The organism is Devosia rhodophyticola (assembly GCF_028816475.1).
Lineage (GTDB): Bacteria > Pseudomonadota > Alphaproteobacteria > Rhizobiales > Devosiaceae > Devosia > Devosia rhodophyticola.
The window spans coordinates 1,429,304-1,486,469 of the sequence record NZ_CP118247.1; the positions used below are offsets into that span (position 1 = coordinate 1,429,304).

At 57.7% G+C, this 57,166-nt stretch carries 51 protein-coding genes, 1 tRNA gene and 8 pseudogenes (2 of these 60 cut by a window edge); 29 read left to right on the forward strand and 31 right to left on the reverse strand.

What is annotated here, in order from left to right; all coding sequences use genetic code 11:
* Together PSQ90_RS06925 and PSQ90_RS06930 are read right to left on the reverse strand one after the other, a co-directional pair.
* Window positions 1–705: the 5' portion of a four-carbon acid sugar kinase family protein gene (locus PSQ90_RS06925; RefSeq protein WP_282212669.1), read on the reverse strand. Its footprint begins 129 nt before the window's first position; 705 of the gene's 834 nt are visible here — the first part of the coding sequence; its start codon is at window positions 703–705; its stop codon lies off the left edge, out of view.
* A 360-nt stretch (window positions 706–1,065) separates the two neighbouring features.
* Window positions 1,066–1,836, reverse strand: coding sequence for a FadR/GntR family transcriptional regulator (locus PSQ90_RS06930; RefSeq protein WP_282212670.1), 771 nt, complete (start codon window positions 1,834–1,836; stop codon window positions 1,066–1,068).
* Between the two features lie 360 nt (window positions 1,837–2,196).
* On the opposite strand from PSQ90_RS06930, the gene pdxA reads away from it, so the two are divergent.
* From pdxA to PSQ90_RS06945, 3 genes and pseudogenes are all read left to right on the forward strand, one after another.
* Window positions 2,197–3,204 (forward strand): 4-hydroxythreonine-4-phosphate dehydrogenase PdxA, encoded by a 1,008-nt coding sequence (pdxA, locus tag PSQ90_RS06935; RefSeq protein WP_282212671.1) that lies wholly within the window; start codon window positions 2,197–2,199, stop codon window positions 3,202–3,204.
* On the forward strand, window positions 3,201–4,124 hold the full coding sequence (locus PSQ90_RS06940; RefSeq protein WP_282212672.1) for a dihydrodipicolinate synthase family protein: 924 nt from the start codon (window positions 3,201–3,203) through the stop codon (window positions 4,122–4,124). The genes pdxA and PSQ90_RS06940 overlap by 4 nt, the downstream gene beginning before the upstream one ends.
* Window positions 4,111–4,510 (forward strand): annotated as a pseudogene (locus PSQ90_RS06945) (recombinase family protein); the annotation flags it as partial. The gene PSQ90_RS06940 and the pseudogene PSQ90_RS06945, both read left to right, overlap by 14 nt.
* Window positions 4,511–4,815: 305 nt before the next feature.
* Here PSQ90_RS06945 and PSQ90_RS06950 read toward each other — a convergent pair.
* A tRNA-Ala gene (locus tag PSQ90_RS06950) sits at window positions 4,816–4,891 on the reverse strand.
* Window positions 4,892–5,293: 402 nt separating this feature from the next.
* On the opposite strand from PSQ90_RS06950, the gene PSQ90_RS06955 reads away from it, so the two are divergent.
* Entirely contained in the window at window positions 5,294–5,743 is a 450-nt protein-coding gene (locus tag PSQ90_RS06955; protein ID WP_282212673.1) for a MarR family winged helix-turn-helix transcriptional regulator, read from the forward strand.
* Window positions 5,744–5,802: 59 nt separating this feature from the next.
* On the opposite strand, the gene PSQ90_RS06960 is transcribed toward PSQ90_RS06955, so the two are convergent.
* Entirely contained in the window at window positions 5,803–6,213 is a 411-nt protein-coding gene (locus PSQ90_RS06960; protein WP_282212674.1) for a TIGR02300 family protein, read from the reverse strand.
* A gap of 205 nt (window positions 6,214–6,418) precedes the next feature.
* On the opposite strand from PSQ90_RS06960, the gene PSQ90_RS06965 reads away from it, so the two are divergent.
* The 4 genes from PSQ90_RS06965 (at window position 6,419) to PSQ90_RS06980 (ending at window position 10,885) form a co-directional block, all read left to right on the forward strand.
* Window positions 6,419–7,762: a 3-phosphoshikimate 1-carboxyvinyltransferase gene (locus PSQ90_RS06965; RefSeq protein ID WP_282212675.1), complete on the forward strand. Its 1,344-nt coding sequence runs from the start codon at window positions 6,419–6,421 to the stop codon at window positions 7,760–7,762.
* Between the two features lie 13 nt (window positions 7,763–7,775).
* Entirely contained in the window at window positions 7,776–8,417 is a 642-nt protein-coding gene (locus PSQ90_RS06970) for a (d)CMP kinase (protein WP_282212676.1), read from the forward strand.
* Between the two features lie 186 nt (window positions 8,418–8,603).
* Window positions 8,604–10,307: a 30S ribosomal protein S1 gene (gene rpsA, locus PSQ90_RS06975; RefSeq protein WP_282212677.1), complete on the forward strand. Its 1,704-nt coding sequence runs from the start codon at window positions 8,604–8,606 to the stop codon at window positions 10,305–10,307.
* Between the two features lie 71 nt (window positions 10,308–10,378).
* The gene (locus PSQ90_RS06980; RefSeq protein ID WP_282212678.1) at window positions 10,379–10,885 is read left to right on the forward strand and encodes a GNAT family N-acetyltransferase; all 507 of its coding nucleotides are present in this window, start codon (window positions 10,379–10,381) and stop codon (window positions 10,883–10,885) included.
* Between the two features lie 37 nt (window positions 10,886–10,922).
* Here the strand turns inward: PSQ90_RS06980 and PSQ90_RS06985 are convergent, their stop codons facing one another.
* Complete coding sequence (locus PSQ90_RS06985) at window positions 10,923–11,126, reverse strand: hypothetical protein (protein ID WP_328517531.1); 204 nt, start codon at window positions 11,124–11,126, stop codon at window positions 10,923–10,925.
* Entirely contained in the window at window positions 11,126–11,392 is a 267-nt protein-coding gene (locus tag PSQ90_RS06990; protein WP_282212680.1) for a hypothetical protein, read from the reverse strand. Before PSQ90_RS06990 ends, PSQ90_RS06985 begins: the two co-directional genes overlap by 1 nt.
* Window positions 11,393–11,407: 15 nt before the next feature.
* On the opposite strand from PSQ90_RS06990, the gene PSQ90_RS06995 reads away from it, so the two are divergent.
* The 9 genes and pseudogenes from PSQ90_RS06995 to PSQ90_RS07035 all read left to right on the forward strand — a co-directional run bounded on the left by PSQ90_RS06995 (window position 11,408) and on the right by PSQ90_RS07035 (window position 19,150).
* Window positions 11,408–12,148 (forward strand): TetR/AcrR family transcriptional regulator, encoded by a 741-nt coding sequence (locus tag PSQ90_RS06995; protein WP_282212681.1) that lies wholly within the window; start codon window positions 11,408–11,410, stop codon window positions 12,146–12,148.
* 79 nt (window positions 12,149–12,227) lie between these two features.
* Window positions 12,228–13,175 carry a signal peptide peptidase SppA gene (gene sppA, locus PSQ90_RS07000; RefSeq protein WP_282212682.1) on the forward strand — a complete coding sequence of 316 codons (948 nt, stop codon included), beginning with the start codon at window positions 12,228–12,230 and terminating at the stop codon, window positions 13,173–13,175.
* A 50-nt stretch (window positions 13,176–13,225) separates the two neighbouring features.
* Entirely contained in the window at window positions 13,226–13,507 is a 282-nt protein-coding gene (locus tag PSQ90_RS07005) for an integration host factor subunit beta (protein ID WP_282212683.1), read from the forward strand.
* Between the two features lie 28 nt (window positions 13,508–13,535).
* Window positions 13,536–13,898 (forward strand): lipopolysaccharide assembly protein LapA domain-containing protein, encoded by a 363-nt coding sequence (locus tag PSQ90_RS07010; protein ID WP_282212684.1) that lies wholly within the window; start codon window positions 13,536–13,538, stop codon window positions 13,896–13,898.
* A gap of 70 nt (window positions 13,899–13,968) precedes the next feature.
* Window positions 13,969–14,616, forward strand: coding sequence for a phosphoribosylanthranilate isomerase (locus tag PSQ90_RS07015; protein ID WP_282212685.1), 648 nt, complete (start codon window positions 13,969–13,971; stop codon window positions 14,614–14,616).
* A 38-nt stretch (window positions 14,617–14,654) separates the two neighbouring features.
* Complete coding sequence (trpB, locus tag PSQ90_RS07020; protein WP_282212686.1) at window positions 14,655–15,875, forward strand: tryptophan synthase subunit beta; 1,221 nt, start codon at window positions 14,655–14,657, stop codon at window positions 15,873–15,875.
* Window positions 15,875–16,698 (forward strand): annotated as a pseudogene (trpA, locus tag PSQ90_RS07025) (tryptophan synthase subunit alpha). The gene trpB and the pseudogene trpA overlap by 1 nt, the downstream one beginning before the upstream one ends.
* Window positions 16,699–16,799: 101 nt before the next feature.
* Entirely contained in the window at window positions 16,800–17,774 is a 975-nt protein-coding gene (gene accD / locus PSQ90_RS07030) for an acetyl-CoA carboxylase, carboxyltransferase subunit beta (RefSeq protein WP_282212687.1), read from the forward strand.
* Between the two features lie 80 nt (window positions 17,775–17,854).
* A complete protein-coding gene (locus tag PSQ90_RS07035) occupies window positions 17,855–19,150 on the forward strand; it encodes a bifunctional folylpolyglutamate synthase/dihydrofolate synthase (RefSeq protein ID WP_282212688.1) in 1,296 nt (431 codons plus the stop codon).
* A gap of 51 nt (window positions 19,151–19,201) precedes the next feature.
* Here PSQ90_RS07035 and PSQ90_RS07040 read toward each other — a convergent pair whose 3' ends face one another.
* The 8 genes and pseudogenes from PSQ90_RS07040 to PSQ90_RS07075 all read right to left on the reverse strand — a co-directional run bounded on the left by PSQ90_RS07040 (window position 19,202) and on the right by PSQ90_RS07075 (window position 28,641).
* Entirely contained in the window at window positions 19,202–20,179 is a 978-nt protein-coding gene (locus PSQ90_RS07040) for an ABC transporter substrate-binding protein (RefSeq protein WP_282212689.1), read from the reverse strand.
* A gap of 23 nt (window positions 20,180–20,202) precedes the next feature.
* Complete coding sequence (locus PSQ90_RS07045) at window positions 20,203–21,099, reverse strand: ABC transporter permease (RefSeq protein ID WP_407648205.1); 897 nt, start codon at window positions 21,097–21,099, stop codon at window positions 20,203–20,205.
* Window positions 21,100–21,317: 218 nt separating this feature from the next.
* Complete coding sequence (locus PSQ90_RS07050; protein ID WP_282212691.1) at window positions 21,318–22,199, reverse strand: ABC transporter permease; 882 nt, start codon at window positions 22,197–22,199, stop codon at window positions 21,318–21,320.
* A gap of 3 nt (window positions 22,200–22,202) precedes the next feature.
* Window positions 22,203–22,981: pseudogene (locus tag PSQ90_RS07055) on the reverse strand (ABC transporter ATP-binding protein).
* A pseudogene (hydA, locus tag PSQ90_RS07060) lies at window positions 22,981–24,431 on the reverse strand (dihydropyrimidinase). The pseudogenes PSQ90_RS07055 and hydA overlap by 1 nt, the downstream one beginning before the upstream one ends.
* A 45-nt stretch (window positions 24,432–24,476) precedes the next feature.
* Window positions 24,477–25,727: a Zn-dependent hydrolase gene (locus PSQ90_RS07065; protein WP_282212692.1), complete on the reverse strand. Its 1,251-nt coding sequence runs from the start codon at window positions 25,725–25,727 to the stop codon at window positions 24,477–24,479.
* Window positions 25,728–25,749: 22 nt separating this feature from the next.
* Window positions 25,750–27,246, reverse strand: a complete 1,497-nt coding sequence (locus PSQ90_RS07070; RefSeq protein ID WP_282212693.1) for a CoA-acylating methylmalonate-semialdehyde dehydrogenase — start codon at window positions 27,244–27,246, stop codon at window positions 25,750–25,752.
* Between the two features lie 66 nt (window positions 27,247–27,312).
* Complete coding sequence (locus tag PSQ90_RS07075) at window positions 27,313–28,641, reverse strand: aspartate aminotransferase family protein (protein ID WP_282212694.1); 1,329 nt, start codon at window positions 28,639–28,641, stop codon at window positions 27,313–27,315.
* 148 nt (window positions 28,642–28,789) lie between these two features.
* Between PSQ90_RS07075 and PSQ90_RS07080 the strand changes: the two genes are divergently transcribed.
* Window positions 28,790–29,437, forward strand: a complete 648-nt coding sequence (locus tag PSQ90_RS07080; protein ID WP_282212695.1) for a TetR family transcriptional regulator C-terminal domain-containing protein — start codon at window positions 28,790–28,792, stop codon at window positions 29,435–29,437.
* Here PSQ90_RS07080 and PSQ90_RS07085 read toward each other — a convergent pair whose 3' ends face one another.
* Genes PSQ90_RS07085 through PSQ90_RS17140 form a run of 3 tightly spaced genes read right to left on the reverse strand, consistent with a single transcriptional unit; the run spans window position 29,438 to window position 30,935 of the window.
* Window positions 29,438–30,379 (reverse strand): DMT family transporter, encoded by a 942-nt coding sequence (locus PSQ90_RS07085; RefSeq protein WP_282212696.1) that lies wholly within the window; start codon window positions 30,377–30,379, stop codon window positions 29,438–29,440. It abuts the gene before it with no gap.
* Window positions 30,376–30,747, reverse strand: coding sequence for a DoxX family protein (locus tag PSQ90_RS07090; RefSeq protein ID WP_282212697.1), 372 nt, complete (start codon window positions 30,745–30,747; stop codon window positions 30,376–30,378). Before PSQ90_RS07090 ends, PSQ90_RS07085 begins: the two co-directional genes overlap by 4 nt.
* Before the next feature lie 35 nt (window positions 30,748–30,782).
* On the reverse strand, window positions 30,783–30,935 hold the full coding sequence (locus tag PSQ90_RS17140; protein WP_407648206.1) for a hypothetical protein: 153 nt from the start codon (window positions 30,933–30,935) through the stop codon (window positions 30,783–30,785).
* Here PSQ90_RS17140 and PSQ90_RS07095 point away from each other — a divergent pair.
* Window positions 30,864–31,028, forward strand: coding sequence for a hypothetical protein (locus tag PSQ90_RS07095; RefSeq protein WP_282212698.1), 165 nt, complete (start codon window positions 30,864–30,866; stop codon window positions 31,026–31,028). The two genes, PSQ90_RS17140 and PSQ90_RS07095, sit on opposite strands and share 72 nt — an antisense overlap.
* Before the next feature lie 421 nt (window positions 31,029–31,449).
* Here the strand turns inward: PSQ90_RS07095 and PSQ90_RS07100 are convergent, their stop codons facing one another.
* The 4 genes and pseudogenes from PSQ90_RS07100 to PSQ90_RS07115 all read right to left on the reverse strand — a co-directional run bounded on the left by PSQ90_RS07100 (window position 31,450) and on the right by PSQ90_RS07115 (window position 35,648).
* Window positions 31,450–32,484 (reverse strand): GGDEF domain-containing protein, encoded by a 1,035-nt coding sequence (locus PSQ90_RS07100; protein WP_282212699.1) that lies wholly within the window; start codon window positions 32,482–32,484, stop codon window positions 31,450–31,452.
* A 100-nt stretch (window positions 32,485–32,584) separates the two neighbouring features.
* Window positions 32,585–33,903 (reverse strand): annotated as a pseudogene (gene preA / locus PSQ90_RS07105) (NAD-dependent dihydropyrimidine dehydrogenase subunit PreA).
* The gene (locus tag PSQ90_RS07110; protein WP_282212700.1) at window positions 33,896–34,282 is read right to left on the reverse strand and encodes a VOC family protein; all 387 of its coding nucleotides are present in this window, start codon (window positions 34,280–34,282) and stop codon (window positions 33,896–33,898) included. Before PSQ90_RS07110 ends, preA begins: the two are co-directional and overlap by 8 nt.
* Window positions 34,283–34,307: 25 nt before the next feature.
* Window positions 34,308–35,648, reverse strand: a complete 1,341-nt coding sequence (locus tag PSQ90_RS07115; RefSeq protein ID WP_282212701.1) for an NAD(P)-dependent oxidoreductase — start codon at window positions 35,646–35,648, stop codon at window positions 34,308–34,310.
* Between the two features lie 469 nt (window positions 35,649–36,117).
* Here PSQ90_RS07115 and PSQ90_RS07120 point away from each other — a divergent pair, with 469 nt between their 5' ends.
* From PSQ90_RS07120 to PSQ90_RS07135, 4 genes are all read left to right on the forward strand, one after another.
* Window positions 36,118–36,474 (forward strand): septal ring lytic transglycosylase RlpA family protein, encoded by a 357-nt coding sequence (locus PSQ90_RS07120; RefSeq protein WP_282212702.1) that lies wholly within the window; start codon window positions 36,118–36,120, stop codon window positions 36,472–36,474.
* 210 nt (window positions 36,475–36,684) lie between these two features.
* On the forward strand, window positions 36,685–37,140 hold the full coding sequence (locus PSQ90_RS07125; protein WP_282212703.1) for a response regulator: 456 nt from the start codon (window positions 36,685–36,687) through the stop codon (window positions 37,138–37,140).
* Window positions 37,141–37,233: 93 nt separating this feature from the next.
* Window positions 37,234–38,397, forward strand: coding sequence for an MFS transporter (locus tag PSQ90_RS07130; protein ID WP_282212704.1), 1,164 nt, complete (start codon window positions 37,234–37,236; stop codon window positions 38,395–38,397).
* Between the two features lie 3 nt (window positions 38,398–38,400).
* Entirely contained in the window at window positions 38,401–38,877 is a 477-nt protein-coding gene (locus PSQ90_RS07135; protein ID WP_282212705.1) for an MmcB family DNA repair protein, read from the forward strand.
* An 8-nt stretch (window positions 38,878–38,885) separates the two neighbouring features.
* Here the strand turns inward: PSQ90_RS07135 and PSQ90_RS07140 are convergent, their stop codons facing one another.
* The 3 genes and pseudogenes from PSQ90_RS07140 to PSQ90_RS07150 all read right to left on the reverse strand — a co-directional run bounded on the left by PSQ90_RS07140 (window position 38,886) and on the right by PSQ90_RS07150 (window position 42,442).
* Window positions 38,886–40,505 carry an MBL fold metallo-hydrolase RNA specificity domain-containing protein gene (locus PSQ90_RS07140; RefSeq protein WP_282212706.1) on the reverse strand — a complete coding sequence of 540 codons (1,620 nt, stop codon included), beginning with the start codon at window positions 40,503–40,505 and terminating at the stop codon, window positions 38,886–38,888.
* A 24-nt stretch (window positions 40,506–40,529) separates the two neighbouring features.
* A pseudogene (locus PSQ90_RS07145) lies at window positions 40,530–41,080 on the reverse strand (ActR/PrrA/RegA family redox response regulator transcription factor).
* 24 nt (window positions 41,081–41,104) lie between these two features.
* On the reverse strand, window positions 41,105–42,442 hold the full coding sequence (locus PSQ90_RS07150) for an ActS/PrrB/RegB family redox-sensitive histidine kinase (RefSeq protein WP_282212707.1): 1,338 nt from the start codon (window positions 42,440–42,442) through the stop codon (window positions 41,105–41,107).
* A 136-nt stretch (window positions 42,443–42,578) separates the two neighbouring features.
* Here PSQ90_RS07150 and PSQ90_RS07155 point away from each other — a divergent pair, with 136 nt between their 5' ends.
* Window positions 42,579–43,085 (forward strand): DUF2852 domain-containing protein, encoded by a 507-nt coding sequence (locus PSQ90_RS07155; protein ID WP_282212708.1) that lies wholly within the window; start codon window positions 42,579–42,581, stop codon window positions 43,083–43,085.
* 129 nt (window positions 43,086–43,214) lie between these two features.
* Window positions 43,215–43,946 carry a M48 family metallopeptidase gene (locus PSQ90_RS07160; RefSeq protein WP_282212709.1) on the forward strand — a complete coding sequence of 244 codons (732 nt, stop codon included), beginning with the start codon at window positions 43,215–43,217 and terminating at the stop codon, window positions 43,944–43,946.
* On the opposite strand, the gene PSQ90_RS07165 is transcribed toward PSQ90_RS07160, so the two are convergent.
* Window positions 43,943–46,084 carry a transglycosylase domain-containing protein gene (locus PSQ90_RS07165; protein WP_282212710.1) on the reverse strand — a complete coding sequence of 714 codons (2,142 nt, stop codon included), beginning with the start codon at window positions 46,082–46,084 and terminating at the stop codon, window positions 43,943–43,945. The genes PSQ90_RS07160 and PSQ90_RS07165 overlap by 4 nt on opposite strands.
* 636 nt (window positions 46,085–46,720) lie before the next feature.
* Between PSQ90_RS07165 and PSQ90_RS07170 the strand changes: the two are divergent.
* The 3 genes and pseudogenes from PSQ90_RS07170 to PSQ90_RS07185 all read left to right on the forward strand — a co-directional run bounded on the left by PSQ90_RS07170 (window position 46,721) and on the right by PSQ90_RS07185 (window position 49,822).
* Window positions 46,721–47,751, forward strand: a pseudogene (locus tag PSQ90_RS07170) (Ldh family oxidoreductase).
* 262 nt (window positions 47,752–48,013) lie between these two features.
* Entirely contained in the window at window positions 48,014–48,877 is an 864-nt protein-coding gene (motA, locus tag PSQ90_RS07180) for a flagellar motor stator protein MotA (protein ID WP_282212713.1), read from the forward strand.
* Window positions 48,878–48,901: 24 nt separating this feature from the next.
* The gene (locus PSQ90_RS07185; RefSeq protein ID WP_282212714.1) at window positions 48,902–49,822 is read left to right on the forward strand and encodes a flagellar motor protein MotB; all 921 of its coding nucleotides are present in this window, start codon (window positions 48,902–48,904) and stop codon (window positions 49,820–49,822) included.
* 4 nt (window positions 49,823–49,826) lie between these two features.
* Here PSQ90_RS07185 and PSQ90_RS07190 read toward each other — a convergent pair whose 3' ends face one another.
* Entirely contained in the window at window positions 49,827–50,954 is a 1,128-nt protein-coding gene (locus PSQ90_RS07190; protein WP_282212715.1) for a citrate synthase, read from the reverse strand.
* Window positions 50,955–51,036: 82 nt separating this feature from the next.
* Here PSQ90_RS07190 and PSQ90_RS07195 point away from each other — a divergent pair.
* Window positions 51,037–52,115 (forward strand): annotated as a pseudogene (locus PSQ90_RS07195) (citrate synthase/methylcitrate synthase).
* Window positions 52,116–52,134: 19 nt separating this feature from the next.
* Here PSQ90_RS07195 and PSQ90_RS07200 read toward each other — a convergent pair.
* From PSQ90_RS07200 to PSQ90_RS07220, 5 genes are all read right to left on the reverse strand, one after another.
* Window positions 52,135–53,214 (reverse strand): ABC transporter ATP-binding protein, encoded by a 1,080-nt coding sequence (locus tag PSQ90_RS07200; RefSeq protein WP_282212716.1) that lies wholly within the window; start codon window positions 53,212–53,214, stop codon window positions 52,135–52,137.
* 12 nt (window positions 53,215–53,226) lie between these two features.
* Window positions 53,227–54,312 carry a Gfo/Idh/MocA family protein gene (locus PSQ90_RS07205; protein WP_282212717.1) on the reverse strand — a complete coding sequence of 362 codons (1,086 nt, stop codon included), beginning with the start codon at window positions 54,310–54,312 and terminating at the stop codon, window positions 53,227–53,229.
* Window positions 54,309–55,325: a Gfo/Idh/MocA family protein gene (locus PSQ90_RS07210; RefSeq protein ID WP_282212718.1), complete on the reverse strand. Its 1,017-nt coding sequence runs from the start codon at window positions 55,323–55,325 to the stop codon at window positions 54,309–54,311. The genes PSQ90_RS07205 and PSQ90_RS07210 overlap by 4 nt, the downstream gene beginning before the upstream one ends.
* A 31-nt stretch (window positions 55,326–55,356) precedes the next feature.
* Entirely contained in the window at window positions 55,357–56,130 is a 774-nt protein-coding gene (locus PSQ90_RS07215) for a carbohydrate ABC transporter permease (RefSeq protein WP_407648208.1), read from the reverse strand.
* Between the two features lie 109 nt (window positions 56,131–56,239).
* Window positions 56,240–57,166 carry the 3' portion of a carbohydrate ABC transporter permease gene (locus PSQ90_RS07220; protein WP_282212720.1) on the reverse strand. Its footprint extends 27 nt past the window's final position, so 927 of the gene's 954 nt are visible here — the last part of the coding sequence; the start codon falls outside the window, past its right edge; the stop codon is at window positions 56,240–56,242.

Sequence of the window (57,166 nt, forward strand, 5' to 3'; positions counted from 1 at the left end):
AACTGCAGCCTCCAACCGAAGCGTGTTTGCAACCGGCATGATACCGGCCTTCTGGAGTTGCTGCGCCAGCGCCACAGCCAATCCCCTGGCGCCGACAGCTACGAACTCGGACGGTCGCGTCATTGCTGTCTCTGCGGCCAAGTTCAGCCCGCCCCAACTAACGGCGTCGCATACAGTGACCTCACTGCCATGTCCGAACAATGACTTGACGTCAATTGGCGTGTCCACACCGTGTCCGGACAGGTAACCATCCACGACGATGCGCCCCATATCCGGAATGGCGGGAGCAACGATCATATGCTGCCGATTGAATACTGTCATAAGGGCGCGCGACTCTGCTGCCGCCGATCCCTTCAGACGTGAATCGATTTTCTTGAAGACCAGCGTCGGCTGCAGGTGCCGAAGAGCGCGTGCAATTTCTTCGACACGGGCCACAGCTGCTGGTTTGCCCAGTTCACGCGTCGAGGTGCTGACACACGCGATTTGAGGCACCTCCAACGTCGGGTCGATCAACGCGTCCCATTGCGGCATCATCAGTGTCCGGAAGCCGAGATCAGAAAACGGCGCGCCCGCATCAAGGGCTCCGGTCAAGTCGTCGGCAATCAATAGCACCTGCAGCTTGGCCATTACATGTTTGTTCCGAGTAGCGGCAATCTGCGAGTGGCCGTCGACGCGCTCCGTCGCGACCAAAGTAGCAAAACTCATGGCTGCACTATTCTGAAAATATGTTTACATGTCAAATATAATGCAGTGAACCGTCATTGTAATTTTTCGCGCAATTATCTCAATGCATTGATTTATAAGAACGATAGTCACTGCCAACAGCATGCCAAACCTGTAGTATGTTGTCAGTTTTCTATTTGTGGGCAGGTGTTCGCACTGCCACCAGGGCGTTATTGATTCCACAATCCTTGCCCCGCGAACAACCCCATTTACAGTGACCCGCACCATTCCCGGTCGACTGTCACGACCCACAGGTTGGCGAATGGCGGTCAACCCCCGCGTTCGCTAGCATCGCGGCAAACAGCAGCGAGGTCCAAGTGAGTTCGGAGGAGACGAGGGGGATTACAATGAAAGATCCAAAGCGCGGCCTTCGAACAATCGGTCACGCGAACTTTTTAAATGCTGATGCATTGCATCGCGCGCGTCCTGGGCCCTCTCGTCGGATATGGCTTCGTAAATGAGGCCGTGTTCACGGAAGACAATCTCCAACTGCTGTTTGGGTCCCATAAGTGACAGGCCGTGCAGATGCATCCCCACCGCAACATGTTCCCGAAGCGCCTCCATTGAGGAGCTGTAATAGTGGTTGTTGGCGGCATCAGCCACGGCCTTGTGGAACAAAAAGTCAGCGTCGGATCTGTGCATACGGTGCCTGGTGGCATCGCTCAATTGACCTAGCGCCTCTTCGATCTTCGCAAGCGAGGATTCGTCGCGCCTGATCGCTGCGTAGTATGCCGCGTCGGGCTCAATGGTCAGCCGGAACTCATAAAAACGCTGAACGTCGGCAATCGTTTCAACGGGCGTGTATGTCAGTCCCGTTGAAACGATTGCCGACGACCGCACAAAGCTTCCCGATCCCTGACGAGAATATATGACGCCTGCATCACGTAACCGCCCAAGGGCACCTCGTACTATCGGGCGTGAAACCCCAAACATGGCCGCAAGCTCGTGCTCACCCGGGAGTTTCCCGTCGGGCGGGAACTCACCACGAGTTATTCGCTGCGACAGTTGCTGATAAACGCCGTCTACCAGCGTAGTTTCCTTTCCGCGTCTGGATTTAGCAGCTCCTGCCGATTGAACCTCCGCGCCGCCGCCACCGGTACCCGTTTCGCTCAATTGTAAAATTCCTGTTTCAAATCAGAGCAAAGAAAGGTGATTTCTACCATGCCAACTTCTCCGAACCCTGTTGCCAGACCAATCATTTCCCGTCCCAGTTGTGACCGTCGCAACTTCCGTATTTCAAGGCATTGTCGCTTGATATCCGTATATTCGAGTCGATATGAAATTCTCGGAATCATTTTCAAATGTAAACCCATACCGTTGATAGCCTATACACTTCTTCGATCTCTAATTGCAACTTGACATGTTGTTCACGATTGTTCAGCATCCGATGAGCGTAGCCGCAAATTCATTGTGACGCGGGTATCAGGTTGTCCAACAACATCCAACCACACCAGAGCAAGCGCCCGTCAACTAATGGCTAACTCATTGAATAACATTGGCATTACCATGGGAGACCCCGCAGGGGTCGGCCCCGAAATAATCTGCAAGGCCGTCGCCGGAATGAGTGCCAATGACCGCAAGAACATTGTCATAGTCGGCAACAAACCTGTCATGGAAAATGCCGCACAAATTACAGGTGTGACCCTTTCGTACCACCATGTCGGCTCCGCGGCCGTTGGTGACAGCGTGGCGCTTGTCGATATCGCGATCGAGGGTGGACCAATTACATTTGGGCGTATGGATGCACGCGCCGGTGACGCAGCGTATCGCTGTATCGCGCGGGCGGTTGAGATGGCAATAGCCGGGGATATCGATTGTGTGGTTACTGCCCCAATCAACAAGGAAGCGCTGAATGCTGCGGGCCACCATTACGATGGCCATACAGGTATGCTGGCGGCCCTGACAGGGTCCACAGCGTCGTTCATGTTGCTGGCGTCCGAACGGCTCTCTGCGATCCATGTTTCGACCCATGTGTCTCTAAGGGCAGCCATCGACAGGGCAACACAGGACCGCGTACTCGCCACGATCCGCGCGGGCCACACGCACCTGAGGCGACTTGGCATCGACACGCCCCGAATTGCTGTCGCGGGCATTAACCCGCACTGTGGTGAAAACGGGCTGTTCGGCACCGAGGATGACAAGCAGATAGCCCCTGCGGTCGAACGTGCCCGGTCCGAAGGAATAAATGCCGTCGGCCCCATTCCCCCGGATACTGTCTATCATCGAGCGCACACCGGCGCCTTCGATCTGGTGGTCGCTCAATATCATGACCAGGGGCACATCCCGATGAAGCTTGTAGCGTTCGACACAACGGTGAATGTATCGCTCGGCTTGCCGATAGACCGGACCTCGGTCGATCACGGCACTGCCTTTGATATCGCGGGCACCGGCGAAGCAAACCATATCAACATGAATGCCGCGATCGCGTATGCGCGCAAGCTGGCGGCCACACCAAGACAACTGGCAGGACCAGCACAATGAACGTAAAGGCCGAAGTCACGGGTGTCTATTGTGCGGCCGTAACACCGGTACGCGAGGACCGTTCTCCTGATCTGCCACTGTTCGCAACGCATTGTGGGCGCCTCATTGAGCATGGCTGCAACGGCGTTGCTTTGCTTGGTACTACAGGCGAGGCCAACTCATTCGGTATGATCGAGCGCCAGAAGATTCTCGAATACGTCGTCAATTCAGGCATCGCGCCGGAAAAACTCATGCCCGGAACCGGCACGTGCGCCATTATGGATACGGTGACACTGACCCGGCATGCACTGTCGCTTGGCGTCAACCGCGTGGTGATGTTGCCACCATTTTACTACAAGAAACCAACGGACGACGGCTTGTTCTCTGCCTATTCGGAGGTGATCGAGCGCGTTGGCAATGATCGGCTGAAAGTCGTACTCTATCATATCCCCCAAATGTCTTCGGTGCCGATTACTGCCAGCCTTGTGGAACGACTGATCAAAGCCTATCCCCAAACTGTTGTCGGCATAAAGGACTCTGCGGGAGACCTAGAAAACATGAAATCCATGGTCGATGCGTTTCCGGGGTTCTCGGTTCTCGCCGGTGCCGACCCTTTGCTGCTGCCGCTCATGGAACACGGCGGAGCCGGCTGTATCACGGCGACGTCAAACCTTGTCTCAAACGAGCTGGCCGCCGTCTTTCGCGGTGCCCGTGATGTCGGACAGCGGGCTATTGTCGCGGCGGCGCAGGAGAAGATAATTGCCTATCGAACCCTGTCCAACAGTCTCGGCGCCCAGATACCCACGATCAAGGCAATGCTGGGATTCTCGACAGGCGAAACAGGCTGGAAACATACGCGCCCACCGTTGACCGACCTCACGGACGATCAGCGCTCTTTCCTAGGCGACGCCGTGGCGGCACTCCATACTGCCGACGGGTGAGTGTGACCGACAGGCGCCCACTGGGCCAGGCCAAGGTTCTTCGGGTGCGGTCTATACCCGCAAGTCGAGCGAGGAAGGCCTCAACCAGGAGTTCAACGCTCTTGATGCGCCGCGTGAGGCCTGCTCTGTCGCGGATGCTGGATGACATGAGAGCGAAGCGTATTGACGTTGTCGTCGTCTACAAGATCGACCGCCTGACCCGGTCGCTCAGTGACTTTGCCAAGATTGCCGACGTCTTCGACGGCAATCTTGGCAAAGTTACCCAATCATTCAACACAACGACGTCAATGGGTCGATTGACGTTGAACGTGCTGCTGTCCTTTGCGCAATTCGAGCGGGAAGCCACCACCGAACTGATTAGAGACAAGATAGCTGCTTCAAGTCAGCTCGCTGCGGTCAGCTGACCGACCGGTCCCCAATTCTCAAGACTCATACCACCATACGTGCCATTCGAAGCGTCGAGCGGCGTCGGTCCGATGCAATCCCTATGCGGATAAGATGCAGTCAGCATCGCTTTTGCAAACTTGTGGTCTGGCAAATAGGGGAAGTGAGACGCGATGCGCGAATTCAACTAAAATGCCCCCAAAGACCGTCTCCGAATGCGCAAGTAGATATGCCTATCGCTCCAAGTCTTTGAAAAGTCGCGACCATCTGACGGGACACTTGTGGGCAACGGTTTGGCGAAAAATCTTGGTGGAGCCTAGCGGGATCGAACCGCTGACCTCTTGCATGCCATGCAAGCGCTCTCCCAGCTGAGCTAAGGCCCCATTCCAAGGGATGTTCGGGGCGGTTGATTGCCATCCGAAGCGTGGCGCAACCTATTCAAGCTCGCTGCGAGACGCAAGGGGCAATCTTGACTGATTTGACATGATTTTTTTACCGGGCGCAACGGGGCGACAATCAGACGAAACGCCATCGCGATCTATACTGCCCAAGGCCGCGAAAAATGGCTGGCAGGTTGAATGGATTGATGGACGCAGTCACATGTTCAAGGATGGCATCGCTCAAATCGAGCCATTTTTGAGGTTCGCCATGGGCAAGATGTGTATATTGAGACATAAATGCTTGATGAGAACAAAAGATCATCCCGGTTGGCGCGATAACTTCCGGGGGCTACGACCGACCATCGATGAGCACGATCAATTTAGACAGGATGCTAACTAATTACGATGACCGATCTTGCAGAACAGCTACGCGAATTCACCCGGGAACTGGCAATCGTTTCTCGCCTGTGGCGCAAACTGGCACGGGATGCCATTGCCCGACATGGGGTCGCCGAGGCGGGAGCCGCGCCACTTGTGTGGATCGGACGATTGGGCGGCGATGTACGCCAGAACGTTCTGGCCGACCTTTGCGGCATGGAAAGCCCATCACTGGTGCGCATTATCGATGATCTGCAGGCCGCCCATCTGGTCGTGAGGGTACCTGATCCGTCCGACAGGCGCGCCAATCTGGTGAGCCTGACGCCTGAAGGCGAAGTTCGGCTGGCCGAGATTGAAGCCGTGCTCAACCAGCTTCGCGACGAGACATTTGCTGGCGTCTCTGAAGACGACATCGAGGCGGCCGGTAGAATTTTCGCCGCGATTCGCGGTGCCACCAACGGCACACAGCAGCGCTGAAACAAAACCCGCCAGGAGCACCCGGCGGGTTTGATTTTCAGGTCAATTTGACAATTGGTTCAGGCGTCGTCGTCGCTGCCGACCTTGAAGGCCAAATCGTCGTCATCATCATCTTCTTCTTCGAGGAAGACATCTTGTTCGTCATCTGACAATTCGTCGTCGACTTCGACATCGTCAGTATCTGGAATATCCTCGTCGCCACTTTCCTCGGCATCGGCCTCTTCCAGCGAGACGATTTCAGGGGCCGCGCTATCGGTGCTTGCGGCATCATCTTTCTTGACGACTTCCTCATCCTCGGGGGGCTTGGCCGCGCGCCCGGCGCTGATCTTGCTGATCAGAACCTCCTCGAAAAAGGAGCGGGGATAGGATTTGCCCGTATAGGGGGACACAATCGGGTCGAGATTGAGATCGTAAAACTTCTTGCCCGTATCGGGATCGGTGCGCTTGGTGCCGCGCTCGGAACTGGCCATCAAGGTCCCTCGTATGAATTTATGCGAGCACGCCCGCTTTGGTCAGTCCGGTTATGGGCAAAATTTGCCTCTGTCAAACCGAAAATGTGCTCATCCACCCTATGTCAGACCGACCAGGCCATTCAACCGGCAGTGGTCGAATGGCGTCCAGATGTGATATGCCGCGCCAGACAGTTCAATATGCGTCTCCTCAGCCCCGGTCCTTATGGCTTCTCAACCTCTTCCACCCAGCCCCATAACCAGCTCTCGCGCCACACCCCTGCAAGGGCTCTTCACAATTTCGGGCGATAGCTTCATTTCCCATGGTGCACTGATATTGGGCGCCACGGCCATGGGCCAGACGATCATCGAGGGCTTGCTCGAATCACCGGACGTGCTGGTGACCGCTGAAGTCCTCCGCGTTTTTGGCGCGCGTGTTCAAAACCATGGCGATCACTGGTCAGTCGATGGGCTGGGTGTTGGCGGCCTGTTGGCGCCGGTCGCGCCGATAGATTTTGCCGGCAACGCCATCGGGGCACAAATGGTCATGGGGCTGGCGTCAAGCTATGGGTTTGTTACCAGCCTTGTCGGCGACGCAACCCTTTCGGCAAGCCCGATGCGCCCGATTCTGGATCCGCTAATGGCCATCGGGGTCGAGGTGATAGAACATGCCGACTACCAATTGCCTTTGACCCTTCGTGGACCGCAAACCTGTTTGCCGTTATCGGTCCGGGTGCCAATTGCATCATTAACGGTCAAATCGGCCCTGCTGCTGGCGGGACTCAATATTGCGGGCACAACCACCATCATTGAGCCCGAACCAACGCGCGACCATCTGGAAAACCTGCTGCGCCAGTTTGGGGCCGCGATCAGCGTGCAGACCAGCGAGACTGGCGAGCGCACCGTTGAAATGGCGGGCCTGCCCGATCTGCAGGCCCAGCGATTCAAGGTCCCGGGCGACCCCTCCTCGGCCGCGTTCCCGCTTGTTGCCGGCCTGATTGTGCCCGGCTCGGAGCTGGTGATCGAAAATGTGCTGATGAGTGTGTCGCGCACCGGATTGATCGATACGCTGCTGGAAATGGGCGGCAATATCTCGTTCTTCAACCAACGCCAGATTGGCGGCGAGGATATTGCCGACCTCAAAGTGCGCCATTCCAACCTGCGCGGGTTGCGGGTGCCCGCCGACCGGGTAGCGGCAATCGCCGGTGATTATCCGATCCTTTCGATAGCCGCCGCTTTTGCCGAGGGCGAGACGATCATGCTCGGGCTGGATCAATTGCTAGCCGAACAAAGCCAATTGCTGAAGGGCGTTATCGCCGGGCTGGCAGCCAATGGGGTCGAGGCCAGCCTGGGCCCAGACAGTATGCGGGTCATGGGCGGCAGCAAAAAGATTGGCGGCGGCAGTGTTGTCGCCCACAGTAACTATCGTCTGGCCATGAGTTTTCTAGTCATGGGAATGGCGGCGAGCCAGCCAGTGACGATTGATGATGAAACAATGCCGGACTTGGGGTTTGCGGACCTGTTTGCAGGCTTTAAAGCGTTGGGCGCCAATTTCAGTTCAGCAGGGTGACAGGGGGCGTGCAATGATCATAGCCGTGGATGGCCCGGCCGCCTCGGGCAAGGGCACGCTTTCTAAGGGTTTGGCGCGCCATTATGGGCTTCCCCATCTCGATACCGGGCTTTTATATCGCGCCGTTGGCTGGACGGTTCGCGAACATCTTGAGGCTGCCGATTTTGAAGCCCGCGCCATCGCTGCGGCCCAAAACCTTGATGCAGCCCATCTCGACGATGTCGAGCTTTTGATCAGCGCACGGACCGGGGTTTTTGCCTCAAAAGTTGCTGTCATTGGTCCGGTACGCGAGGCGATGCGGGCCTATCAGGTGGGTTTTGCTCGCCAACCGGGCGGCGCGGTGTTGGATGGCCGCGACATTGGGACGGTCATTTGTCCCGATGCCGACGTCAAACTGTTCATTCAGGCCGACAGCAAGGCGCGGATGGAACGCCGGGCACGCCAGCTCGAGGCGCGCGGCGAAAATGTTGATCGCTATGCGCTTTATCATCAGATTGAAGAGCGCGATGCGCGCGACATGGCCAATCCGCACGGCGGATTTTACCAGGCCAGTGATGCGCACTTGCTTGATACGACACTTATGGGTATAGAAACCGCACTCCGCGCAGCCGTCGCGATCATCGACGAGGCCATGGCGCGCAAGGGCAAGCACTAGCTTAATCCCCCCTTGCGATCCGACTCTTTGATCATCACCCAAAGCGACAAAGCGGACTTTAGCAATTTGCCATCATCGCGCGGGGTGCAAATCCGTTCGCCGGCCCATTTGGCAACTGCCATATGGGCGGGTCTTGTCCCCATTTGATGGCCTAACCCCTAACCACCGGCGTAATTGGAGAGAAATTTGGCACAGCAAACTGTCGCTAAAGAAGATTTTGAAGCCCTTTTGATGGACTCGTTCATCGACAATGAACCGCTTGAGGGTTCCGTTGTTAAGGGTACCGTGGTCGCGATCGAAAAAGATCTGGCGATCATTGATGTCGGTCTCAAGACCGAAGGGCGCATCGCGCTCAAGGAATTCGGCCAGGCTGGCCGTGATGGTTCCATCACTGTTGGATCAGTGGTTGAGGTCTATGTCGACCGCGTCGAAAATGCCGCCGGTGAAGCCGTGCTGTCGCGTGAAAAGGCTCGTCGTGAAGAAGCATGGGTCAAGCTTGAAGTCCTGCATGAAGCCAATGAGCGCGTCGAAGGCGTGATCTTCAACCAGGTCAAGGGCGGTTTCACCGTCGATCTGGAGGGCGCGATTGCCTTCTTGCCACGCTCGCAGGTGGACATTCGTCCGATCCGCGATATCGCCCCCCTGATGAATGTTCCGCAGCCCTTCCAGATCCTGAAAATGGACAAGCGTCGCGGCAATATCGTTGTATCGCGCCGTGCAATCCTTGAGGAAAGCCGCGCCGAGCAGCGTTCGGAAATCGTTCAGCAGCTTGAAGAAGGCCAGGTTGTCGACGGCGTCGTCAAGAACATCACCGATTATGGTGCGTTTGTTGATCTGGGCGGCATTGACGGTCTGCTGCATGTCACCGATATCGCCTGGCGCCGGGTCAATCACCCGACCGAAGTGCTCACCATCGGCGAGACGATCAAGGTCCAGATCGTTCGCATCAACCACGAGAGCCATCGTATCTCGCTGGGCATGAAGCAGCTGCAGGCTGATCCATGGGAAGGCATCGAAGCCAAATATCCAGTCGAAGCCAAGTTTACTGGCCGCGTCACCAACATCACCGACTATGGTGCCTTTGTTGAACTGGAGCCCGGCATTGAAGGCTTGATCCACGTTTCAGAAATGAGCTGGACCAAGAAGAATGTGCATCCTGGCAAGATCGTTTCGACCTCGCAGGAAGTCGAAGTTGTCGTGCTCGAAGTTGATCCGGACAAGCGTCGTATTTCGCTTGGCCTCAAGCAGACCCTGGCCAATCCATGGGAAAGCTTTGCCGAGAAGTTCCCTGTTGGGGCTGTCATCGAAGGCGAAGTCAAGAACAAGACCGAATTCGGCTTGTTCATTGGGCTGGACGGCGATGTCGACGGCATGGTTCATCTCTCGGACATCGATTGGCAGAAGGCCGGCGAAATCGCGCTGGACGACTACAATCGCGGCGACATGGTTCAGGCCAAGGTGCTTGACGTTGACGTTGAAAAAGAACGCATCTCGCTTGGTATCAAGCAGCTGTCGACCGGCGAAATCGCCGATGCCAGCGGCGACGTTGGTGGGATCAAGAAGGGTTCTGTCGTGACCGGCACTGTGACCGAGGTCAATGATGGCGGTATCGAGGTTCGTATCGCCGACAGCGAAATGACCGCCTTCATTCGCCGTGCTGATCTCAGCCGTGATCGCAACGATCAGCGTCCTGAGCGTTTCTCCAAGGGCGAAAAGGTCGATGCGCGCATCACCCAGTACGACCGCAAGACCCAGCGCATTTCTCTTTCCATCAAGGCGCTCGAAATCGCCGAGGAAAAAGAAGCTGTGGCCAATTACGGTTCGTCCACTTCGGGCGCTTCGCTCGGCGACATTCTTGGCGCGGCCCTCAAGGATCGTGAAAAGGAATAGTTCTTTCTTTTCGACAAATGATGAGGCCCGCGCTTTTTTGGCGCGGGTCAATTTGTTTACAGGGCTTGGCGATGACAACTCTGACGCCTCACTGGCGCTGCCTGACCAGTACCGATCTGGACGCCCTTTGCGCTATCGCTGACATTGTTCATCCCGATTTTTTCGAACAGCCAACAGTTCTGGCGGAGCGTGCCGCACTCTATCCCGAAGGCGCGCGACTGCTGGAGTTGAATGGGGTAGCGTCTGGCTATGTGCTTTCACACCCTTGGCGGTTCGGCCAACTGCCCGAACTCAATTGCCTGCTCGGCACGATCCCGGCAGATGCCGACACGTTTTATATCCATGATCTGGCGGTCTTACCGCCTGCGCGCGGGAGCGGAGCCGCTCCCGCGATTGTTGCTGACCTCGTCGAGCACGCCAAAGCCAAAGGTTTTGCCAGCATGAGCCTGACCGCCGTCAATGGCAGCATCGGCTTTTGGCAGCGGCAGGGCTTTGTGCAAGAATCGCTGCGAAGGCTGGCCGACAAGCTGGAGTCATACGAACCTGAGGCGTGCTATATGGTCAGAGGCTTGGGGTGAGACGCTGACGCCGCTGCGCCGGCTTGTCAGGAGCGCCCTAGATCGGCTTCCGGTCGAGCAGGATGGCCATTATCAATAGAATTTGAGCGGCAGCGCCGATCCCCAGGCGCACGAGGTGCCAATGCCACCAGCTGTCGCGAATAACTTGCCAATCGCTGGGCATTGCCTGCGCCGTCCAGTCCATCACGTGCGCATTGATCGGCTGATTGAACTGCCGCGTCACCCATCCAGCCGCGACCATCAGCAGCAGCGCGCAAACATAAAGGGCAGCGATGCCCGGCTTTTGCCAAGCCAGCCCCCCAGCACCAGACATAGGGCCAAGGCCAGTGCCGCGAGTGCGGGCAAGAGCGTATTCAACCCCCGCACCGCTCCCTGATGCACCTCAATGAAGGTTTCGGGGCGATAGGCCGCTACCTCGTAGCCACGCCAGATGCCGAACATGCTGCCCACGACGAGGGACAGCAGCACGAGGGCGCCAATTTGCAGAATCATTATCAAACCGGCCATTGCGAGGACTCCCGCTTGTATCGCCAGGCAAAAGCCATCACGATAAGTTACAACCATATTCAATACAGTTGCACTGTACTCAAAATGCCCGATCTGGTCAACGCCAAACGAAAATACACTTCCAACCGTCGCGCCGAGCAAGCGGCGGACACCCGCGAGCGCATCGTTTTGGCGGCCCGCACCCTGTTTGTGACCGAGGGCTGGCACAAGGCCACAATCGCCCGGATCGCCAAAGCCGCAAGGGTGTCGAGTGAAACCGTCTATGCCGTTTTCGGAACCAAGCCAGCCATTCTTCAGGCGGTGGTGGAACTGGCCATCCGCGGAGAGGCCCCTGACGTAGCGCTGCTCGACCAGACTGGCCCGCGCAGGGTGACGTCCACCGCAGACCCGCGCCGTCTTCTTGAGCTGTTTAGTGATGATCTGGCGCTTGTCCTGGATCGCGTCGCTGAACTGGTCGCCGTCGCCCAGACCGCAGCGCAATCCGAGGCTGACATGAAGCATCTCTACGAGCAATTGCATCAGGGGCGCCGCCGCAATCTGGGTGTCGTAGCCCAGGCGCTCGTACAAACCGGGGCGCTGGGGCCCGAAGTGGATGTCGATGCGGTCACCACTGAACTCTGGCGTCTGGGCAGTCCCGAACTCTTCCTGTTGCTCACCAAGATTGAGGGGCTGTCGGTTGCGGAGTATGCCGCCTGGCTCAACGGGGTGCTGGTTGCGCGGCTGCTCGTGTCCAAGGGCGGGCGCTCCCGAGATTGATCAGCCCGTTGCATCGCCCTTGCAATCGGCCGCGCGCCCGGTTAACTCGGGTGAACCTGTTGTCGTCGGAGGCCGACATATGACCGATCAATCCAGTTCCGACCCGCATGCCATTCTGGCCGCCGACAAATTCCGCCGTTCGGCCGGGTTTTGGCGACTGTTGACCTTTATGGTGGTGGCGCTGCTGATCCTGGCGCTGGTCGGGCGGTTTGTCTGGTCCAATTCTCCGGTTACTGATCACATCGCCCGTGTTGTGGTCGATGGCACCATTGCCACCAATCCCGCGCGCCTGAAGGTGCTGACCGAACTGGGCGAAAACGACGCCGTCAAAGCGGTGATCGTTTCGATCAATTCGCCCGGCGGGACCACGGCGGGCGGCGAGGAGCTTTATGAGGCGTTGGGCGTTTTGCGGGCGCAAAAGCCGGTCGTTGCGGTAATCAATGAACTGGGAGCGTCGGCGGCCTATATGACGGCCATCGCCACAGACCGGATTTTCGCGCGTCGTCTGTCGATTGTCGCCTCGATCGGGGTTTTGTTCCAGCACGTCAATGCGGGAAAACTGCTTGATACCATTGGTGTCGATCTCGACAAGATCGCATCTGGACCGCTCAAGGCCGAGCCCGACTTTGATGAAGCGATGACCCCCGAGGTACGGCGCTCGCTGGGCGCGCTGGTCAATGACAGCTTTGAATGGTTCGTCGATATCGTGGCAGAACGGCGCAATCTGAGCCGACCCATCGCGCTCGCACTGGCCGATGGGCGGATCATGACCGGCCGCATGGGTGTCGAAACAAAATTGATTGATGCCATTGGTGGCGAGGCCGAGGCGATTGAGTGGCTTGAAAAAGAAAAGAATATTGGCGAAAAACTACCAGTAAGTACTGCCTTTCCGCCTGCTGATGAGGGCTTTGGATGGCTTGGAAAGCTCATTGGCGGACAGGCCCGGGCCGCTTTGGGGCTATCGGGCTCGAGCACCATCGCGCTTGACGGGTTGGTCTCGCTTTGGCAGGTTGACGCAGCCCGCTAGAGTGCTGGCCAAACTAGCATTTTCGAAGTGACACTGCCCGGGGGGCAAAAATGATCAAATCGGAACTCGTCGAAAAGCTTGCCGAAGAAAATCCACACCTGTTTCAGCGCGACATCGAGAATATCGTCAATGCCATTCTCGATGAAATTGGCGATGCCATGGCGCGCGGTGACCGAGTGGAGCTACGCGGTTTTGGGGCCTTCTCGGTCAAAAACCGCCCAGCGCGTGTCGGGCGCAATCCGCGCACCGGCGAGCAGGTTGATGTGAGTGAAAAATATGTGCCCCAGTTCAAGGCGGGCAAGGAAATTCGCGAGCGCCTGAACCGCGACTAGCATTCAGGCTGATTTAGGCACCAAGCGTATGTATAGGCGAATTATTGGTTGGGTTGTTCTGGTACCGCTATGTGCGGTGCTGGTGATATTTGCCTTGGCAAACCGCCAGCTCGTGGTGCTTAATTTCAATCCGTTCGTCTCGGTGGAGCAGATTACCGCGCCCGGTTATGGCGTGCCGCTGTTTCTGGTGCTCTATGTGGTGTTGCTGGTTGGCGTGCTGTTGGGGGGCGTCGCCACCTGGTTTTCGCAGGGCGAGCATCGGCGGCGCGAGCGCCATTGGCGGCGCGAAGCCACAGCGCTTGGCTCTGAGCTGGAAGCACAGCGCAAGACGCCCGGCACCAACCCAAGCAATAGTCTTTCTGAAGTCGATGATCTGATGGATTTGCGCTAATGGCTTGCCGATTGGCGCTGTTTCGTTCTATTGCCCCACATTCGCCCCACCATTGAGCACCATAGGCCCGATGACGACCCCTCCTGAAATCAAGATTTGCGGGATCAAGACCCCCGAACTCCTTAACGCAACCATTGAGGCCGGTGCCGATATAGTTGGCTTTGTTCATTTCGTGCGCTCGCCGCGTCATCTCGGCCTCGAGCCGCTGGCCCAGCTGATATCGGAAGCGCGCGGGCGGGTGCAGACCTGCGTGCTGCTGGTTAATCCGGACAATTCCTGCGTGGCTGAAATTGCCGCGCTTGGCCCGGACTGGATCCAGTTGCACGGCCCCGAAACCCCGCACCGTGTCGAGGCCATCCGCGCCGAGGCCGGGGTCGAAATCATCAAGGCACTGCCCATCGCCGCAGCGGCCGATGTTGCCAATATTGCTGCCTTCGTTGAAGTGGCCGACCGCATCCTGCTTGATGCCAAGCCGCCCAAATCGGCTGACAGGCCTGGCGGGCTCGGGGTTGCCTTTGACTGGTCCCTGCTCCAAGGGCTTGACCCTGAGCTGCCGTTCATGCTTTCGGGTGGGTTAACCCCGGATAATGTGGCCGAGGCGATCAAGACCGTGCGCCCCTTTGGCGTCGATGTATCCACGGGGGTTGAATCAGCGCCCGGTGTCAAGGACATCAAGCTGATCAAGGCCTTCATCAAGAATGCACGCGCGGCCTCCTGATCGGGCGAGCGAAAAACAGGTTCACGTTAGGATAATTTGTGGCGACCAACGGCATTAATTCACTGCGCAATGGACCCGACGAGCATGGTCGTTTCGGCATATTCGGCGGTCGCTTCGTTGCCGAGACCCTGATGCCGCTGATTTTAGAGCTTGAAGCCGCCTATCGCGCCGCCCGCCTTGATCCTGCCTATGAAGCCCAGCTGCAGGACCTTTCGGTCCATTATGCCGGGAGGCCCAGCCCGCTATATTTTGCCGAACGCCTGACCGCCGAGCTCGGTGGCGCCAAAATCTGGTTCAAGCGCGAAGAACTCAACCACACAGGCTCACACAAGATCAATAATTGCCTCGGACAAATTCTTTTGGCCAAACGCATGGGCAAGACCCGCGTCATTGCCGAAACCGGGGCGGGGCAGCACGGCGTTGCCACTGCCACGGTCTGCGCCAAATTCGATCTGCCATGTACCATTTTCATGGGCGCCACCGACGTCGAACGGCAATGGCCAAATGTGTTGCGCATGAAAATGCTGGGTGCGGAGGTGCGCGCCGTAAGCGCGGGTGCCGGTACGCTCAAGGACGCGATGAACGAGGCGCTGCGCGATTGGGTCACCAATGTCGATACCACCTATTATCTGATCGGCACCGCCGCCGGGCCCCATCCCTATCCCGAAATGGTGCGGGATTTTCAGGCGGTGATCGGTCAGGAAATTAAAAGCCAGTTTGCCGAGGCCGAGGGCGGCCTGCCCGACGCCCTGGTTGCCTGCGTTGGTGGTGGCTCCAATGCCATTGGCACATTCCATGCCTTTCTCGATGATCCAACGGTTGCCATTTACGGCGCCGAAGCGGGCGGGCACGGTATCGAGGTCGATAACGGCCACGCCGCCTCGATGACGGGGGGAAGCCCCGGCGTGTTGCATGGCAATCGCACCTATCTGTTGCAGGACAAGGACGGGCAGATTCTGGAGGGCCATTCGATTTCGGCTGGACTCGACTATCCCGGCGTTGGTCCTGAACATTCCTATTTGCACGATACCAAGCGCGTAACCTATGTCCCGATCACCGACGATGAGGCCATCGAGGCGTTCCAGCTGTGCACCAAGCTTGAAGGCATTATTCCAGCGCTGGAATCAGCCCATGGACTGGCGCAGGTGATCAAACTCGCCCCCGCGATGGCAAAGAATCAATCAATCGTTCTGTGCCTGTCGGGACGGGGTGACAAGGATGTCGAAAGTGTCGGCAAATATCTCGGGATGAGTATGTAATGAGTACCCGTATTGCCGACCAGTTTGCGGCCTGTGCTGCGCAGAACCGCCCGGCCCTTGTAACCTTCATCATGGCGGGCGATCCAGACCTGGCGACCGGGCAGAAGATTTTTGAATCGCTCCCCACAGCCGGCGCTGACATCATCGAATTGGGCATGCCGTTTTCCGATCCGATGGCGGATGGGGTTGCCATCCAGCTGGGGGGCAGCGCGCCTTGGCCGCCGGACAAACCCTATTGGGCACGCTCGGCATGGTCGAGGATTTTCGCCGCAAGGACGAAACCACCCCGGTGGTTCTGATGGGCTATTACAATCCCATCTATAAATTCGGCGTCGAAAAATTTCTGGCGGTCGCCAAGGCTTCGGGTGTCGACGGGCTGATCATTGTCGACCTGCCGCCCGAGGAAGACGACGAATTATGCCTGCCCGCGCTTGAGGCCGGGCTCAATTTCATCCGCCTGACGACCCCTACCACCGATGACAAGCGCCTACCGGCGGTTCTCGCCAATACGTCGGGCTTTGTCTATTACGTCTCGATGACCGGCATTACCGGTGCGGCGATCAAATCGCGCGCGGCGGTTGGCGATGCGGTCAAGCGCATCAAGGGCCACACCGATTTACCGGTTGCCGTGGGTTTTGGGATCAAGACCGCTGAAGACGCCAAAACCATTGGACGGGATGCCGATGGGGTAGTCGTTGGTACCGTGCTGGTCGATGCCATTGGCCAATCTCTGAAGGATGGCAAGGCCACCGACAAGACAATCGAGGCGGCCAGAACGCTGGTTGCGGCCTTGGCCGAAGGCGTGCGGGCTGCCCGGGCATAAAGCCGTTCAGTACTTTGCGTCAACGCCGTGAAACTGATAATAATTGCCACAATTACACGATAGCTCCTGGACAACAGGACTAACCCACAGGGGTATGGCTCATGAACTGGATCGATAATTTCGTCCGCCCGAAAATCCGCTCGTTTCTCGGCAACAAGCGCGAGACGCCGGAAAATCTCTGGGTCAAGGATCCTGAATCCGGCGAGATGGTTTTTTACCGAGATCTGGAAGCCAACCAGTGGGTGGTGCCCAACTCGGGTTACCATATGAAAATCAAACCGGTAGACCGGCTTGCCCATTTTTTTGATAATGGCAAATACAAGACGGTTCCCCTGGGAACAGTGCCGCAGGATCCGCTAAAATTTCGCGATCAAAAGCGCTACACCGACCGCCTCAAGGAACAACGCGCCAAGACCGGCAATGATGACGCCGTCATTGTCGCCACCGGGCAGCTTTATGAGCGCGACATCACGGTTGCGGTGCAGGATTTTGATTTCATGGGTGGCTCGCTTGGCATGGCCGCCGGGCAGGGCATCATTGCCGGGCTCGAAACCGCGGTCAATCGCAAGACCCCGTTCGTGCTGTTTGTCGCTTCGGGCGGTGCGCGCATGCAGGAAGGCGTTCTGTCCTTGATGCAAATGCCGCGCACCACTGTTGCCGTGCTGCGCCTGCGCGAAGCGGGTCTGCCATTTTTTGTGGTGTTTACTGATCCGACGACCGGTGGCGTTACCGCTTCCTATGCGATGCTTGGCGATATTCATCTGGCAGAACCCGGTGCCCGTATCGGCTTTGCTGGTGCCCGCGTCATCGAGCAGACTATCCGCGAAAAACTGCCCAAGGGCTTCCAGCGCGCCGAATATCTTTATGAGCATGGCATGGTCGATATGGTTGTGCACCGCCACGATCTGCGCGCCACCATCGCCTCGCTGGCCGGCATATTGACCAAATCGGGTCCAGTTGCCGAACTCAATGAGAGTGCGCCCGTGCCGCGCGTTACCATGCGCGAGGCCGCCATTGTGGCCGAAGGCGATGATGGCGATCTGATCACCGCACCTGAAGGGGCACACGCCGAATAGCAAGTTTGGACGGGCTGCAAGATTTGCATTGAGCCGCGCGCAAAGTGCGGGTAGGTCAGGATAAATCCAAAGGCCTGCCCATGTCCCGTACCGATGCCATTCTCAAGCGCCTGCTGGGGTTACACCCTAAGCTGATTGATCTGCACCTGGAGCGTATCGAGCGCCTGCTCGAGCAATTGGGCCGCCCGCAGGATCGGTTGCCGCCAGTCATTCATGTCGCTGGCACCAATGGAAAAGGGTCAACCATTGCCTATTTGCGGGCGTTCCTTGAGGCTTCGGGCAAGTCGGCGCACGTTTATACCTCGCCGCATCTGGTGCGGTTCAACGAGCGTATTCGGTTGGCGGGCAAGCTGGTTTCGACCCAACGGCTCAATCAGGCACTTGAACATGTCGAAATGGTCAATGCCGGCGCGCCGATCACCTATTTTGAAATAACCACCGCCGCCGCCTTCTGGCTGTTTTCCCATATCAAGGCGGACTACCTGCTGCTCGAAGTTGGCATGGGCGGACGCTATGACACGACAAATGTCGTGGCAGAGCCGCTCGGTACCATCATCATGCCGGTTGATCTGGATCACCAACATTTCCTGGGCAACACCATTGCCAAAATTGCAACTGAAAAGGCCGGGATTCTCAAGCGCGGGTCCCCCGCTGTCATTGCTCGCCAGCAGGACGAAGGACTTGAGGTGATTGATCGCGCGGCGCGGTGCCTCGGTGTCACCCCGTTCGTTGCCGGGCAGGATTTTGATGCCTATGCGCAGGACGGAAGACTTGTCTATCAGGATGAGACGGGCCTGCTCGATTTGCCGTCACCGACGTTGATGGGGGCGCATCAGTTTGAAAATGCCGGTGTTGCCATTGCGGCAGTCCGGCATTTCGACCTGCCCGTCGATGAAGCCGCCATCGCCAGCGGCCTGCGGCAGGTGGTTTGGCCAGCCCGGCTTTCCCCGGTCAAGGATGGGCCGCTGCGCGCGCTCTTGGGGGACGGCAGTGAACTCTGGCTCGACGGTGGCCACAATGCTCATGGCACACGCGCACTTTCCCAGGCGCTAGCCACCATGAACAGGGCGCGCCCGGCGCCGCTGGTGCTGATTTTGGGAATGATGAACACGCGCAATCCCGCCGATGTGCTGGCACCGTTCTCTGGCATGATTGAGCGCATTCTCACCCTGACCATCCCGGGCGAAGAAAATGCCCATAGGGCCGAGCATATCGCGGCCGAAGCGCGAAAATCCGGCTTTGTGGCCAGCGCCGAGAAGTCGATCAAATCCGCGCTACGGGCGGCTGCAAGGACGCCCAATGCGCGGGTTTTGATCTCAGGTTCGCTCTATTTGGCCGGACAAGTGCTGCACGCCAACGGCACGCCCCCTGACTAACAAAAAAGGCGGGACAATGCCCCGCCTTCCATTCTGGTATTTCGAAAAGTCCTACTTCAGCGCGTCTGTGATCGCTGTGGTGAATGCACCTTCTGGCTTTTTCTCGATGATCTTTTGATCGAGCAATGCCTTTTCCGTGCGGTCGTACGCTGCGGCGTTAAGCGCTGGATCGCTTGCGTCAACCAGCTTGGCCACTTCTTCCATCATATAGGTCTGGTGTTCAATGGTCTGAGCGCCGCTTTCGTCATTGTCGAGAACGATTTGGGCCGCTTCGTCGGGATTGTCGATGGCATACTGCCAGCCCTTCATCGAAGCCCGCACGAACCGCACCATCGTATCGGCAAAGGCGGGATCTTCCAGCCGGTCCTGCATGGCATAGAGCCCGTCCTCCAACAGATCATTACCGAGGTCAGTATAGTTGAAGATCACCAGCTTGTCCGCGGTAAACCCGGCGTCTCTGGCCTGACCCAGTTCGTTGTAGGTCATCACCGAAATACAATCTGCCTGCTTCTGGATCAGCGGTTCGACGTCGAACGACTGCTTGAGCACATTGACGCCATCGGGACCGCCGTCAGTTGGAATGCCCAGCTTGTTCATCCATGCATAGAATGGATATTCATTGCCAAAAAACCAGACACCGAGGGTATGGCCCTTGAAGTCATCGGTGGTCTGGACTGGTCCGTCCTTGGGACAGATCATCAGCAGGCCCGATTTCTTGTAGGGTTGGGCGATATTGACCAGAGGCACGCCCTTGTCGCGCGCGGCCAGAGCACCGGCCATCCAGTCAACGATCACATCGGCACCGCCCCCGGCAATAACCTGCTCGGGCGCCACATCAGGGCCACCGGCCTTGATGGTAATGTCGATGTCCTCATCATTATAGAAGCCCTTGTCTTTGGCCACATAATAGCCAGCGAACTGGGCCTGCGTGACCCATTTGAGCTGCAGGGTTACCGCGTCACCGGCAAATGTCGGAGCTGATCCCAGCGCCATGGCGCCGACCAGCATTCCCAAGACGAATTTCTTCATAGCTTGCGTTCCCTTTTCCCCTGTTACGCCCGTCCACCACGGACCGACGGATGCCAGAAGGTGACGGCGCGTTCAATCAACACCACCACCCAGTAAAAGACCGATCCTGCCACTGCCGCCATGGCGATTTCAGCCCAGACCATATCAACATTAAGCTTGCCGATCTCCGAGGAGATGCGAAAGCCCATGCCGACAATAGGCGTCCCGAAAAATTCCGCGACGATTGCCCCGATCAACGCCAGCGTGGAGTTGATCTTGAGGGCATTGAAAATGAAGGGGGCTGCCGCTGGCAAGCGCAATTTGAACAGCGTTTGCCAATACCCCGCCGCATAGGTGCGCATCAGGTCGCGCTCCATTTCGCCCGACCCGTTCAGCCCGGCGATTGTGTTCACCAACATCGGGAAAAACGTCATGATGACCACAACGGCCGCCTTGCTGGGCCAGTCGAAACCGAACCACATCACCATGATCGGCGCGATGCCGATCAAGGGCAGTGCGGACACGAAATTGCCCAGCGGCAACAGGCCGGCCTTCAAGAACGGGGAGCGATCAATAGCAATCGCCACGGCAAACCCGACGCCGCAGCCCAACCCATACCCGATCAAAACCGCCTTGATGAAGGTCTGCTGGAAATCTGCGACCAAAATCGGCACATTTGCCAATAAAACATCCCAGATCGCCGACGGCGCAGGTAGCAGCACTTTGGGAATGTTGGCTCCAAGCGTTATCGCCTCCCAGACAGTCAGGATTGCGGCGCCAAATATTAATGGGATCAGAATCCCGTACGGGCGTTCGGCGACCTTGCCTTTGGCAATTGCCCGCGACAATCGCTCGGCAAACAGCCACGCCATCGCCCAGAACGCCACCAATGCTGCCCAATAGCCGCCAAGGGCGTAGTCGAACTGGGGCAGCAATTCCATCAGCACCACGCCACCCAACGCCGCCAGCACGCCAACAGCGGCAAAAGGCATATCGCGATACCAGACAATCAGGGCTGCAACGCTCGCCAGCAGCACCAGTATCAGCGGCCAGTGGTTCCAGCTCATCGCCTGCATGTCCCCGATCTGCCCATAGGGCAGCGCCAGAGCCAGGAGGGCCATCAGGCCTGCAATCACGGCGAGAATATTCTGCAGACGGCTCATGCGGAACGCGCCCCCATGTGCCTTATGGTCAATCGCTCTGCCAAGCTGACGATGATGATCAGTCCACCCGCGAGGGCAGCGGCGGCAAAAAGCGCCGACCATATCTGAACCGTCTGCCCGTAATAGGACCCGGCCAATAGTCGCGCACCCAGACCCGAACCGCCGCCTGCTGGCAACTCACCCACAATGGCACCAACGAGGGACGCTGCAACGCCCACTTTCATTGAGGTAAAGAGATAGGGCAGTGCGATTGGCCAGCGGAGCTTGATGAATGTCTGATACGGAGAGGCGTTATAGGTATGCAGCAGATCCATCTGAATGGCTTCGGGGCTACGAAAGCCCTTGACCATGCCGACGACCACCGGAAAGAAGCTCAGATAGGTGGAAATGATCGCTTTCGGGATCAGTCCCGAAATGCCAACGGCGTTCAGCACCACGATAATCATAGGCGCTATCGCCAATATCGGTACGGTCTGGCTGGCGATGATCCACGGCATCATCGAGCGATCCATGGCATTGTTGTAAACGATGAATAGCGCCAATCCGATGCCCAGCGCCGTTCCGAAAACAAAGCCCAAAAGCGTCGCCGAAAGGGTAATCCAACCGTGGTAGACCAACGAGCGTTTTGAGGTTACCGCCTGTTGCGCCACCGTCTTCCATAATTCGCCTGCCACCTGATGTGGGGTCGGCAACAAGGGTTTTGCCTGATTGAGAACATCGTTCAACTGCTGGGAAAAGCTGACGCCGGTGACGTCGGTCCGTTGGTAAAAATCGCTCTGGCGCGACCAGTTCATCAAGACCGCCGAGCCATACCAGAGCACCACGATTACGCCCAGAACGATCAGGACCGGAATTGTGCTGCCATAGCTTTTTTTCATGCCCTATTCCTCATAGGAGTGCCCGGCGCGCAGCCCTTCGCGCACTCGCGCCGCAATGGCGAGAAATTCTGGCGTCTCGCGAATGTCGAGCGGGCGCTCATCAGCCAGGGTCGAGGCGATGATATCAGTCACGCGGCCCGGTCGTGGGCTCATCACTACGATCTTGGTAGACAGATAAACCGCCTCGGGGATCGAATGGGTCACAAAGCAGATGGTTTTTTTGTCCGCCGCCAAAGCTTGAGCAGTTCTTCATTGAGATGATCGCGCACGATTTCATCGAGCGCCCCAAACGGCTCATCCATCAGAAGCAGATCGGCATCGAACGCCAGCGCCCGCGCAATCGAGGCGCGCTGCTGCATGCCGCCTGACAATTGCCAGGGATGTTTTTTGGCAAAGCCGCTCAGATTGACCAGATCGAGTGTCCGCTCGATCCGCTTGTCACGCTCGGCTCTGGAATAGCCCATGATTTCAAGCGGCAGCGCGATGTTCTTTTCGATGGTACGCCACGGATAAAGCGCAGCGGCCTGAAAAACATAGCCATAGGCGCGCGCCTGGCGGGCTTCCCGGGCGCTCATGCCGTTTATTTCAAGCGCGCCCCCGGTCGGGTTTTCAAGATCAGCAATAGTGCGCAAAAACGTCGTCTTGCCGCACCCAGATGGCCCAATGAACGAAACAAACTCGCCTTTTTCTATCTCCAGATTGACTTCGCTTAACGCGTGCACCGGACCATCGCTGGTCGCAAAGGTCAGGCTGAGGTCTTTGGCAGTAACGACCGAACTCATCAAACCCCCGAAGCCGGGATGCCGGAGCGTTCAATCTTGCGCGGGGCAACGATTTCTTTCCAGGTCGACAGCGCGCGATTGACCGGGTTTTTCGCCTCCCGCGCCACGAACTTGCCGTGACCGGCCTCCGCCTTGACCTCGTTTTCGACAATCGAAACTTTGCCGCGAGTGAGCACGTAGCGCGGCAGGCCGGTCAGCTCGAACCCTTCAAACACATTGTAGTCGATCACCGACTGCTGGGTCTTGGCCGAAATAGTCTTGGTGCGTTTTGGGTCCCAGACCACGAGGTCTGCATCTGCCCCCACCATCACCGCGCCCTTTTTCGGATAGAGGTTCAATATCTTGGCAATATTGGTCGAGGTCACGGCAACGAACTCGTTCATCGTCAGCCGCCCGCTATTGACCCCCTGCTCCACAATACCGCCAACCGATCCTCAAGCCCGCCGGTACCGTTGGGGATTTTTGAGAAATCGCCAATGCCGTTGCGCTTCTGCTCGGTGGTAAAAGCGCAATGGTCGGTCGCAACGACCGAGAGTGATCCGGCCTGAAGACCCGCCCATAGCGAGTCCTGATGCTGTTTGTTACGGAAGGGCGGTGACATGACGCGCCGCGCCGCATGGTCCCAGTCTGCATTGAAATATTCGCTTTCATCGAGCGTTAAATGCTGGACCAGTGGCTCGCCATATACGCGCATGCCTTTTTGCCGGGCGCGACGGATGGCCTCGTGTGACTGCTCGCAGCTCACATGCACCACATAAATCGGCACGCCAGCCATGTCAGCAATCATGATGGCTCGATTGGTCGCTTCGCCTTCAACTTCTGGCGGTCTAGAATAGGCGTGTCCCTCCGGCCCATTATTGCCCGCCGCCAGCAGTTTTTGCGTCATCGCGGCGACCACATCACCATTTTCGGCGTGGACCAGCGGCAGTGCACCAAGGTCTGCACAGCGCGAAAACGAGGCATAAAGTTCGTCGTCATTGACCATGAGCGAGCCTTTATAGGCCATGAAATGCTTAAAACTGGTGATGCCGCGATCCACCACTTCGGCCATTTCGCGCCACACCTGCTCGTCCCACCAGGTGATCGCCATATGGAACGAATAATCGGTCGAAGCCTTGCCCGATTTATTGTCCCACATCTGCAGCGCTTCCAGGAGGCTTTGACCGGGACTGGGCAGGCAGAAATCCACTACCATCGTCGTGCCGCCCGCTAGGGCTGCCCGCGTGCCGCTTTCAAAGTCGTCCGCCGAATAGGTGCCCATGAATGGCATTTCCAGATGGGTGTGCGGATCAATGCCGCCCGGCATGATGTAACAGCCGGTTGCATCGAGAACCTCATCGCCGGAAAGGTTCGGCCCAATCTCGACAATGGTGTCGCCCTCGATCTTGACGTCTCCCTCATACGTCAAATCAGCGGTTACGATGGTGCCGTTCTTAATGACCTTGCTCATTGGATATGCCCTTTCAAAATCAATTCCCTCGTTCCGGCGTGCGGATCAACTCACGATCTCCGCAGTTTCCACTACGGCGTGAAACAGCACATCGGCGCCTGCCGTCGCCCATTCCTTGGAAATGTCCTCGGCTTCATTGTGTGACAGCCCGTCAACGCAGGGGCACATTACCATGGCCGTTGGGGCAACCCGGTTGATCCAGCAGGCGTCGTGCCCCGCGCCCGAAATCAGGTCGCGATGCGAATAGCCCAACCGATCGGCCGCGTTGCGTACGGCGGTGACGCATTTTTCGTCGAACGTCACCGGATCAAAATGTCCGGCGACTTCGATTGCGATTTCAAGACCCAGTTCCTTGGCGATTTCAGGCGCTTCGGCTTCAAGCCGCGCCTTCATGCCATCCAGGATTTCGCGATCCGGCGAGCGGAAATCGACAGTAAACACCGTCTTGCCGGGAATGACATTGCGCGAATTGGGATAGACGTCGGCGTGCCCAATCGCCCCGACTGCCATTGGTTGGTGGCTCATCGCTATAGTGTGGACAAGTTCGGTAATCCGCGCCATGCCCAGCCCGGCATTTTTGCGCATCGGCATCGGGGTGGAACCGGTATGGGATTCCTTGCCCGTCAGGGTGATTTGTAGCCACCATAGCCCCTGCCCGTGGGTGACAACGCCAATGTCCTTGCCCTCGGCCTCCAGAATCGGGCCCTGCTCGATGTGCAACTCAAAGAAGGCATGGATATTGCGATCGCCAACGGGCTCATCACCCTTCCAGCCAATCCGCGCCAGCTCGTCGCCAAATTTCTTGCCCTTGGCGTCAGTCCGATCATAGGCCCAGTCCCGCTCATGCATGCCGGCAAAAACGCCCGAGGCCAGCATGGCAGGGGCAAAGCGTGTGCCCTCCTCATTGGTCCAGTTGGTCACAACAATTGGGCGCCGGGTCTTTATGCCCAGATCATTCATCGTGCGGATCAGCTCGAGCCCCGAAAGCACGCCGAGGACGCCATCATATTTACCGCCGGTCGGCTGGGTATCGAGATGGCTGCCGACATAAACCGGGTCCAGATCAGGCTCGCTGCCTTGGCGGCGCATGAACATATTGCCCATATCGTCCACCGACATGGAAAGGCCGGCATCCTCGCACCAGCGTGCGAACAAATGCCGGCCCTCACTATCTTCATCGGTCAGCGTCTGGCGATTATTGCCACCCGCAATGCCCGGGCCAATCCGGGCCATTTCCATCAGGCTATCCCATAGCCGGTCACCGTTTATCTTGAGGTTTTCACCGGGTGCTGCCATGGGATAAATCCTTTCGCTCTAACTATTTGGCGCTGGGAAAGCTGAATTCGGCACCGCCCTTGATGCCAGCTGGCCAACGCGTGGTGATGGTTTTAAGCCGCGTGTAAAAATGCACGCCTTCGGGCCCATAAATCGCATGATCGCCGAACAGGCTGCGCTTCCATCCGCCAAACGAATGATAGGCAACCGGCACCGGGATTGGCACATTGACCCCGACCATACCCACCTCGATATTGTTGGCAAATTCACGGGCAGCATCGCCGTCGCGGGTGAAAATGGCGGTACCGTTGCCATATTCATGCTCATTGATCAGCGTCACCGCCTCGCCATAGTCCTTGGCGCGTACCACCGAGAGCACCGGTCCGAAAATCTCGTCCTTGTAGATCGTCATGTCCTTGGTGACATTGTCAAACAATGTTCCGCCCACATAATAGCCCTCTTCGTAGCCCTGGAGGCTAAAGCCGCGCCCGTCGACCACCAGTTGCGCACCTTCTTCAACTCCCTTGTCGATATAGCCGACAATTTTGTCGCGGTGCATCTTGGTGACCACCGGCCCCATTTCCGCATCCTTGTCGGTCGCCGGTCCGATCTTGAGAGCCTCAACGCGTGGCTTCAGTCTGGCCACCAGCGCATCAGCGGTCTTTTCGCCGACGGGCACGGCCACCGATATGGCCATGCAGCGCTCGCCGGCTGAGCCGTAGCCTGCCCCCATCAGCGCATCAGCAGCCTGATCAAGATCGGCGTCAGGCATGATCACCATATGGTTTTTGGCCCCGCCCAGCGCCTGGACGCGTTTTCCGGCCTTGGTGCCGCGCTGATAGACATATTCAGCAATCGGTGTTGAGCCGACAAAACTTACGGCCTGGATATCCGGGTGATCCAGAATATGATCGACCGCCTCCTTGTCGCCGTGCACGATATTGAAGACGCCCTCGGGTAGGCCCGCCTCCATGAAAAGGTTCCACGCCAGCATCGGCGCCGACGGATCCCGTTCCGAGGGTTTCAGGATAAAACTGTTGCCGCAGGCGATAGCGGCCGGATACATCCACATCGGCACCATGGCGGGAAAGTTGAACGGTGTAATACCCGCCACCACGCCCAACGCCTGCCGGTCTGAATACGTATCTATCGACGGTCCGACATTGCGCGAAAATTCGCCCTTGAGCAGTTGCGGGATTCCGCAGGCATAGTCCACACAATCAATGCCGCGCGCCACTTCACCCAGCGCATCATCGTGCACCTTGCCATGCTCCAGCGATATTGCGCGTGCCAACTCGTCAGCATGCTGATCGAGCAATGCCTTGAACTTGAACATGATGCGCGCCCGCTTCATCGGGGGCATATTGGACCAGGCCGGAAACGCCTTTTTGGCCGCTGCAACCGCTGCATCAATTTCAGAGTTTGTCGACAGCGGCAGGCTAGCGCTTTGCTCACCGGTGGCCGGATTGAAGACCGCCGCTTGCCGCTGGCTATTTGAGGTAACCAATACCCCATTGATGGCGTTCTGAATGGTCTTCATGTCGGCTTTCCGATCGTAAATAATGGAACATACATTCTTTGATACTATTAGAATGAACGATCCATTCTATTCAAGCAAATTAAGCACCGTTCGCAAGGTGTCGACCATTGTGTCGATGTGACCTTTCTCAACGATCAGCGGCGGCGACAGCGCAATGATGTCACCAGTGGTACGGATCAGCACGCCTGCGTCATAAGCCTTGAGGAAGGCTGAAAAGGCGCGCCGGGTCGGCGATCCGGCGATTGACTCCAATTCGATGGCGCCCACCAGGCCAATATTGCGGACGTCGATGACATGGGGGCAATCGGCCAACGAATGTAGCGCCTCGCCAAAATATTCGCCCATATCGGCACCGCGAGTGAGCAGATCTTCATCCTTGTAGGTCTCAAGCGTGGCAAGGCCAGCGGCGGCTGCCATCGGATTGCCCGAATAGGTGTAGCCGTGGAAAAATTCGATCACGTGCTCCGGGCCATTCATGAACGCATCATGGATTTCCCCTGTAACCAACACCGCGCCCATTGGGATCGTGCCATTGGTCAGCCCCTTGGCTGTGATCATGATGTCAGGAATAACCCCGAAATAATCGGCCCCAAACGGCGTGCCCAGGCGGCCAAAACCAGTGATCACCTCATCAAAGATCAGCAGGATGCCATGCTTTTTGGTGATGTCGCGCAGCCGCTTAAGATAGCCCATGGGCGGTATCAACACACCCGTCGAACCGGCCACCGGCTCGACGATCACTGCCGCGATGGTCGAGGCGTCGTGCAGCGTAATGATCCGCTCCAACTCGTCGGCCAGCTCGGTGCCAAATTCCGGCGGTCCCTTGGAAAAAGCGTTCTTGCTCAGATTGTGGGTGTGGGGCATGTGATCGACCCCGGTCAGCAATGAGCCGAACATCTTTCGGTTGCTGACGATACCGCCCACTGAAATGCCGCCAAAATTGACGCCGTGATAGGCCCGCTCGCGCCCGATCAGGCGGCTGCGCGCGCCATCCCCTTTGACCCGATGATAGGCCAACGCCACCTTGAGCGCTGTCTCAACTGATTCGGAACCCGAATTGGTGAACAACACATGGTCGAGCCCCTTGGGCGCAATATCGACCAGCCGATTGGCCAGTTCGAACGCCTTTGGGTGGCCCATCTGGAAGGCTGGTGCATAATCGAGTTCGGCGGCCTGTTGTTGAATTGCCTCGACAATCCTGGAACGGCAATGACCGGCGTTGACACACCAAAGTCCAGCCGTGCCATCGAGCACCTGACGCCCCTCCGCCGTTGTGTAGTGCATGTCCTTGGCACCAACGAACATGCGGGGCGCTTTCTTGAACTGCCGGTTTGCCGTAAACGGCATCCAGAAAGCGTTCAGATCATTGGGCGTCACATTGCTTGAATTCGACACGAGGCACTCGCTCCCGGTTAATACGACTTATACGATCATGTTTTTTGGTACTTGACGTGGGACCGTGTTACCAAGATTTTTGACCAATTGGAAAAATGTTAGCACTCTTGTGGTGCCGATCAAGGTGAAAAATGCTGAGATTACGCCTGTGACCAAGAGCAATGCCAAATCGCGGCCAAAAACCCGCATCCAGCGCGAAAAACAGGATCTGATCCTGGAAGCGGCGCTGGACGTCTTTTCTCTGCACGGATTTCGGGGAGCCACCATCGATCAGATCGCTGAGGTGGCGGGTATGAGCAAGCCCAATCTGCTGTATTACTTTCCCCGCAAGGAAGAGATTCACCGACGCCTGATATCGGAGCTTCTCGTCAACTGGCTCGAGCCGTTGCGCGAAATGGACGCCAAGGGCGACCCTTTTCCCGAAATTCGCTCCTATATTCGGCGAAAGCTTGAAATGGCGCGTGATTTCCCCCGCGAAAGTCGACTGTTTGCCAATGAAATGCTGCAGGGTGCGCCCCGAATCATCGAAATGATCGAGATCGATCTCAAAGATCTGGTCGATGAAAAGGCGCAGATCATTGGAGGCTGGATGGACGAGGGCAAGCTGGCCCGGGCCGATCCGTATCACCTGATCTTTTCCATCTGGGCCACCACCCAGCATTATGCAGATTTTGACGTTCAGGTGCGTGCGGTTCTGGGACCGGCACGCGGTGGCGAGGGGCGTTTTGAGGACGCAGCCTGCTATCTTGAACAATTATTTCTTTTTGGACTGACGCCCAGAAACAGTGTTGACTGATTAAGGCATCGCACCGTCATGCGGATTAGGCGTGTTCCGTCGACGCTCGGGCACCAGCCCCAGAACTGCCAGCCCGAATACCGTCACCAGTGCGCCAGCCAGAACCGACAGGCTGGCCCATCCGTGTCCCATTAGCCCTTCAAGCAAGATCACAAAAATCGGCGTCAGATAACCATAGGCAATCACCTTGGCGGCTGGCAGATGCAGGCTGGCAAACTGCAGCAGGAAAAAGCTGACGGCGGTGGGAAAGATCGCCAGATAGATTATAACCCACCAGACAAGCGGCGACAGCGCGCCCCAGTCGGTCTGCAAAGCATCAGGTAAACCATAAAGTCCGATCCAGACCGTGGAGGCTGCCAGCGAGAAAAAGCTCAACACCATGGCTGGCTCCCCCCGACTGAACCGGCGCAGCAATGGGGTATTGATGGCATAGCAGACGCAACCGACAAAAAAGATCTGCTCGCCGCGCCCGATTTCGAAGCGCCCGATTGCGCCAATATCACCGCGAAATATCACCCACAACGAGCCAAGTCCGGCAAAAACAAGGCTGAGAAGGCCCACAGGACCCGTGCGCTGTCCAACAATTATCAGGCCAAATCCGGCAACAAGCAGTGGAATCAAGGTGAAGACCGCACTGGTCGCCACCGGTGCGGTAATTTTCAGCGCGATAAACATGGTGACAAAATAAACGGCCATCAACGCGCCCAGAATTGCAAAGCGCCACGGGGCCGCCGGGACTGCCAACCTGTGTCGGGCCAGGCCAAACGCTGCCACCCCCATAATGGTGGTCCCCAGTAAAAACCGCACCGCATTGAGGGGGGCTGGCGCGATCTCGCCTACGATCAGACTGCCAAGGGCAAATGATCCGGCAATCAGCAGAGAAAAAGTCAGCATGGCCAGATGGGCCAACAGGTGGTGTCGGCCTGCTTCTGTGGTACTCACAGGGCCTCAGCGATCACCATCAACAATCCGCCAACCAGCGTAATATTGACCAGCGTGAAATAGAGATGAGGATTTCGCTCGTCGCCTTCAAACAGAAACAAATTGTGAAAAAGGCTGGTTGCCAGTACCAGAAAGATGATCAGCGCCAGCGCGCCGAATACGGTCCACAGCCCGAAAATCAGGGACAATCCGCCGACGATCTGCACGGCAAATCCCAGCGCCGCCAATATCGTGGGCAGCGACCAGCCATAATTGGTCTTCGAATTTTTGCGCCCGGAAAAATGGCTAAAATTGCGAATACCGGCGATCAGGAAAAACAGGCCGAAGATAATTCGCCCGATAACGAGAAGCGACGCAGCAAGGGTCAAGGACAGTCTCTATTCAAAAGAATCGATGTCGCAGCCTAGCTTGTGTGATCGTCGCTGGCGAGCCTCCTCGCAGCTGCTGGCACCATCCGGCCGAGCACGCCATCCTTGAGCACATAATGATAGGCCAGAGCGGCAAGCGCATGCAGGCCTACCAGATAGATGATGGTCCAGGCGGTAATGTTGTGCAGGTTTTCAACTACACGGGCCTGCCCACGCTCAGCGCTGACAAAGGGCGGATTGGAAAGCAGACCGACGAATGTGAACCTCTCGCCCTGCAGTGAACGCAGCTAAATCCAAATCCGATCTGTGCAGACAATAAGGCATAGAGGGCCCAATGCATGGCGACAGCCAGATAATAGGTAATGTCACGCTTTTCCCGCGGCAGTCGCCGTCCACCCAGAAAACGCCACCCCAAACGCGCAACAAAAATTGCCGCAAGCAGGATTCCTAACGAAATATCCAAGGGCTCCAGTGGTTGCCGCCAGCCGAAATCACGCTGCACCTTGTCCCAGATCAACGTCATTGCAAACAGGGTCAGCACGACTGCAGCGCTCAGTGCGAGGTGAATGTTACTCGATCGTAGCGTTGGGGCGGGACATGGGACTTGAAACGAACACGGCAAGCCTCGCGCATTCGGCGGTGGCCACATTGAGCGCGGAACCAGCCGAGGTGAAAATTAGGAAAAGAATTTGGTCTGCCGTTTCAGGCGGCCTCGGAACCCGCACCATTGCGGCTTTCAGTGTCGGCCGCGAACCGTCGGGCGCTACCCGATTGTACCTTCGCCCGGTAAAGCGCCGAATCGGCCAATGCCAACAATGCCTGCGCCGAGCGCTGCCTTCGGTCGGCGATTGCGATGCCAATACTGACACCGATTTTTGCCGTCATTGTCCCGAACTGATAGGGCTTTTCGATGGTTTCCACGATGGCATCGGCTAGGGTTTCCAGCTCGTTCCTGGCGATTGCCTTGCTGCTGAGCACCGCAAATTCGTCGCCGCCCAACCGCGCAATCAGAGCGTCCTCAGGTACCACCGAACAAAGACGTTGGGCAACGGTTTGCAACACTGCGTCCCCAGCCGCGTGGCCAAGCCGATCATTGACCGCCTTGAACCCATCCAGATCCAGATATAGCAGTCCCAATCCCTGCCGATTTTCGTTCAGATCCGATTTCAACACCGCGTCAAAGCGCAGTCGATTGGCCAGTCCAGTGAGCGGATCCTGTCCAGCCAGTTTGACGGCTCGCCCCCGCTCCAAATCGAGCGCCCACGCCAATCGATTGAGATAGAACAGAACAAATCCAATCAGCGCCGCGACCATCAAGATCAAGGGCACGCGCAGCGGGGCATACTTTGTCAGCGCGGTTGTGCCGGGACGTATTGTCTCCCAACTTACGGTGCTGGCGACCGAACCTGCATTAGCTGTCACGGGCACCGACAATCTATCATTGCCAACAGCCGATACAGCGCTGAGCTTGATATCACTTAGTGCCTGCTCGGCGCCAAACTGCTGGACGAGGTCGGGGGTCAATGGCCCATGGACTTGGGTAAAGGCAGCAAGCGCGACGCTGACACGGCCCCGTTCGCGTGAAAAATGATCATGATCGACACTGTTGGCAACTTGCAGGACTGTCACAACCAGCCCGACGCCGACCAGTATCAAGCCGATCAGCGAGACAGCAATCAGCCACCGCGCGCTGCGCAGGCTCGCCCCTTGGTCCTCTCTGTCAAAGGCACCGCCCATTGTCGAACCTATCGCAAACCAAAATGTTCAGTGCCCAACCATATCAGAGCATTGATTTGCGAAAGGTTAGGAGCCTTGGCAGCATCCGACCTAGATTAGATTATTCGGCCGGTTCGGCGGCCTTCGCCGCCGGGTTGTTGGGATGTGTGGTCCAGTTTGCATAGTCCCCCGTAACAATGCGGCCAGTCCGCTCATCGACAGTGCCCGGCGCCATTGCTTCGAGCGTGATACAATCATCGACCGGGCACACGTTGACGCACAGGTTGCAGCCGACGCACTCATCATCCATCACCTCGAAATGCCGCTTGCCGTCCTTTTCCTTCATGATCGCCTGATGCGAGGTATCCTCGCAAGCGATATGGCAGCGGCCGCATGATATGCACAAATCCTGATTGATCCGCGCCTTGGCCACATAATTGAGGTCAAGATATTGCCAGTCGGTCACATTACGCACGGCCCGCCCGGTGATGGCTTCCAGATCGGCGTGCCCTTTTTCGTCCATCCAGTTACCAAGCCCCGAAATCATCTCCTCGACGATCTTGAAGCCATAGGTCATGGCGGCGGTACATACCTGCACGTTGCCGGCGCCCAGCGCCAGAAACTCTGCGGCATCGCGCCAGGTCGTCACCCCGCCGATACCGGAAATCGGCAGTCCATGTGTTTCGGGATCGCGGGCGATTTCGGCGACCATATTGAGCGCGATTGGTTTGACCGCCGGACCGCAGTAGCCGCCATGGGTGCCCTTGCCAGCCACTGTTGGATTGGGCGCAAACAGATCCAGATCAACCGAGACAATCGAATTGATCGTATTGATCAGCGAGACTGCGTCGGTGCCCCCGGCCTTGGCGGCGCGGGCTGGTTTGCGCACATCGGTTATATTGGGGGTCAGCTTGGTGATCACCGGCATGCGGGTATATTGCTTGCACCAGCGCACCACCATTTCAATATATTCGGGAACCTGCCCCACCGCGGCACCCATGCCGCGCTCGCTCATGCCGTGGGGGCAGCCAAAATTCAGCTCGATCCCATCGGCCCCGGTCTCTTCAACCAGCGGCAGGATGGCTTTCCAGGCCTCTTCCTCGCACGGCACCATGATCGAAGCGATCAGCGCCCGATTCGGCCAGTTCATCTTGACCTGCTTCATTTCCTGCAAATTGATCTGCAGGCTGCGATCAGTGATCAGCTCAATATTGTTGAGCCCCAGCAACCGCCGGTCCGCGCCGAAAATAGCGCCATAGCGAGGGCCATTGACATTGACGACCGGCGGGCCCTCTTCGCCGAGCGTCTTCCACACAACACCGCCCCATCCGGCCTTGAAGGCCCGCTCCACATTATAGGCCTTGTCCGTTGGGGGGCAGAAGCCAGCCAGAACGGATTGGGTGATTTGATGCCAACAAAATTATTCCGAAGATCAGCCATGGTCCCGGCTCCCTTTGATGGTCTGAATGAGGATGAGGTTGCCCTCGCTATCTTTGATCATGGCCCAGCGCGTGCCGGGCTCCCATGGCGCATCGCCGGGTCCGCTAATTGGAACAACGCCGCGCCCAGCCAACTTTTGACACGCAGCATCGACATCTTCGCTGGCCAAAATCAGAACCGGCTTTTCGGTTGTTTCGAGCGTCGCCAGCTTGTCGAAATGCAGCAGCGTTTTCGCGCCTGGCACGCGCATGAATATCCAGCGGTCCTCGTTATAGGGGCTGTCGCGTTCAACCTCAAAATCCAGCTTGTCGCGGTAAAATACCAAGGCCCGCGCCGTGTCAGTTACCCCAATGGACTGGAAATGAATATGGCTGAACATGGCCTTCCCTCCCGGTTTCCGTCTCCTATCGCGCCATAAGCGCTGCATGGATATGCTCGGCGGCATCGCGACCCTCAGCAACCGCAGTCACAGTCAGATCATCGCCACCCGTGGCGCAGTCTCCCCCTGCCCAAACGCCGGGCACCGAGGTGCGGCCAAATTCATCGACGGCAATCTTGCCACCCGCCAGTTCCAACCCACCACCATCGCCATTGAGGGTTTGGCCAATGGCCTTGAAAATCTGGTCAGCTGCCAAAACCAGGGTTTCGCCGGTTTCCTGCAATCGCCTATCGACCATGGCTGTATAGGCCAGCTCAACCCCGGTAACCCGTCCACCCTCGCACAGGACCCGTTTGGGTGCCATCCAATGGCGAATGGTGACTCCCTTGGCCGCCGCCAGATCCTGCTCAAATTCGGAGGCGCTCATCTGTTCCTTGCCGCGCCTGTAGACGATGTTGACTTCTTCGGCTCCCAGCAGTTTTGACTGGACGGCCGCGTCGACGGCCGTCATGCCACCGCCAATCACCACCACCCGCCGCCCAACAGGCAGCGCACTCAAATCGCCCGATTGGCGCAATTCGGCAATGAAATCGACGGCATTGGCAACGCCCTCGGCGTCTTCATTTTCCGCCCGCAGCGCATTGACCCCGCCCAGCCCCATGCCCAGAAATACGGCGTCGAACTGTTCCTGCAGTTCGGGCAGGGTAAAATCCTGGCCCAATGCCTTGCCGTTGATGATGTCGATGCCGCCGATGGCAGTAACATAATCCACCTCGGCCTGAGCAAACTGGTCAGTCGATTTGTAGGACGCTATGCCATATTCATTGAGCCCGCCTGCCTTGGGCCGCGCGTCAAACATGACGACATCGTGCCCTTTAACCGCCAGCCGATGGGCCGCCGCCAGTCCAGCAGGACCAGCGCCGACCACAGCAATTTTCTTGCCCGTCGCTGCGGCCCGTTGGAAGAACTGCCGGTCTTCGGCCATGGCCATATCGGTGGCATAACGCTGCAACAGGCCGATGCGCACGGGCTTGCCTTCTGCCTCTTCGCGGACGCAGGCCTCTTCACACAATTGTTCGGTGGGACAGACACGGGCGCACATGCCGCCCAGAATATTCTGCTCAAAAATCGTTTCGGCTGCGCCCATACCGTTGCCGGTGGCAATTTCGCGGATAAACATGGGAATATCGATTGATGTCGGGCAAGCGTTCATGCACGGAGCGTCATAGCAGAAGTAGCAGCGGTCGGCCTCGACGAAGGCTTCGTGCCGATCCAGCGGCGGATGCAGATCTGAAAAATTGTGCGCATATTGATCGGGTGCCAACCGCCCCGACACAATGCCCTGCTTGACCTCAACTTGCGCCATGCCTGCCTCCATGCTTCCGTTCCCGGCATCAGGCTAACGCAGCTCCAATTTTTTATCAATTGGTCAAATATCACGACTTTGGGCGTTGGGATCTTGGCTGCGCCTGCCGCAATTGCGCCTTAAACCGAGAATTTTTGTCGCATAACGCCCTAAATTTCTTAGGGAACCTGTCGGATTCTTCCTTAACCACTCCAGGCCAAGGAACTGTTGCATCAACAACACGCGCTAAAATCTGAATCCGCTATTGCTAGGCGAGCGCAGGCGCAACGCAACGATCCGGCCTTGTAATAGAATGATATTCTGCAGTTGGTGCTAAATCACATTGTGGACACCGATGCGCCTAGCAAGAATCCTGAGGCATTTGTGCAACACACGGCTGGCTGACGCCACGATGGTCCAATCGGCCCACAATCTGGCCCCCTGCCCCAATTACCTAGCCCGGTATTGACAATTCAAAGAGTGCCCCCGCTTGACCAAGAAAATCTTTTCGACCACCGCCATTGCTGTCACTTTGCTGGTAGCAACTACCGTTTCATCTTATGCCCAATGTGGCGGCGCCTCCTGGTATGGCCCCGGCTTCAATGGCAAGAAAGCTGCCTCCGGCCAGATCTTCAATGAAAATGCCATGACTGCCGCCCACCGCTCGCTGCCCTTTGGCACCAAGCTCAAGGTTGTCGATCAGCGTACCGGCAAATTCGTGCAGGTCACCATCAATGATCGTGGACCTTTCCACGGCAACCGCATCATTGATCTGTCCAAGGCGGCGGCCACCAAACTGGGCTTCCGCAACCGCGGCACGACCTCGGTATGTCTCGAAAAACTATAGTTGATAAGACCCAATCCTCTGGTCGTTCAACAATTTGACAGTGTTAGCGCTCCCTTAGCAATAAGATCATATCGTAGCCAAACTAACGATTTGGGAATCGGAGACGCATCCATATGCAGGCAACAGCTTTCGTGGTCGGCCCCCAGGATGGGCCGGGCGCCGCTTTGTTGGATATGGCCAAAGGGCTTCATTTCGCCTCGGTCCTTCCCTATGCCGGGGTTGCCGCTGCCGAGCAACAGTCGATCTCGAACGCCGGTCTGCTACTTTCTGTTTTCGGCCGTCGGCGAGGTTGAGAGCCTGCGCAGCGCAGCCGAAGCTATTCGCTTCGCGCCCAGCCGCAAGGTCAGGTTTTCGCCGCTGATCTATTTTACGGAAAGCCCGTCGCTCGATACCATCCAGCAGTGCGCCAATCTGGGATTTGATGATGTCATCACCATCCCGTTCGCACCAGCCCGACTCGCCGAACGCATAAGTCGTCAGGTCAACACCTCCTTAGTTTACTATGAAACCTCATCCTATTTCGGCCCCGATCGCCGCGAGCGTCAGGTGTTGACCCCGCCTCCAGGGGAAATGCGGGCGGGCGGGCGTTATCGGCGTCTGGAAATCATGCGTAGCCTGGTTTCGGGGATCAGCGTGGTTCGCGACGAATTCTGCGAGGTCATATAGGATTCAACCGCCTGCGAAATCGATTGCCAAGCCTATTTCCCTGCCGGTGATTCTACCTTAGCGTGCGCCCGTCCGCCGCCAAGAGTATTCCCCATGAAAATCGGCCTGAACCTGCCGCCACAGCTCCACGTCTATGGCGGGTTTTTTATCTATTCATTCTGCATGGGCAGCCTGTTTCCGCGTATTCCCGATATCCGCAATGCTATGGGTGTCGAGGAAGGCGCCCTTGGGTTGGCATTGATCGGTTCCGCCGTTGGAACTCTGATTTCGTTGACGTTCTTTGGCGGATTGATTGAACGAATTGGCCATCGCCGAGTCATTTTGTTTTCAATCCCGTCGCTGGCGCTCTGCTATGCCATCGCTGTGCTTGCCCCTTCCCCGCTTGCGCTGTTCCTGCTTCTGGTGCCCACCGGATTGCTAATCGGCGTCATTGAAATTGTCCTTAATCTTGAGGCCGACCGCACCGAGCACGCGCTTGGACGCCGGATCATGAACCGCTCGCATGGTTTCTGGAGCATTGGCTTTTTTACCTCTGGACTGATCGGCGCTTTCATTGCTCAGACGGGATTGAGCCCACAGATCCATCTTGCGCTCATGGTGCCCATCGTTGTTGTTGGCGTCACGCTTGTCCTTGGTCGGTTCCAGCCCGCCGCCCACCGCGTTGGCGGCAGCGACGATGCGGGTCCGCGCCTTGCACGGCCGTCGTTGGCCATCATGATGCTGGTGGCGATCACGCTGTCGGCCATGGTGCTCGAAGGGGCTGGAGGGGATTGGTCGGCCATTTACATGCGCGACATGTTCGCGGTTGAGCCGTTCCTGGCCGGTTTTGCAGTCGCCATTGGGGCGGGCACCCAGGCCCTCACACGCTTTTTCGCCGATGGTTTTGTTGAACGCTACAATCCGGTGCTTGTGGCTCGCACACTTCTGTCGGTGCTTGGCATTGGCGCCATCTCGGTTTTTCTGGCCCCTAATGCGATTGTTGCGCTAACAGGTTTTGCCTTGATGGGCGTTGGCACCAGTGCCATTTTCCCTCTCGCCATGTCGGCTGCGGCCCAGCGCACCGATCGCCCGGCGGCGGTCAATGTGGCCGCTCTGGCACAAATATCGTTCGTTGCCTTTTTGCTTGGACCGCCACTTTTGGGGTTTGTCGCCCAGCATTTTGGCATTCAATGGGCGTTTGGCGCTGGCATCCCGCTTGTTGCGCTGAGCATTTTTGCGGCGGGTGCCCTTTCTCCCCGGCCCTCGATGATCGTCTGAGCCATGTCCGAACAACCGCCGCACGATTTACCGCCCATCGTTGACCTTCGCCAATCGGCGACTGCATTGCGGGTCCAGCGCGGGGTGATGCGGCTTTTGCGGCAAACCTACGATATGTGCTGCTATGCCGAGGTATCGCTTGGCAACAACCGCCGCGCCGACGTGCTTGGCATCGGTCCCAAGGGGGATATCTGGATCGTGGAGATCAAATCCAGCCTGAACGACTTTCAGGTCGACAAGAAATGGCCTGAATACCGCGAATATTCCGACAGGTTCTTTTTTGCCAAGCCTCCCGAACTCGATGCCGAAATTTTTCCGGCCACCGAGGGGCTGATTGTGGCCGACGGCCACGATGGCGCTATTCTGCGCAATAGCCCTCATACGCCTCTGCCCGCAGCGCGACGCAAGGCGCTGATGCTAAAGCTTGCGCGTCTGGGCGCGGACCGTATCCATGCCTTGATGGATCCCGGCCCGGCCTGAGCCAGCCTTTAGCGCGCGTCGTCCCTTATCTCGGCACCGGTCAACTCAACCAGTTTACCCTGCAGCGCTTTCATCATTTTGAGCTTGTCCGCGTCGCTGGGCGTTGCGCCCAATTCCTGGCTGAGCGCAATGGTGAACTCGGAAAAGGCATTATGCCAATCGGAGGCGAACTGGGTCGGCTCGATGCGGGGCTGAGCGGGCCGCGAAACAGCACCAAGTCCGTGCGGCTGAAGCTCGAATTGATCGTCCAGCAATGGCAGAACGATCTGGTCACCGGCCAGTCCGGTTTGGATCAGGGCCTTGCGCAATGCGACCCGCTCCTCATCGTCGCCATGGGTGAGGAACAGGGCACCATGTGCTGGCAAACGCTCAGCGATCCAGGCCATCAGTTCGCTGTGGTCGGCGTGCGCGGAGTAGTTGCCCAGCGAACGGATCTGAGCCCGCACCGGCACCAGTGAACCGTGAATGCGTACTTCGCGCGCGCCCGACTGAATAACATGGCCGAGCGTGCCGGGGGCCTGATAGCCCACAAACAGCACGGTGGCATTGCTGCGAATCAGATTGTTGCGCAAATGGTGCTTGATCCGGCCGGCGTCGCACATGCCCGACGCCGACATAATGATGGCGCCACCGCGAATGGTATTGATCGCCTTGCTGTCCTCAACCGCTTCGATAATGCGGAAACGAGAATCGTTGAACAGTTCGTCGGCACCAAGCTGCACATCGTCAAACATCTTGGCATATTTGCGATAAACGCTGGTGACCTTGCTCGCCAACGGACTGTCGAGGAACACCAGTTGCGGGTCGATTTCACCCGACTTGATCAGATAGCCGATATCATGGAGCAGCTCCTGACTGCGTTCGACGGCAAAGGTGGGGATCACCAGATTGCCGCCGCGCTTAAGAGCTTCATTGATTTCTCGCTTGATATCCTCACGGCGTTTTTCGAGCGAATAGTCCTCACGCTCGCGCCCGCCGTAGGTGGATTCCGACAGGATATAATCAAAGCCGGCCGGGCCTTCGGGCTCTTTGTAAAAGACTTTTTCATCCGGACCGACATCGCCCGAGAACATGATCGAAATGGTTTTGCCGTCGCTATCCTTGACCTGAACCTCGATCGAGGCCGATCCGATAATATGGCCGGCATTCCAGTATCGCGCCCTGACGCCCGGTCCCGGTTCGATCCATTCGTGGTACTGGGTGATCTGGCGATGCTTGAGCGCCTCGTCGGCGTCGATCATTGTATAAAGCGGCTGCGCCGGTTCATCACCCCGACGGCGGCGCTTGCGGGTTTCGCGCTCCGCTTCGCTTTCCTGAATGCCAGCGCTATCGGGTAGCAGATATTCCAACAGGCCCGCTGTCGGTCCCGTCATCCACATTTCGCCCGTGAAACCCTCTTTATAGAGTTTGGGCAACAAGCCTGCGTGATCGATATGAGCGTGAGTCAGCAACAGGAAATCAATGGCTGCCGGGTTGAACGGGGTCGGTTTTAGGTTGAGTCCACGCACCGATTTGTTGCCTTGAAACAGGCCGCAATCGATCAGAAACTGTCCACCAGGGTGGGTAACGCGGTAGCACGATCCAGTGACGGTCCCTGCCGCCCCATGAAATTGCAAGGTGACGGTCATGGGTACTCCTAAAATTGAACGAGCCTAGCGCGGGGCGCGCTTGGCCAGAATGCGTTGCAGCGTGCGCCTGTGCATATTGAGCCGCCGCGCCGTTTCCGAAACATTGCGGTCGCACAATTCATAGACCCGCTGGATGTGCTCCCAGCGCACCCGGTCCGCCGACATCGGATTTTCCGGTGGCTCGGGCTTTTCTTCGCCGGTTGCCAACAGCGCATTGATGACGTCATCAGCATCGGCGGGTTTGGACAAATAGTCCACCGCCCCGAGTTTGACCGCTGTTACGGCGGTGGCAATATTGCCATAGCCGGTCAGAATGACGGCGCGTGCATCGGCGCGCTTCTGGTGCAGGGCGGACACCACGGCCAACCCGTTGCCATCGTCCAGCCGCATATCCACCACGGCATAGGCGGGGGGCGCTCGGCGACGGCGGCAAGGCCTGCCGCAACGCTGCCCGCAATGCGCACCTCGAAGCCGCGCCGCGTCATCGCGCGTTCCAGCCGTGTCAGAAACGCGGCATCATCATCCACCAGCAGCAAACTTGCATCGTGCTGCAACAATTCTTCTATCGTGCTCATGGCACCTAGATAAGCATTTGCAACTCAAACGTCAAAGCTGGTTTGCTCGATCTCGATATCATGGGCCGGACGGCGCCACTGAATGCGCACCTGAGCGTGCCCGTTTGCAGCAATATTGCGGAATGCCAGCCGCGCTCCGGTGCGCTCCAACAAGGTCTTGGCAATGAAAATGCCCAGCCCCAGCCCGCCGGGCTTGTCGGCGTCTGGTCCCTGGGGATCGCGGGCGCGCGTCGTCAGATAGGGTTCCCCAAGGCGGGCGATCAGTTCAGGCGCAAATCCCGGTCCATCGTCGGTAATAGAAACGGCGATGATATCCTTGTCCCAGCTGGCCTCGACATGAACCTGTTGAACGGCGAAGTCGCTAGCATTTTCGATCAGATTGCCCAGCCCATAGAGCAGGCCGACGCTGCGGCGAAATACCGGCGGCAACCCTTGGGTGTTTTCGTGATCGAACAGGATGACCGTGCCGCGCCCCTCATGTGGTCTCGCGACCTCTTCGAGCAAATCTGTCAAGGGCACGGCGGCAAACGGATCGCCCCCTTCCGAGCCAAGATTGCGCAACTTCGCCAGGATTGCCCGGCAGCGTGCCGCCTGTTCAATGATCAACTCCACATCATCGGCCAATTGGCTGCCCGGCTCGGCGTCGGCGCGCATTTCCTTGGCCGCCAGAGCAATGGTCGACAGGGGCGTGCCCAGCTCATGGGCCGCCGCTGCCGCCAAACCATCGAGGGCGCTCAATTGCTCTTTGTGTGACAGCGCCAGTTCCGTTGCCGCCAATGCGTCGGCAATCTGGCGCGCATCATGGGCCACCCTGTTGGTATAGGCGGCAATAAAGACCACGCCACAGATCAGCGATACCCAGATACCGATGACATAGATGCGGTTAAAGGCGATGGTTTCCTTGGGGTCCCACGGCAGGGGCAGGTGCCAGACGGCCAACAGGGATGCGATGACGGCAACCATTAATGCCATGGCAAAGGTAGCGCGCTGGGGCAGCGTGGTGGCTGAAACCGAAACAGGCGCCAGCAGCAACAGCGAAAAGGGATTATGCAATCCCCCGGTCAATGCCAAAAGTCCCCCGAGTTGCAGGCAGTCATAGCCAATCTGGACGGCGGCAAGCAGGGTCGACGGGCGATGGGCCACCCCAAACCGCACAATCATGACGATGTTAAACAGCACTGACAGCCCGATCAGGGCAAAACATTCTGCCAGCGGGACTGGAAAGCCCAACCCCAGCGCCACGAACAAAACCCCAAATGCCTGACCACCGATAGCCAACCAACGCAGCAATACCAGGGTTTCAAGGCGCAGGGGACGCCAGCTTGCGGGCAAAGGCAGTCCGTCGGCAGGCAGGTCGCTCATTGATTTTCACTCACTTTTTGCACCGCATGGGGACTGGTTTTATCAATTTCAAGATCGAAAAAATTGCAGTCACATTCTTGATACTACCCCGGCAATAGCCACATTTTCTCTATTCGTGACTGGGAAAGGTAGCGAAATGCAAACTGCAATTATCAAACCACAATTCTCCCCGATCACCATCGCCTTGATGGTCCTCGGGTTTATCGTCTTCTGGCCGATTGGCCTAGCCATCCTGGGGTACATTATCTGGGGTGAGAAATTTGGCGGCTCGGCCGAAAAGGCCCAATCCTACTGGCACAAGGGCAAGTCGTGGTGCACTTCCAATGGCGCACACCGCCATGGTCATCGCCACAACCGCTATGCCTCGACCTCCAGCGGCAATGCTGCGTTCGACGACTATCGTAGCGAGCAACTGCGTCGCCTGGAAGAGGAACGCGCGCGGCTTGATGAAGAGATCAACGAGTTCCACGAGTATATGACCAATCTCAACAAGGCCAAGGATCGTGAAGAATTCGATCGCTTCATGAACGAGCGCCGTGGCAGCCGCCAAGGCTACACCGACGAACCGAACGATGGCGACAATGGCAACGGTGGCACCAACAATGACGATAGCAATCATGGCTGGGGTCAGGATAACCGTTGACCCGCCGACTTCTCCTCCTGAGCGGTCGCCTGAACGGGCGATTGTAACTGCGGCGCCCCTTCAAGGGCGCCTTTTTTGTTGGCTTCGCGATAGGCAAATTGCCCGAATCGCGGTTGTATCGGCTCAACCATGAAATTGTTCAGCCGCCCGAAAATTCCGACCTCCACCATCCTTGAAATCGACGGGCAACCTGTCGTTGTTCAAGTGCGTACCAACGCGCGGGCGCGCAATTACCGTTTGTCCATTCCCCACAGCGGTGGCCCGGTTCTGACGCTGCCACCTCACGGTCGTTGGGCTGATGCCGAGGCCTTTTTACGCCGCCAGACAAATTGGCTGGCCGCTCGTCTGCCGCGCGCTGCCGCGCCGGTTTCGTTTCTGCCCGGCGCTATTATCCCGTTGCGGGGTCGCGATCATCTCATCGCTGCCAGCGGCAAGACCCGAGGTCGGGTTGAGCTATTGGAAGAGGGTGATGCGCTGACGTTGATGGTGCCTGGCGACCCCGCCCATCAGGCCCGTCGGCTGACCGATTGGCTCAAGCAAGAAGCAGAGATTGACCTTAAACGTCAAACCATGGTCCACGCGGCCAATCTGGGAGTCACCGTACGGGCATTGCGCCTGCGCTCACAGTCAACCCGTTGGGGCTCCTGTTCCAGCGCTGGCAATTTGAACTTTAACTGGCGTCTGATCCTGGCGCCCGACTATGTGCTGGACTATGTCGCCGCCCACGAGGTGGCCCATCTGGTCGAGATGAATCATTCCGCCGCCTTTTGGGCCACCGTTAGCAAAACCCTGCCGGACATGGAACGCGGACGAACCTGGCTCAAGGCCAACGGGCGCCAACTCATGGCCTATGGCATCTAGTTGCCAAACAGCAGGTCCATCAGGGTCCGCTGACTTTTCTCGCTCTGCTGTGGCGTTGGTTGAGCGCCATTTGGATCAAACGCTCCCAGCGGCTGGCTCGGCGTGAGTGGTTGATCGGGGGTCAAGGGTTGCCCGCCATCGAGTGACTGATCCCCAGCGATGAGCTGGCCGCCGTCAGGTGCAAATTGGGCATCGCCGAGTTGCTGACCCGGCTGAACGACGGGCTGACCCGTGGCCGGATCGACCTGAACCTGCACCGGCTGCCCGGTGATCGGGTCGACATATTGCACCATCGGTTGGCCGGTATTGGGGTCGATGACTGCCGCGCCTGTGCTCGGATCAACGATCTGCTGGGCAATTGGGGTGTTGCTGGAGTCGTATCCGCTCGGCAAGCCTTGCGGGGTCAAGCCAGCGTGTGCCTTGGCCATGAATTCGGTCCAGATAGCCGCCGGTACCGTTCCACCGTAAAGCGTGGTCTTGGCGTCATTGTCATTACCCAGCCAGACGCCGGTAACATAGCGTGAGGTAAAGCCGACAAACAGCGCATCACGTGAATTTTGCGAGGTGCCAGTCTTGCCGCCGAATTCCCAACCGCTCAGATTTGCGCCCTTGCCCGACCCGACTTCAACCACCTTTGACAACATGTCGTCCATTTCGGCCACGATATTGGGCGCAATGACGCGGCCTGGGCCAGCGGTCGATGCCTCGTACAAAACCTTGCCTTCAGGGGTTTCGATCTTGGTAATGACGCTGGGGATCACCCCGATCCCACCATTGGCGAACGGGGTATAGGCGCCGGTCAATTCGAGCAGCGAAACTTCCTGCGTTCCCAGCGCGATGGAAGGTACCGCCTGCATTGGCGAGGAAATACCCAGTCGCATGGCGGTGTCGATAACCACCTGCGGGGTTACATCAATGGCCAAACGTGCGGCCACTGTATTTATCGAATAGGTGAGAGCCTGCCGCAGTGTCACCGGGCCGACATACTTGTTGTTCGAGTTGCGTGGGCTCCAGCCCTTATAGTCAAACTGTGCATCCTCGGCGACGGTATCGGGCGTATAGCCCTTTTCCATCGCCGCCAGATAGACAAACGGCTTGAAGGTCGAACCGGGTTGGCGACGCGAAGTGACCGCGCGATTATATTGGCTGGCCTGATAGTCTACGCCACCCACCATGGCGCGTACGTAGCCTTCAGTGTCCATGGATACCAGTGCGCCCTGACTGAAGCCGCGTTTGGCCCCGTCACGCGCTACGGCTTCCTTGAGCACGAATTCGGCTTCCTTTTGCAAATCCCAGTCAATGGTGGTTGAAACGATAACGTCCTCGTTCACATCCCCCAGATAGGACTGCATCAGGCTTTCCACCCAGTCCGCCACGTAGGATTCACCACCGGCGATCTTGGTGCGCACTTTCTGGTTGGGGTCAATTGTGGCGGCCCTGGCCTCGGCCTGGGTGATATAGCCCTCATCGGCCATTGCCTGTAGCACCACGCTCTGGCGCTGTGATACGGCCTGGGTGTTGGATTTGGGGTTGAGCCGTGAGGGCGCCTGCAACGACCCCGCCAGCATTGCCGCTTCGCCAAGCGTCAGATTGCGCGCCGATTTTCCGAAATATGTCTGTGCCGCCGCCTCGATACCAAATGAATTGTTCCCAAAGAACATCCGGTTCAAATACATCTCAAGGATCTCGTCCTTGGAGTAGTTGTGCTCAAGCCAAATGGCGAGCAGGGCTTCCTGCACCTTGCGGCCCAAATTCTGATCGCGGGTCAGAAACAGGTTCTTGGCCAATTGCTGGGTGATGGTCGACCCGCCACCCGTAATGCGCCCTTCGGCGACATTGTTGACCAACGCCCGGGCAATACCAATCGGATCAATTCCGAAATGGTCATAAAACCGCCTGTCCTCGATGGCCAGCACGGCGGCGGGCACATAGGCGGGTAATTCATGCAGCGAGGCGGCCTCGCCGCCGGTCTTGCCACGATTGGAAATCAGTTGGCCGTCAGCGGCCAGAATTCGAATGTTGGGCGGCCGATCCGGCACGGCCCAGGTGTTGGAAGCTGGCAATTGCGCGCCATAATAGACAATGATGCCGGCAACCGCGATGCCCGCCCACAGGCAGGCAACAAAGGTCCAATGCACGACAAAAACGACAAAGCCGCCAGCGCCGCTGCGCCGTTTCTTTTCTTGACCGGCCTGGCTTTGCGGGCCGCCCCGCGCTTCGGTGCCTTTTTCGGTGGCGGAACGGAAGGTCCGCCTGAGCGCTCATCGTCCACAAACCCGCCAACGGCCTGCCCCATACTGGGCTCGACCCGATCTCGTCCCTTGCCCCAGCCGGTTTTGCGAACTTTGGCCGCAGGTTTGCGCGCACGCTTTTTTGGTTGCGCGCCGACCCGATCGTCAGGAGAAATCCGAAAATCCATGCATTATGTCCAAGATATGGCGGTTTGCCCGCCCAGTCTGCACCAACATCAAATCCGATGGCACCCAAATTGCCGTGGTACCATAACCGGTTCTCGTCCAGACAACCAAACCGCCCGTGGTCTGCCACAATGACGCCAAACCCGCTTGTCCGAGTCAAATGTGGCTGGTTTATGGGGCAACGCTACTGATTCCCGCAACTGTTACTCATGCGCCACAATGTTTTACATGGTCAGTGCCCTGCGCCGCAAATAAAAACTGGGGTCACTGATTGGTGATTTCTGACAGTTTGGTCGCGTTGACATGGCCGGGGAATTGTGTGGCTTTGGGCCAAATTGGATTTTGGAGGATGAGCGCTTGAACGACAATGTGACACTGACGCTGGCGGCAGCTCAACGCTTAAGTCTTGATACTTTGCTGGCATTGGGTCTCTCGCCCGATCAGGCAACGGCTGTCACCGAAACGGTGATCGCCGGACAGCGCGACGAATGTCACTCCCATGGGCTCTACAGGCTGATCGTGTGTGCTCAGACGATCAGGGCAGGGATGGTGGCGCTTGATGCGGTGCCTGAAGTTGTTGACGCCGCCCCTGCGGTCGTTCAGGTGGACGCACGCGGAGGCTATTCCTTGCTGGCCTTCAAGCGCGGCCTCCCACCGCTGATCGAGAAGGCGCGATCTCAGGGTATTGCGGCGCTGGCGATCAATAATTGCGTGCATTTTTCGGCCCTTTGGCCGGAAGTGGAAGCAATTGCAGCGGCCGGGCTTGTGGGGTTGGCCATGACGCCCAGCCACAGCTGGGTTGCCCCGGCCGGTGGCACAAAGCCGGTGTTTGGGACCAACCCGATTGCCTTCTCCTGGCCACGCAAGGACAATTTCCCATTTGTGTTCGATTTTGCCACCAGTATGGTCGCCCGGGGCGAAATCGAGCTGCACCGACGCGCCGGAAAAGACATTCCGCTGGGCTGGGGTGTTGATGGCGATGGCGCCCCGACCACCGACGCTGCGGCGGCAATGGGCGGCGCGATGCTCACTTTTGGCGAGCACAAGGGTTCGGCTCTTGCCGCCATGATCGAATTGATGGCGGGTCCGCTCATTGGCGATCTGACCAGTATCGACAGTCAGGCCCATGATGGCGGCAAAGGGGCTTCCCGTTTCACGGCGAACTATTGATAGCGATTGACCCGCAACGGTTTCCCGGCAACGGGGATGATCAACGTGAAGCGCGCGCCGAGGCCTTGTTTGACGCCATCGTGGGGCAGGGCGCACGCCTTCCCTCGCAACGCCGCTACACGGCGCGCCTGCGAACTAAGCAAACGGGCTCCGTTACCATTCCCAAAGCGCTCCACGACGACCTCTTGCGCCTGTCCGGCGGGACGGCCGAGGGTTAAGGTCAGCACCGATTACAGCAATACTCTTTGGGTTCTAACAATATACACCCGCTGTTAAGGTTAATGACTTCATATTGGCGCGTGGCAGCAAATTGGGGGCTGTCCATACGCGCCGCATCGGATGAACCGTTACGCGCTCGTGCTGCCGGTTGATCCATGGGCATCAAAGGCGGCATGAACACGTTGGAACTGACAGATAGACGCGGTCTTGCAAAATCCGACGGCAGTTTCGTCGGAAGTAGCTCCACTTGGAACTCGGACTATGCGTCTTCTTGTTGGAATGTTGATTGTATTTGCCTGTGTATTTGGCGGCTATCTGGCCCAGGGCGGGCATATGGAGGTGCTGTTCCAGCCCTTTGAAGTCTTGATCATTCTGGGTGCCGCAGCTGGTGCCTTTGTCATTGGCAATACTGGCGCGGTGCTCAAGCAATGCCTTGGCGTCATGGGCACATTATTTCGCGGCCCGCGCTACAACAAGGCCGCCTATGTCGAACTGCTTGGCCTGCAATTCAGCCTGTTCAAGCTGGTTCAGTCCAAGGGCGTTCTGGCGTTGGAACCCCATATTGAAGATCCCGGCCAGTCGTCGATCTTTGCCAAATTCCCCAAATTTGCAGCCAATCATCACGCGGTTGAATTCATGTGCGATTATCTGCGCATGGTGACGCTGGGGACTAACAATGCCCACGAAATGGATGCCTTGATGGATGAGGAACTTGAAACCCATCATCAGGAAAATGAGCGGGTGGTTTCAGCCATTCAGGCGCTCGCCGACGGTACCCCAGCGTTGGGGATCGTGGCCGCCGTGCTCGGCGTTATCCACACCATGGGTGCTATCAGCGAGCCGCCGGAAGTTTTGGGGCACATGATCGGTGGGGCGTTGGTTGGAACCTTTTTTGGCGTGTTTGTCGCCTACGGATTTTTTGGCCCGATGGCGCAGGCGCTGCGCAATATCTATGAGGCTGAAAACAAGTACTTTCTGTGTATGAAGGTTGGATTGCTCGCCCATATTTCGGGGCAACCCCCGGTATTGGCAATTGAATTTGCCCGCAAGCTGCTGATGTCAGAGGACCGCCCGACATTCTCGGAAATTGATGAATCCACCGCCGGGCTGGCAGCGCTCAGCTAAAGCCATTGCAGGAAAGAGGGTCGCATGGCCACCCACGATCAGCCGATTATCATAAAAAAGATCAAGAAAAGCGCCCATGCTCACCATGGCGGCGCCTGGAAGATTGCCTATGCTGATTTTGTGACGGCTATGATGGCGTTTTTTCTGCTGCTCTGGTTGATCAGCATGACTACACCTGAACAAAAAGAAGGACTGGCTAACTATTTCGCCCCGCCCAATGTCAGCCCCTCCAATAGTGGTGCCGGTGGCATTTTGGGTGGCACCGCGATTGATCAGGCTGGTGCACAAATGGCCGGCGCGGCACCCAATGCCACCATGGATGTTTCGCTCACTCCCGAAGGGGGAAAGGACGGCTCTTTGCGGGCGGTTCTGGGTGGCAATGACGGCAAGGACAATACCCGGCTTGATGCGTCAAGCTCGACCCGTGCCGATCCCAAATCGAGCTATGATCCCAATTTCCATGCCGCCGCCGCCAGTATTCGGCAGGCCTGGCAGGCCATGCCCGATATTGCCCAGATCGCCGATAATCTATTGATCGAGGAAACCAAAGACGGATTGAATATCCAGATCGTTGATCAAAAGGGCCGCCCGATGTTTCCCGAGGGCTCCAAATATCCGCTCGAAATCACCCGCCGGGCCATTGCCGCCATCGCACCGATTCTGCAGCAATTATCCAACCAGATAACGATCTCGGGGCACACCGCGGTTGGTGAGCAATTCAACAATGCCCGCTATGGAGCATGGGAGCTTTCGAGTGATCGCGCCAATGTGGTGCGCTCAATTCTGGGCGAGTTCGGGCTTGGTGACGATCACGTCAATGCCGTGGTTGGTAAGTCAACGACCGAGCCGTTCTTTCCCAACGACCCCTATATGGCGGCCAACGAGCGCATCAAGATTACAGTGCTCTACGATGCCCCAGCGGTGCCCAACGACCTGCATCCATAGCGCCTCAAATCAGATTGATCGGTTCACCAACATAATTGGCTCGTGGCCGAATGAGGGTACCCGTGCCGACCTGCTCCAACGCATGGGCCAACCAGCCAATTGAACGGCCCAGCGTGAAAAGCGTGAGCGGCGCGTTATCGGGCAGGTCAAAGGCTGCGGCAAGGGCGGTCAGCGCGAAATCAATATTGGGTTGCTCCCCAACTTTGGACTGGATGGCATCGTCGAGTTCGGCATAAATCGGGGGAAGATCGAACTGATCCATCAGGGCGCGCGCGCGGATATCGCCCATGGGATATAGCCTGTGACCAACACAGGGTACAGGGCGCCCCTGTTGCAAATAGACGTTGATTGCCGACGGGGCGCCACGATGCTCCGCCGTTTCGCTCAAATCGCGCATGGCAACTGCCGCGCCGCCGTGAAGCGGACCGCCCAATGCTGCTATTCCCGCCAGCGTTGCCGCCGACAGACTCGCCCCTGTTGATGCGGCCACGCGCACGGCAAATGTTGACGCATTCAACTCATGTTCGGCCAGCAACACCAGCGCGCGCCGTAGCATGTCGGCGCTGTCGGGCCGTCGCCAATGATGGGCCAGGCGCAAATGCAACGCCCAATCGGACCGCTGCGATCCAGTCAGCGCCATGGCCAATGAATTGACGGTTTCGATGGCGTCGCCCCTCAGCACTGCAATCGTGCGACCTAGGGTGGGCAATTGTCTATTGGCCAAACCTGCCAAAGCGCTCAGCGCACTGTCGCTTTCGGTTTCAGTACCGCCGCCGAAATCAGGATCGGCACAGGCCCAAAGGAGCCCCGCAACTGCCTCAAGTGTCATGGTTTGCGACAGCCCGACAGCATCCTTGCCGCGATAATAAAGCCGTCCATCTGCAATGGTGGATATGGCGGTAGGCATGACCGGTTCACCCCAGGTAATCGTTTGGCTGGCGACGGTTGCAGTTCTGCCCGGCCCCGGTCGCCTCTGGGCCAACCGTTCGACATCTTCGAGCCGATAAAGCGAGCGTCGGGAATCGGCAGGGTCCGGGCGCGACTGAATGCGGCCGCGCGAAACATTGGCATAGAGCGTTTGTGGTTTTGTCTGCAATTGCGCCAGCGCCGCTTCAGCGGTGATCCAACTCATGGCTCTCACATTGATCAATTACATCAAGATTGACGTCAATGATAATAGAGCCGATCTACTGAGTTGGCAAAGGAGATAACTCATGAATTCTGGTCTTGATGACGTTGTTGCCGCCGAGACGGCGCTGTCCGATGTTGATGGTAGAAACGGACGACTGATCATTGCGGGTCATTCCCTTGATGCGCTCGCCGGTCACATGGGGTTCGAGGTTGTTCTAGCTTTGCTGCTCAATTCTGAGACCGAGGTTCTCAAATCCGCTGTCGCCAAGGCTCGCGTCGCGGTTTTCGATCAACTGGCTGCGGTCGACGCGACATTATCGGCGCTGTCACCGATTGAAGCGCTGCGCGCCATGATGGCGCGACTGGCCGACGGCGAAGACGATAATACCGCTCACAGGCTGATCGCCGCGCCCGCCGTCTTTACCGCTGCGTTGATCCGTCGGCAGCAGGGGTTGGCCGCGATTCCCCCCGATGCAAATCTGGGCCACGCTGAAGATATGCTGACCATGACGAGGGGTGCGCGGCCCGCGCCCGAACAGACCGCAGCGCTTGAAACCTATCTGGTAACGGTCGCCGATCACGGGCTCAACGCATCAACTTTTGCCGCGCGCGTAGTTGCCTCGACCCGGGCTGGCCTGACATCATCAGTGCTGGCGGCGCTGAGTGCCCTTAAGGGGCCTCTTCATGGTGGCGCACCCGGCCCGGTGCTTGATATGCTCGATGCTATCGGGTCGCCCGGCAATGCTGAGGCATGGCTTGTCGATGCTTTGCACCGGGGCGACCGATTGATGGGTTTTGGCCATCGCATCTATCGCGTTCGGGACCCGCGCGCCGACGCGCTCAAGTCTGGTTTGGCAAGATTGGCAGCAGCGGGCCTGGTGTCGCCGAAACGATTGGCGCTGGCCGACGTGGTTGAAACCACAGCATTAAAGCTGCTCAAGCAAAAAAGCCAGACCGGCCGCTTGAAACCAACGTCGAATTTTATACGGCGCTGTTGCTGGAAGCGCTGGGCCTGCCGCGCGAGACATTTACCTGCGTGTTCGCGACCGGTCGCGTTGGCGGCTGGGTCGCACATGCTCAGGAACAAGTCGCAACTGGACGGTTGATCCGGCCGCAGTCGCGCTACGTCGGCCCACCCGTTAGCGAACGGCGCAGCGCCTGATTTATCGACTGGTTTCCGCTCAAGCCGCGGCGCCGGTGCCGTCGAACAGATGGCAGCGATCCGGATCGACATAGGCGGTCACTTCGGACCCCAAGGCGACCGAGCGTTGTCCTTCGAGCGAAATGGCCAGACTCTGCCCGTCGGGCAAGGTCGTGTACAAAAGCGTTGCCCCGCCCAGTTGTTCGACCAGATCAACCCGCATGTCGCCCAGCTTGAGGCCAGAGCCCTCGTTAAGGGTGATATGTTCGGGCCGGACGCCGAAGGTCAGCGTATCGCCGGCCTTGGCCGCAACGGCGCGGTTCAAACCCAGATCGTGACCACCGGTGTGAACCAGGGCGCTTTTGGAATCGACTGACTTCAGTTGGGCGGTCAAGAAATTCATCTTGGGCGAGCCAATGAACCCGGCGACAAACTGGTTGCGTGGATTATTGTAGAGATCGAGCGGGGTGCCGACCTGTTCGATATTGCCGGAATTGAGCACCACGATCTTGTCGGCCATGGTCATGGCTTCAACCTGATCGTGGGTCACATAGACCATGGTGTTGCCCAGATCATTGTGCAACTTGGCGATCTCGACGCGCATTTGCACCCGCAGTTCGGCATCCAGATTGGAAAGCGGCTCGTCAAACAGGAACAGTCGTGGTTCGCGCACGATGGCGCGGCCAATGGCGACACGCTGGCGTTGCCCACCCGAAAGCGCTCTTGGCTTGCGGCCAAGCAGCGGCACGATCTGCAGGATTTCAGCGGCGCGCTGCACCCGAGGCTCGATTTCAGCCTTCTTCAGCCCGGCGGTTTCCAGCCCAAAGGCGAGATTTTTATAAACCGACATATGCGGATAGAGCGCATAGGACTGGAACACCATGGCGATGCCGCGTTTGGCAGGCGGAACATCGTTCATCCGCTCGCCATCAATCACCAGATCGCCCCCGGTTATGGGTTCAAGACCCGCAATCATCCGCAGCAAGGTGGATTTACCGCAGCCTGATGGGCCGACGAAAACAACGAACTCGCCCGGATCAATGGTCAGATCAATGCCGTGAACGACCTCGATATCGCCGTAGGCCTTCACCACTTTTTGCAAAACAACACTGGTGGTCATGGGGGCGGCTCCTCAGGTGCGGAAAGCGGCTGGAACCCAGCTCTGGTATTTTGGATGATCACGCCCGATCGGCAGACTGACTTCAGTGTGCGTTTCAGACGAGTGATAAAAGGCGGTGACGATTTCAAGCGCGCGCCGCGCATCATCGGTTGTGACCGGCAAAGCGGCGCCATTTGTCAGGGCGTCGTGAAAACGGGCGACCTGGGTTTCAAAGCGGGGCGGCACATGCACCCAACCCTTGAGCAGATCATCGATTTTGGCGGCTACTTCATCGTTGGCCGGAATGATCTTCCACGGCTTGGCGCCGGGCGAATAGGCTTCGTGATCGCTTTCAAAGGCAACATTTTCAAAGGCCAGTCGAATACGGCTGATCTCATCCTGATTGCCCAATGTCGCGGTCAGCGATGCCAGAGCGCCACTTTCGAGCACGCAGGACGCCGAGACACAGTCTTCAACTTCAATGTCATTGACGCGCGTGGCGACGCGGCCGAAAAGGCCGGTGATCGGCCCCATCAGATAGGTCACGATATCGTGGATATGAATGGCGTGGGTCATCAGAACCCCACCCAGTTCGGTCGCCCATTTGCCGCGCCACGGCACTTCGTAATATTCGCTGGTGCGCTTCCAAAATGTTTCGGCGGTGACGACATAGGGCTTCCCGGCCAGACCGCTACCGATAATTTTGCGGACCTGCTCGATCCCGTCGCCATAACGATATTGGAAGATCGGCATCAATTTGCCTTTGGCGGTCTTTTCCACCGCCATGACTTCATCGAGCTGAGCCAGCGAACCAACCAGAGGCTTTTCGCAAATGACGTGCTTGCCTGCCTTGAGCGCCGCCATGATCTGGGGATAGTGCACCATGGGGGGTGTGCAGACGTCGATGATGTCGACGTCGTCCATCTGCAGCAGGGCATCAAAATCGGTCAATCGCTGCTCAATGCCAAATTCCTCACCAATGCTGTCGAGGCGATCCTGATTGAGGTCACAGATGGCAGCAATGCGGAATTTATCGGCGTTGGGCAGATAGCCCTCGACGATATGGCTGCGCCCAATGCCGAGCCCAACCAGGGCAACATTTAAAATCTTGCCGCTCATGCTGACCACTCCGAATTGGCTTCCGCCAGTTGCTGGGCCTGAAGCGCCAATTCCATGGCCTTGTAGCAGTGTGCCTGGCTCATCGCGGTTTCGGTGCGGTTCTGGATGTCATTGATCAGCTGGCGGCCATAGGGCAGGTCAACCTCGGAGCAATCAACATGTTGGGTGCCTTTGGCATCAACCAGGAACAGATGATCGGTGCCGGGACGCCCGGCAATGTCGATGTATTTCCGCAGCTCGATATAACCCTCAGTGCCCAATATCGTCAGACGCCCATCACCCCATGTCGGCAAACCTTTTGGCGTGAACCAGTCGACACGAATGTAGCCAGTGGCATTGGGGGCGCGTAGGTGAATGTCGCCAATGTCCTGCAGGCCCGGCCGGTCAGCGTTGGCGCGGTTGGATACCGTGGCGGACACGACCTCCGCGTCCAGCGTGTCGGCGAAGAACAGGAACTGCTCGCATTGATGGCTGGCAATATCGGCGAGAATGCCGCCATAGCGAGCACGCGTGAAGAACCAGTCCGGGCGCGGGTTGTTCTTGAGCGCGTGGGGGCCCAGCCCGACAGTATTGATTACTTCGCCAATAGCGCCAGAGCGCACCAGTTCGCCGGCCTTGACGGTGGCGCGGGTTTCAAAATGCTCCGAATAGCAGACCGAAAAAATCCGCCTGGTTTCGGCCTGGACCTTCTTGATCTCATCAAGCTGGGCAAAGCTGATCATGCCCGGTTTGTCGCTCATCACGTCCTTGCCATGACGCATGGCAGCAAGGGCGATATCGGCGCGATCACCGGGAATGGCCGAAGTGATCACTAGCGGGATGGACTGGTCTTCAAGAATGACTTCGGGCTTTTCGACCCGCTTTGCCTGGGGAAATTTGGCAGCGAAGTCGGCGGCCAGATCGTCCTCAGCGGCGTGGAAGGCGACAAGTTGTGCCCCGGCGCGCAGCAGGCAGTTCACCTGTCCGTAAATATGGCTGTGATTGATGCCGATGGCGGCGAATTTGATGGTCATGGAAAACTCTGACTAAGGGTGGTTGAGGCGATCAACGCTTCATGCCGGTGGTGGCAATGCCATCGATCAGCAGGCGCTGGAAGAACAGGAAGAATAGGAAGATCGGCAGCAGCGACAGGCTCGACATGGCGAACAGCCCGCCCCAATCCGACTGCGCGGTGGAGTCAACGAAGGTGCGCAGGCCAAGCATGACGGTGTAGGTGCGGATATCGCTGAGATAGATCAGTGGTCCGAAGAAATCGTCCCAGGTCCAGATGAAGGTGAAAACGCCTGCCGTGGCCAAAACCGGGGTCGAGAGCGGCAAGAGCACTTTCCAGTAAATGCGCCAGGGCGAACAACCGTCCATCTGTGCGGCTTCATCAAGCTCTTTTGGAATGCCGCGGAAGAACTGCACCATCAAAAAGATGAAGAAGGCGTCGGCGGCGAGGAATTTGGGCACCACCAGCGGCAGGATGGTGTTGATCCAGCCGAGTCCCTGAAACAGCACATATTGCGGGATCAGCGTCACCTGATAGGGCAACATCAGCGTGCCTAGCATCAGGGCAAACCAGAAGGAGCGTCCGCGAAACTCGAGACGCGCAAAGGCAAAGGCGGCTAGCGAACAAGTCGCCAGATTGCCGATGATTGCCAGAATGGCGATGATGAAAGAATTGAGGAAGAAGGTGCCAAAGGAGACCCGCAACCCGTTCCAGCCGCGCACATAGGCATCAAGCGACCAACTGGACGGCCACAGCGTTGAGGAAGAAAAAATCTCGTTCTCCGGCCGGAACGATGCCGAGAGCATCCACAGCAATGGATAGAGCATCAAGATCGAGGCGATGATGAGAGCGGCGTGAGAGGCCGTCGACAGGGCCCGTTTGCGCCAGCGCGCCGCACTGTCATCGGCACCGGTCACGACGGTCAGGCGGGGAGCGCTACTCGTCATAATGCACCCAATATTTCGAGGTCAGGAAGGAGAAGCCGGTAAAGGCCGCCACGATTGCCAAAAGCACCCAGGCCAGCGCGGAGGCATAGCCCATGCGGAAAAAGCCAAACGCCTCCTGATAGAGATAAAGCGTGTAAAACAACGTCGAATTGATCGGATTGCCGGTGCCGCCCGAAATGATGAAAGCGGGGGTGAAACTTTTGAACGCATCAATTGTCTGGATGACGGCGTTAAAGAACACGACCGGCGTCAGAAGCGGCAAGGTGATCTTCCAGAACATCCGCGCCTTGCTGGCCCCATCAAGGCTGGCCGCCTCATACATGTCCTGCGGAATCTGGCGCAGACCGGCGAGAAAAATGATCATCGGCGAGCCAAACTGCCAGACTGAAAGCACGATCAGCGTCCACAGCGAATAGCGCGGGTTAGAGATCCAGCTTGGTCCCTCAATACCAAAGATGGCGAGGAAGTCATTGACCACGCCGTCCCCGGCAAACAATTGCCGCCACAGCACGGCGATGGCGACGCTGGCACCCAGAAGAGATGGCAAATAGAACACGGCGCGATAAAGCGGCAGGCCGCGCATGCCGCGATTGAGCAGCAGGGCAACCGCCAGCGCGAACGCCAGTTTAAGCGGCACCGAAAAGATCACGAAAAAGAAGGTGACCCGCATCGAGGCGGCAAATTTTGGGTCGGCGGTAAAGATGCGGGTGTAATTGTCCATCCCGACCCAATTGGGCGAGGTCAGGAGGTCAAAATCGGTAAAACTCAAATAGAGCGAGGTCAGCATCGGCCCAAGGGTCAGACCAAAAAAGCCGATGAACCAGGGCAGCAGAAACAGATAGCCTGGTGCATCGCGGGTCCACAGGCGTGACCAGAAGGATGGAGTGACCGCGCGCCCCGAAGTGGAGGCGCTATC

Coding starts and splice junctions, on each gene's coding strand:
- pdxA (WP_282212671.1), top strand. CDS start 2,197: ATGGCTAACTCATTGAATAACATTGGCATTACCATGGGAGACCCCGCA.
- PSQ90_RS06940 (WP_282212672.1), top strand. CDS start 3,201: ATGAACGTAAAGGCCGAAGTCACGGGTGTCTATTGTGCGGCCGTAACA.
- PSQ90_RS06955 (WP_282212673.1), top strand. CDS start 5,294: ATGACCGATCTTGCAGAACAGCTACGCGAATTCACCCGGGAACTGGCA.
- PSQ90_RS06960 (WP_282212674.1), bottom strand. CDS start 6,213: ATGGCCAGTTCCGAGCGCGGCACCAAGCGCACCGATCCCGATACGGGC.
- PSQ90_RS06965 (WP_282212675.1), top strand. CDS start 6,419: ATGGCTTCTCAACCTCTTCCACCCAGCCCCATAACCAGCTCTCGCGCC.
- PSQ90_RS06970 (WP_282212676.1), top strand. CDS start 7,776: ATGATCATAGCCGTGGATGGCCCGGCCGCCTCGGGCAAGGGCACGCTT.
- PSQ90_RS06980 (WP_282212678.1), top strand. CDS start 10,379: ATGACAACTCTGACGCCTCACTGGCGCTGCCTGACCAGTACCGATCTG.
- PSQ90_RS06985 (WP_328517531.1), bottom strand. CDS start 11,126: ATGGTCGCGGCTGGATGGGTGACGCGGCAGTTCAATCAGCCGATCAAT.
- PSQ90_RS06990 (WP_282212680.1), bottom strand. CDS start 11,392: ATGGCCGGTTTGATAATGATTCTGCAAATTGGCGCCCTCGTGCTGCTG.
- sppA (WP_282212682.1), top strand. CDS start 12,228: ATGACCGATCAATCCAGTTCCGACCCGCATGCCATTCTGGCCGCCGAC.
- PSQ90_RS07005 (WP_282212683.1), top strand. CDS start 13,226: ATGATCAAATCGGAACTCGTCGAAAAGCTTGCCGAAGAAAATCCACAC.
- PSQ90_RS07010 (WP_282212684.1), top strand. CDS start 13,536: ATGTATAGGCGAATTATTGGTTGGGTTGTTCTGGTACCGCTATGTGCG.
- PSQ90_RS07015 (WP_282212685.1), top strand. CDS start 13,969: ATGACGACCCCTCCTGAAATCAAGATTTGCGGGATCAAGACCCCCGAA.
- accD (WP_282212687.1), top strand. CDS start 16,800: ATGAACTGGATCGATAATTTCGTCCGCCCGAAAATCCGCTCGTTTCTC.
- PSQ90_RS07035 (WP_282212688.1), top strand. CDS start 17,855: ATGTCCCGTACCGATGCCATTCTCAAGCGCCTGCTGGGGTTACACCCT.
- PSQ90_RS07040 (WP_282212689.1), bottom strand. CDS start 20,179: ATGAAGAAATTCGTCTTGGGAATGCTGGTCGGCGCCATGGCGCTGGGA.
- PSQ90_RS07045 (WP_407648205.1), bottom strand. CDS start 21,099: ATGGAATTGCTGCCCCAGTTCGACTACGCCCTTGGCGGCTATTGGGCA.
- PSQ90_RS07050 (WP_282212691.1), bottom strand. CDS start 22,199: ATGAAAAAAAGCTATGGCAGCACAATTCCGGTCCTGATCGTTCTGGGC.
- PSQ90_RS07065 (WP_282212692.1), bottom strand. CDS start 25,727: ATGGCAGCACCCGGTGAAAACCTCAAGATAAACGGTGACCGGCTATGG.
- PSQ90_RS07070 (WP_282212693.1), bottom strand. CDS start 27,246: ATGAAGACCATTCAGAACGCCATCAATGGGGTATTGGTTACCTCAAAT.
- PSQ90_RS07095 (WP_282212698.1), top strand. CDS start 30,864: ATGATAGGCCAGAGCGGCAAGCGCATGCAGGCCTACCAGATAGATGAT.
- PSQ90_RS07100 (WP_282212699.1), bottom strand. CDS start 32,484: ATGGGCGGTGCCTTTGACAGAGAGGACCAAGGGGCGAGCCTGCGCAGC.
- PSQ90_RS07110 (WP_282212700.1), bottom strand. CDS start 34,282: ATGTTCAGCCATATTCATTTCCAGTCCATTGGGGTAACTGACACGGCG.
- PSQ90_RS07115 (WP_282212701.1), bottom strand. CDS start 35,648: ATGGCGCAAGTTGAGGTCAAGCAGGGCATTGTGTCGGGGCGGTTGGCA.
- PSQ90_RS07125 (WP_282212703.1), top strand. CDS start 36,685: ATGCCGGGGTTGCCGCTGCCGAGCAACAGTCGATCTCGAACGCCGGTC.
- PSQ90_RS07130 (WP_282212704.1), top strand. CDS start 37,234: ATGAAAATCGGCCTGAACCTGCCGCCACAGCTCCACGTCTATGGCGGG.
- PSQ90_RS07135 (WP_282212705.1), top strand. CDS start 38,401: ATGTCCGAACAACCGCCGCACGATTTACCGCCCATCGTTGACCTTCGC.
- PSQ90_RS07140 (WP_282212706.1), bottom strand. CDS start 40,505: ATGACCGTCACCTTGCAATTTCATGGGGCGGCAGGGACCGTCACTGGA.
- PSQ90_RS07150 (WP_282212707.1), bottom strand. CDS start 42,442: ATGAGCGACCTGCCTGCCGACGGACTGCCTTTGCCCGCAAGCTGGCGT.
- PSQ90_RS07155 (WP_282212708.1), top strand. CDS start 42,579: ATGCAAACTGCAATTATCAAACCACAATTCTCCCCGATCACCATCGCC.
- PSQ90_RS07160 (WP_282212709.1), top strand. CDS start 43,215: ATGAAATTGTTCAGCCGCCCGAAAATTCCGACCTCCACCATCCTTGAA.
- motA (WP_282212713.1), top strand. CDS start 48,014: ATGCGTCTTCTTGTTGGAATGTTGATTGTATTTGCCTGTGTATTTGGC.
- PSQ90_RS07185 (WP_282212714.1), top strand. CDS start 48,902: ATGGCCACCCACGATCAGCCGATTATCATAAAAAAGATCAAGAAAAGC.
- PSQ90_RS07190 (WP_282212715.1), bottom strand. CDS start 50,954: ATGAGTTGGATCACCGCTGAAGCGGCGCTGGCGCAATTGCAGACAAAA.
- PSQ90_RS07200 (WP_282212716.1), bottom strand. CDS start 53,214: ATGACCACCAGTGTTGTTTTGCAAAAAGTGGTGAAGGCCTACGGCGAT.
- PSQ90_RS07205 (WP_282212717.1), bottom strand. CDS start 54,312: ATGAGCGGCAAGATTTTAAATGTTGCCCTGGTTGGGCTCGGCATTGGG.
- PSQ90_RS07210 (WP_282212718.1), bottom strand. CDS start 55,325: ATGACCATCAAATTCGCCGCCATCGGCATCAATCACAGCCATATTTAC.
- PSQ90_RS07215 (WP_407648208.1), bottom strand. CDS start 56,130: ATGCTCTATCCATTGCTGTGGATGCTCTCGGCATCGTTCCGGCCGGAG.